Source organism: Mycobacterium sp. GA-1841 (assembly GCF_001954135.1).
GTDB lineage: Bacteria > Actinomycetota > Actinomycetes > Mycobacteriales > Mycobacteriaceae > Mycobacterium.
This window is the reverse complement of the sequence record NZ_MBEQ01000073.1, coordinates 1-56,901: the sequence shown is the minus strand read 5'-3', so window position 1 is coordinate 56,901 and position 56,901 is coordinate 1. Positions and strand designations below refer to the sequence as shown.

The window sequence follows — 56,901 nt, the reverse complement described above, 5'->3', positions numbered from 1 at the left end:
TCGATCCCGCTCGCCGAGCACACCGCCAAAGCCGCGGCCGGCACCGCGTCCGCGTGAACGCCGAAAAGACTTTCGGCGGCGGGATCGCCGTCATCACGGGTGCCGGTGCCGGGATCGGCGCCGGCCTCGCCCGGCATGCCGCCCGGCTGGGTATGACGGTGGTGCTCGTCGACATCAACGCCGACGCCCTCGCCGACCTGCGTGACGAGATCCGCGCCGCAGGCGGGTCGGCGACCGACGTGGTGTGCGATGTGCGAGACGCCGACGCGGTGCAAGCCCTGGCCGACGACGTCTATCGCGACCTCGGCCCGGTCCGGCTGTTGGTGAACAACGCCGGGATCGAGCAGTTCGGCTACCTGTGGGACACCCCGGTCGCCAATTGGCAACGCGTCGTCGACATCAACATCAGCGGAGTGTTCCACGGCGTCAAGGCGTTTCTGCCCAAGATGTTGGCCACCGATGCCCCGGCCTGGGTATGGAATCTGTCCTCGATCGGCGGGGTCGCAGTGGTCCCACTGCAGGCGCCCTACATCATGAGCAAGCATGCCGTGCTCGCCCTGACCGAATGCCTTCATCTGGAAGTGCAGTCCGCCGGTCATGACCACCACGTACACGTGCAGGCGGTACTGCCGGGTGCGGTGGTGTCCAACATCTTCGAATCGGCCGGAGGAGTCGACTCCGGGGACGCCGGTGCGGCCGAAGGACAACGCGCCGCGATGCTCGACATCAAGGCCGAGGCGATGGATCCACTGGCCGCGGCCGAGGTGGTGTTCGAGCAGGCCGCTGACGGCCGGTTCTATCTGCTGACCCAGCCCGACTACGTCGGGTCGGCGATGGCCGAACGGGCCCGCGTATTGACCAAACAAGAGGCTCCCCGGTTGCGGAGCGAGCGCCGTTTCGACCCGGCACAGAACTGACATGAGCTATCCACCACTGGATCCCGATGCCGCCGCCCGAGTTGCCTCGTTCGGCGACATCGCCCCCATGCGCGCCCGCGGCCTGACCGTTGTACGCGGTGGCCTCGAATCCGCGCCCCTTCCGGACATGCCCGCCATGGCCGCCGTCGAAGACCTCGACGCCTCCGGGCCGGCCGGCCCGATTCCGGTCCGGTTGTATCGCCCCACCGCCGAGACCGGCTTGCCGGTATTGGTGTATCTGCACGGCGGCGGGCTGGTGATGGGGTCCAATCGTTCGTTCGAACCGCTGGCCCGCGAACTCGCGTATTCCAGCGGCGCTGCGGTGGCGGCGATCGACTACCGGCTCGCACCGGAATCACCGCCACCGGCGCAATTCGACGACGCCTATGCGGCCACCGAATGGCTCGCCGCCCATGCCGACCAGTTGCACCTCGACTCACGCCGGCTGGCGGTCGTCGGGGACAGTGCGGGCGGATCACTGGCTGCTGCAGTGGCTTTGGCGGCCCGCGATCACGCCGGCCCACGTATCTGCGCGCAGGTGCTGCTGTATCCCGGCCTCGATCGCGACATGGGGGCAGACTCCATCACCTCCATGCCCGACGCCCCGCTGCTGCGCCATGAAGACATCGTCTACATGCACGAGTTGGTCGACCGCGGTGGCGCCCCTCGGGACCCGTACCAGGTCCCGGCCTACGCCACCGACCTCAGCGGCCTGCCGGCGGCCATCGTCGTCACCGGGGAGTGCGACCCGATCCGGGACTGGGGTGAACGCTATGCCGGCCGGTTGCGTGACGCCGGTGTCCAGACCACGCTCACCCGCTATCCCGGGATGTACCACGGCTTTCTGATGCGTTCGGATACCACCGCACGCGGACGCCTGGCGATCGCCGAGATCGGTGCCCTGTTGCGGGCGAAGTTCGCGTATCCACTGGGGCACAACGAGTCTCCCGATCACCGGACGGCGTCCGCCTCGTCGCAGCGAGCGGTCCCCACAATCGAGAATGACACCACCGAAGGAGATCACCATGCTGACCGATGAGCAGCGTCTCGAACTGTCCGACGTCCTGCGTCCCGCTGCCCCGCCGCGCGAGATCACCGACGTCTACACCGACGACCAGAAGCAGCGGCTCCTCGACGTCGCCCATACCCAGGGCCCCTGGAAGCTCATCATCGCCCAGCACTTCGCGTCGGCCGACGAGTTGATGGCCACCTTGAGTGGCGCGTTCCCCGAAGGCTTTACGCCCTCGCTGGACCTGTTCCTCACCCCGACCTTCCGCGGCTACCTGGCCAACTATGGCACCGTGCTGTATCCCGAGCTCCACGACTGCTTCTACAACGCCGGATTCCTGGAGCAGGCCAAGAGCTACTGGAACGCCGAGTACGCCAAGCCGGAGATGATGCTGTTCAACATCAACGGCCCGTGCGCCAACCGCGACCCCGGGCACCTGGACTCCCCCAGCTTCCGCGGCGTCCGCCACGAGAACGCCCCCACCTGGTTGTGCAGCGTGATGGGCAAGTCGGGGTTGTTCACCGACTACCTGATCAAGATGGCTCAGGTGATCACCTGGTTCTCCCTGGACGCGGGCTCCGGCTTCACCTACTGGCCCGATGGTCCGCTCAAGCCGCCCGCGCGGGTACTGCCCCCCATCAACAACCGCGGCGTCGTCGTGCAGAACGAGATGATGATGCACCGCGGTGAGGCGAACGGTCCCCTGGATCAACAAGTTCCGGCCGGTTTGGCGTTCGACACCGTGTTCACCGGCGACCCCTCCGACCGCGACCAGTGGCTGCTGAAGAATGGGGACGACGTCATCGCTCGACACCACACCGACGAGTTGCGGTTCCTGGTGCACTGGTCGGCCGAGGTGTTCTCCGACTACGACGAACTCAAGAAGAACATGGACGGATCTGACGACATCACGATCGAGCAAGCGATCGGGATGATGGTGGACGATCTCACAGGCAAGGGCATCAAGCTGGACGTACCCGGCGAGCCGCTGCACGATCCGGAGTTCATCGGTGCCCTCAACGCCGCCTACGACCTCGGCGGCCCCAGCAGCTACCCGGACGAGGCTCCGATCTCCGCGTTCCAACTCGCCTGAACGAAGGAAATACCTGATGGATCGGTTCTCGGATCGTCGTGTCATCATCACCGGAGCCGGATCGGGTATCGGCGCCGCCACGGTGACCCGCCTGCTCGATGAAGGCGCCACGGTGGTGGCCTACGACATCTCCGCCGACGGCCTGGCGGCGACAGCGGCCGCCGCCGAAACTGCGGGCAGCGGCAAGAGACTCACGACGGCCGTCCTCGACATCTCCCGCGAAGACGACGTGATCGCCGCAGTGGATGCGGCCGTCACCGAGTTGGGTGGGCTGGAGGTGCTGGTCAATGTGGCTGCCATGCAGACGTGTTCGCACACCCACCAGACCACCCTCGAAGAGTGGAATCGCACCCTGGCGGTCAACCTGACCGGCACCTTCCTGATGACCCGTCAAGCACTCCCGGCATTGCTGAGCTCTGGGCGAGGTGTCGTGGTGAACTTCACCTCCACCGCCGCGACGTTCGCCCACCCCTACATGGCGGCGTACGCGGCGAGCAAGGGTGGCATCCTCAGCTTCACACACTCTCTGGCGCTGGAGTATTCGAAGCAGGGCCTGCGGGCAGTCAACATCCAACCCGGTGGGGTGTCGACAGCATTGGCCAACAGCACCCTGGACAAGATGCCCGAAGGATATGACCTCGGACTCTGGATGAAGCAGACCCCGTTGCTGCACGGCGCCGAGAGCGAAATCCTCGGCGATCCGAGCGCGGTCGCATCGGTCATCGCGATGGTCGCCTCCGACGACGGCTCATTCATCACCGGCACCGAGATCCGTGTCGACGGCGGTGCGCACGCTTGAGTGACGAACGAGGTGCGGGCGTGGATTCAGATCGGCTGAAGATGTTGTGCGACGAGCGGGACATCGAGCGGGCGCTGAACCTGTTCGCCCGTGCCATGGACGATCGGGACTGGGCCACCATGGCCGAGATCCTGTCCGACGAGGCCGAGGGTGATTTCGGGACCGGACGGCTGCGGGGAACCGCGGCGATCATCGACATGATCCGCGGGTACCTCGACAGTTGTGGCCCAACTCAGCATCTGCTGGGCAACATCGTGATCGACGTGACCGGCGATACCGCGACCAGCCGGGCCTACATCCGTGACGTGCACCTGAATTCGGCCGGCGACCCGTCGATGCGCTTCTACACGCTGGGTGACTACCACGACACCTGGCGTCGGAACGACGACGGCAAGTGGCGGATCACCGAACGGATCAAAGCCAACCGCGCGTACGTGGGGCCGCTGGAAATCTTCGGTAGTTAGGCATGTTCTCAACCGTGAGTATCCCCGCGTTGACCGTCGCGACGACGCCCCTCAGCTCCCGTCGGCTGGCCCGACGCGACCGGATCATCCAGGCGGCGATGCGACTGGCCACTCAGGGCTACGACGCCTGCCAGATCCGTTCGGTCGCCTCCGCGGCGGGCGTGGCGGCCAGCACGGTGTACCAATACTTTCCGTCCAAGGACGATCTGCTGCTGGCGTGTTTCTACGAATGGCTGTGGGACTTCGAAACCGAGTTTCACGGCGGCACCAGCGATTCGGATCCGTTTCAGCGCCTGCTGCAGGTTGCCCTGACCCTCACCGAGAGGCTGTGCTCATCACCGCCATTCGCCGAGGCCCTGATCCGCCCGTACCTCTACGCCGACGGCACCGCCGCGACCCAAGCCGACCTTGTCCGCGGGCAGACGGTGCGGATCTTCGTCGAGTCCGTCGGAGGTGCCACCTCGACGCCGCGAGAAATCGGCGCCGCCGAAGTGCTCTCCGACGTCTGGATGACCAACATCGCGGCGTTTACTCAGCAGCGCATCGCTTTCGACGAACTGTCACACCGGCTGGACCGCACGGTTCGCCTACTGAAGGGGTGAGGACTTTCAGCGTGCCTCGTCGACTACCGGAAGCGCCCCGGAACGTACCGCGTCGGCGATGGAGCCGCTGAGGGCCCAGCAAGCCAGGAACAGGCCTCGAGTGCCCGGACCGATCAATTGCGCTGCGGTGCACCGCTCCTCACAACGATTCAGAGCGGTGCCAGTCCACTGCACGCTGGTCTGATTCCAGCTGCTCTTCCGCACCTGCACGCCCGCCCCGCAGCGCCGGCACTCGACCGGCACCATCGGTGCGTCGGCGAGCCGATTGTCGGGGCGAATCGCCATCGTCATCCCACCGGTCCGGCGGAGGCACGTGCGGCCAGGTTGGCTTCCACTTCCTTCATCCACGCCTCATACGGCCGCGTCGTGTCCAACTCGAACTCGAAGCGGTCCACCATGTCCGGTGTCACGTCGGCCGCATCTACGTAAAACTGCTCGTACCAGCGCCGCAACTGATACACCGGGCCGTCCTCCTCGACCAGGAGCGGATTGTCGATCCGGGTCTTGTTGCGCCAGATCTCGACGTCCTGTTCGAATCCCATCTTGACGAAGTCACCGAGCGCGATCGCCGTCTGCATGGCCAGTTCCTCCGGCATCGCGGCGTTCTTCTCCACCACGATCCCGTACTGCAGGACAAAGGAATTCGCATCGATGGGATAGTGGCAGTTGATCAGCACGGTACGCTGGTCGAACTCCTGGTAGTGGTAGGTCAGATCATCGATCATGAACGAGGGCCCGTGGTAGGAAGCCAGCGACGACGTACCGATCAGCTTTGATCCTTCGGGATCGCCGATGTCCGGCCGGCCGGCGCTCTTCATGTACTGGGTTGCGACGTGGCCTTCGAAGATGTTCTTGAAATGCGTGGGCAACGAACCGTGGATGTAGAAGAAGTGCGCCATGTCGACGACGTTGTCGATGATTTCGCGGCAGTTGGTGTTGACCACCGTGGTGTACCAATGCCAATCGGTCCAGGCCTCGCTGGTGGCGCCTTCGATGCGCGGAATGGTGACGTCCGCCGGTGGCGCCTTGCGCTCCGGGTCATTCCAGACGAACAGCATGCCGTCCTGCTGCAGTGTCGGCCACGCCGCGGTGCGGGCCAGGCGCGGAGTGCGCTTGCTGTAGGGCACCATCTTGCACCGGCCGTCCCCGCCCCAGCGCCAATCGTGGAACGGGCAGGCGATCTCGTTGCCCTTCACGGTCCCCTGGGACAAGTCACCACCCATGTGCCGGCAGTACCCGTCGAGCACGTTGATCGCGCCGTCCTCTTCCCGGAACACCACCAGCTTCTGCCCGAAGGCATTGATCTGATGTGGGTCTCCATCGGCGAAGTCACGGATCAGGCCCAGGCAGTGCCAACCGCGGGCAAACCGGGTTGGTACCGAACCGGCCTCGATCAACCGAATTTCGTCACCGTCTGTGTGCGTCGTCATGGCTCACATTGAACTGCGGTAACGGGCATGCAGAAAGGTCAGTTGTCCACTCATCAGGACAGTGGATTCACCGATGGCCGGTCACCGCTCTAACGTCGGGTCGTGACCGCCACCAGCCACCAGACCATCCCTGCCGGCCTGACCGTCGCCGCCACCGAAGTCGACCTGCTCGTCGTCGGGTCGGGCACCGGTCTCGCCGCCGCCCTGGCCGCTCACGAGCAGGGATTGTCCGTCCTCGTCATCGAGAAGTCCTCGTACGTCGGCGGTTCGACCGCACGTTCGGGTGGTGCGCTCTGGCTGCCGGCCAGCCCGGTGATCGAGGAATGCGGCGGCGCCGATCCCGCACCGAGGGCCCGCACGTATCTGGAATCACTCGTCGGGGATACCGCGCCCCGGGAGCGTTCGGCCGCCTACCTCGACAGCCTGCCCGCGACGGTTGAGATGCTGCGCCGTACCACACCGATGAAGCTGTTCTGGGCCAAGGAGTACTCCGACTACCACCCGGAAGCACCTGGCGGATCGGCAGCGGGACGCACGTGTGAATGCCGCCCGCTCGACACCGCGATCCTCGGTGAGTACCTGTCCGACCTGCGGCCCGGGGTGATGGAGGCCAACATCCCGATGCCGACCACCGGTGCCGACTACCGCTGGCTGAACCTGATGAGCCGGGTGCCGCGCAAGGGACTGGCTACCGTCATCAAGCGGCTGGCACAGGGTGTGGGCGGCCTGGCGCTGGGCCGGCGGTACGCCGCCGGCGGACAGGCCCTGGCCGCCGGTTTGTTCGCCGGGGCGATTCGCGCCGGAATCCCGATCTGGCTCGACACGTCACTGACCGAACTGGTCACCGAGGGCGATCGGGTCACCGGGGCCGTTGTCGAGCACGGCGGCGACAGTTTCACCGTCACCGCCCGCCGCGGCGTCGTGCTCGCGGCCGGCGGCTTCGATCACCACATGGACATGCGCTGGAAGTTCCAATCCGAGTCCCTCGGGCGCAATCTCAGCCTCGGCGCGGAATCCAACACCGGCGATGCCATCCGTATCGGCCAGGAAGTCGGCGCGGACATCGCATTGATGGATCAGTCGTGGTGGTTCCCTGCGGTCGCGCCGCTACCGGACGCCGCCCCGGCGGTGATGTTGGCCGAGCGATCACTGCCGGGATCATTCATCGTCGACCAGTCCGGTCGCCGGTTCGCCAACGAGTCGGCCGACTACATGAGCTTCGGTCAACGCGTCATGCGCCTGGAAGCGGCCGGCACGCCGGTGGAGAGCATGTGGATCGTCTTTGACCAGCAGTACCGCAACAGCTATCTCTTTGCCGCCGAACTGTTTCCGCGTATGCCGATCCCGCAGAAGTGGTATGACGCCGGAATTGCCGTCCGCGCGGACAGTTTCACCGAGTTGGCGGACAAGATGCAGGTGCCTGCCGACGAGTTGTCCGCGACGGTGACCCGCTTCAACGAAAACGCGTACGCCGGAGAGGATCCCGACTTCGAGCGGGGCCGCAGCGCCTATGACCGCTACTACGGCGACCCGACGATCACGCCCAACCCGAACCTGCGTCCGTTGGTCAAAGGCCCGTTCTACGCGGTCAAGATGGTGCTCAGCGATCTCGGGACCTGCGGTGGCCTCCGTGCTGACGACAAGGCCCGCGTGCTGCGCGAGGACGGCACGGTGATCGCCGGCCTGTACGCGATCGGCAACACCGCCGCCAACGCCTTCGGCAACCGATACCCGGGTGCGGGCGCGACGATCGCGCAAGGACTGGTCTACGGCTACATCGCCGCGCTCGACGCCGCCGCGAAGTAGCCGGCGAAAGACGGATGAACGGGGGCTATTCGACGTCTTCGGCGTCGAATTTCCTCTCGATCTCGTACCAATACGACGCATCCGGCCACGGAACCTTCGCGCCCTCAGCCACTTTCGGGAATGTGGCCTCGGCGTCGTCGAGGTCCTTGATCAGCTGCAACGTGAGTTCCCGCTCGGACGCGTAGTAGCGAGCCGCCCAATCCAAGGCAACCTTGGCATACGCCCAGGATGCATCGGCGCCGGCCCACTTTGCTTCCTTGGCCGCATCGCGTTGCATCTCGTCGACGTAGGCGATGTGCTCCTGCAGCATCTTCTTGAGCGCAACCGGGTCGCTGAGATGCCCCAACGTGACGCGGAGTATCGCCGGATGCTTCAGCGTCGGGGGTTCGACCGGAGCTTCCCGCGCCCAGCGGGTGACAGCCTCCAGGCCGGCTTCGGTGATCTTGTACAGACGACGATTGCGCGTACCGGTGCCATCGACTCGCGAGGTCAGATAGCCCAGCTTTTCCAGTTTCTTCAGCTCGGAGTAGATCTGGCTGTAAGCCGGGCTGCCGTAGTAGAACCGCATGCTCCAGTCGATCCATTTGCGGATGTCGTAACCGGACAGCTCGGTCTCATACGACAGCAGCCCGAGCAACGCCCAGCTCGTCGCGGCAAGCGCTGGCTTGGCTGTCGGCTCGGGGTTCCCCACTGCTCAAGGGTAACAACCGAGGTCACAGGGTCGCCTCGGACCAACCACTGGCCGGGAGGCGCCGTTGCACCCGGTAGCCGGCTCGACGAACCTGGTCAGAGAACCACTCAGAGACGGAGACCGATGGGACTCGACGACCCCGGAACCGATGTGCCCGAGGCGCTTTACGCCGCCCTGACTGCCTCTGTTCGTCGTCTCGTCGACGTGACCATCCGCAGCCGCGTCGACCGCGACGGCATCGTGTCCGCCACGGCAAAGATCGATGCGGTCGCCGACGAACTCAGCCGGTCGCTGATCCCAGGCTCCTTCGGTATCCCACAAACCCCTGATGGCCGCTCGCTCACCTGGGGAAATGCGGTCATCGGTGTGCGCAACGCCCTGGCTCCCCCATTGGTGGTCCACCACGAATCCGACGGCCGAGTCTGGGCCGAGCTCACCCTCGGCGCCGTCTACGAGGGGCCGGCCGGCCATGTCCACGGTGGAATCTGCGCGCTTCTTCTCGATCACATTCTCGGTGCCACCGCGCACAAGCCCGGGCAGCCCGCCGTGACCGGAACGCTTACGCTCCGCTACGAAGCCGGCACCCGACTCGGCCCGCTTCGCGCCGAGGCACACATCGACCGTGTCGAGGGGGTGAAGACCTTCGCCGTCGGGCACCTCGCCACCCCCGACGGCATCACGGTTCGGGCCGAGGGTGTGTTCTTTCATCCGCGGGTGGCTGCGCCCTAATATCGCGGAGGTGACCACGCCCGGCGGGCTGCAACGTCGTCTCGGCACAACCGATGCCGTCGTGATCGGCCTTGGATCAATGGTGGGCGCAGGCATTTTCGCCGCCCTGGCCCCAGCCGCAAGCGCGGCCGGCAGCGGGCTGCTCATCGGTCTCGCCGTGGCCGCGGTGGTGGCGTACTGCAACGCGACCTCCTCGGCTCGGCTGGCCGCCCGCTATCCGCAGTCCGGCGGAACGTATGTGTACGGACGGGAACGGCTCGGTGAGTTCTGGGGTTACACGGCCGGCTGGAGTTTCATCGTCGGGAAGACCGCATCGTGTGCGGCCATGGCGTTGACGGTCGGACTGTATGTCTGGCCGTCGGCGGCGCATGCGGTGGCGGTCGCGGCGGTGGTGGCACTGACAGCGGTGAACTATGCCGGAATCCAGAAGTCCGCGCTTCTCACCCGCATCATCGTGGCCTGCGTGCTGGCGGTCCTGGCCGCGGTCGTGGTGATCATCACCGGTTCCGGTGCGGCCGATTCGGCCCGTTTGGCACTCGGTGACGATGTCAGCGCAGCCGGCGTCCTACAGGCCGCGGGGCTGTTGTTCTTCGCGTTCGCCGGCTACGCCCGGATCGCGACGTTGGGCGAAGAAGTCCGGGACCCGGCGCGCACGATTCCCAGGGCGATCCCGATCGCGTTGGGAATCGCCCTGGTGCTCTATGCGGTGGTGGCCGTGGCTGCGCTCTCGGTGCTCGGCGGGGCCGGGTTGGCCACGGCGTCGGCGCCGTTGGCCGATGCGGTGGCCGCGGCCGGTTTGTCGCAGTGGCAGCCGGTGGTGCGGGCCGGGGCGGCGATCGCAGCCCTGGGCTCGCTGCTGGCCTTGATCCTCGGGGTATCGCGCACCACCCTGGCGATGGCCCGCGACCATCACCTGCCGCACCGGCTGGCCGCCGTGCACCCCCGGTTCAACGTGCCCCACCGGGCCGAGGTGTCGGTGGGCGTCGTGGTGGCGATTTTGGCCGCGACCGTGGATCTTCGTGGCGCGATCGGGTTTTCGTCGTTCGCGGTGCTGGTGTATTACGCGATCGCCAATGCGTCGGCGTGGACATTGGAGCCACTCGTCCGTCGACGCATCACCCCGGCGGTGGGCCTGGCCGGCTGCGTACTGCTGGCCTTCGCCCTCCCTCTCGGTTCGGCGCTCACCGGCCTGGCCGTGGTGACGGCCGGTGTGGTGATCTATGGACTTCGCCGCCGCCAGCCCGGCGATAAACGGCCTCAGAAATGAGCTGGCCGCCGTCCACGTGCGCGGCAGCCGCTCATGGTGTGTAGTCACTAATCGTGATTCCGCTGAGTTGGAAATACGTCGAAACCCGCACCGACGACGATTTCGTCGTCGCCCCCGGGGAACGCCTCGACTGGGCCAGCACGATCGGTATCGGTGCCCAGCACGTGGTGGCCATGTTCGGCGCCACGTTCCTGGTCCCGGTGCTCACCGGCTTCCCGCCGGCCACCACTCTGCTGTTCTCCGGCATCGGCACCATTCTGTTCTTGCTCATCACCGGCAACCGGTTGCCGAGTTACCTCGGATCGAGCTTCGCGGTGATCGCCCCGGTACTCGCCGCGGGAGCCGCCCACGGCACGGGCAGCGCTCTGGGCGGCCTGATCATGATCGGACTCCTGTTGATCCTGATCGGCGCGGTGGTCCACCTGGTCGGCACCCGCTGGATCGACCTGGCCCTGCCCCCGGTCGTCACGGGAGCGATCGTGGCATTGATCGGTTTCAACCTGGCCCCGGCCGCCAAGGACAATTTCGAGAAGGGCCCACTGGTCGGCCTGGTGACGCTGGTGCTGCTGGTCGTCACGCTGGCGTTCTTCAAAGGGTTGATCGGCCGACTGGCCATCTTCGGCGCGGTCCTCATCGGTTATCTGCTGGCACTGTTTCTCGGTGAGGTGGACACGTCGAAGATCACGGCCGCACCGTGGCTGGGCCTGCCCGAGTTCCAGACTCCGACGTTCAGCCTGGCGGTGTTGCCGCTGTTCCTGCCGGCCGTGATCGCCCTGATCGCCGAGAACATCGGTCACGTCAAGTCGGTGGGTCAGATGACCGACACCGACCTGGACCCGCTGATCGGCCGGGCGCTGGCCGCCGACGGCGTGGCCACCGTGCTGGCCGGCGCCGGCGGCGGGTCGGCCACCACCACCTACGCCGAGAACATCGGGGTGATGGCGGCAACCCGGGTCTACTCCACCGCCGCCTACTGGGTCGCCGCGATCGTGGCGATCGCATTGTCGTTGTGCCCCAAGGTCGGGGCCGCGATCTCGGCGATCCCGCCGGGTGTGCTGGGTGGCGCCACGATCGTGCTCTACGGACTGGTCGGCATCCTGGGCGTTCGGATCTGGCTGACCAATCACGTCGATTTCTCGAAGCCCGTCAACCAGATGACCGCGGCCATTCCGCTGATCATCGGGATCGCCGACTTCACCTGGCAGTTGGGGCCATTGACGTTCACCGGCATCGCGCTCGGCTCGATCGCCGCACTGCTGGTCTTCCACGGTATGCAGTCGTTGGAGTACCTCGGTGACCGTTTGCGACCTAGCGTCCCAGTGCGTTGACGACGCTGCCGAACACCGACGGGAGCGCCGCCGACACCGGGGTGATACCGGCCCGCACCGGACGAAAACCGCTCCCGTGCAACAGTGCTGCGGTCAACAGCCGGTAACGCCGGGTCAACGCGCGCCATTGCCGGTCGTAATCGTCGGGCCCGTCGGCACGCACACAGTTCACCAGGAGTTCGGCCGCCCCGAACGCCAGGCCCATCCCTTCCCCGGTGAGGGCGTCGATATACCCGGCCGCGTCGCCGACCAGCAGCACCCGGCCGGCACACCGGCTGCGCACCTTCTGCCGTAGCGGCCCGGCGGCCCGGTCGGGGCCGCGCTCGAGACCGCGAATCCGCTCGGCCAGCACCGGAAACGCCGCCAGATGCTCGTCGAAACCGCCACGCATCGAGGTCAGGATCGCCACCCCGACGCAACTCTCACCCACGGGTGTCACATACGCCTCGGCGTTCCGGCCCCAGTACACCTCGACGCAATCGGACCACGGCGCGGTCTGGACATGGCGCCTGATACCCCAGCGGCGGCGTCGGCCTTCGCCGGCGCTGAGGCCCAGGGAGCGGCGGATCGGTGAATGCAGACCGTCAGCCGCGGCCAGATAGCGGGCCCGAAAACCCGCAGCACTCACCGAGATCCCGTCCTGAGTCACCGGTCCCACCTCGCCGTGCACCACTTCGACGCCGGCCGATAGCGCCGCCTCCGACAACGCGGCGTGCAGCACGGTCCGGCGCACTCCCCGGCCGGCACCGTCACGGAACCTGGCCTCGGCGGTGTGTCGCCCGTCCAGGTAACGGATGCCGAAAAAGGCGCTGCAACTTCGTCCGTCGATCTCCACCCCGAGCTGCTGCAGCTGCCGCACCGAGTGCGGCATCAGCCCCTCGCCGCAGGCTTTGTCGATCGGTCCGCGACGACGCTCCACCACCACGACCTGCAGCCCGGCACGCGCCGCGTGCACTGCGGTGGCCAGCCCGGCCGGACCGCCTCCGGCAACGAGCAGATCGATCACGTCAGGCCTTGCAGCGCTTCGTTTTCCACCCGAATCCGGGTTCGCAGCAATGCCGCGTTAGCGATCGTGAACACCAGGGCGGTGATCCAGGCCCCGCCGGCCAACGGCAACGCGGCCCCCTCGGTGACCACCGCCACGTAGTTCGGATGTGGCAGCACCCGATACGGGCCGCCGGCCACGCGCTTCGCCCCCGGAACCACCACCACCCGGGTATTCCATTGTCTGCCGAGCGTGGTGATGCACCACCAGCGCAGGGCCTGGGCAGCGATCACCACCGCGAGCATCGTCCGACCGAGCACCGGCCGCGGCCGGCGATGACGCGCCTCCAGCACCGCGCCGGCCAGCAACCCGGTGTGCAGTGTCACCATCACCGGATAATGACCGGCGCCGAACTCGCGGCCGCCCTGGGACATACTCCACCGCAGATTGCGTTTGGACACCACCAGCTCGAGAATCCGCTCGGCGGCGACGACGGCGATCAACGCCAGAAAATTCTTGGCTTTCATCAGCGCCAACGCAACAGGACGAGTTCGGAGCAGAAGCCCGGTCCCATGGCCATCAGCACCCCCGGAGCGCCCGTTTCGGGGCGTTTACGGATGGTGTCGCGCAGCACGTGCAGCACCGACGACGAGGAAAGATTGCCGACGTCGGCCAGCGACTGCCAGGTCAAATCCAGCGCATCGTCAGGCAATCCGAGGGTATCGATGATCGCCTCGATCACCTTCGGCCCGCCTGGATGGCTCACCCAGGCGGCCACATCGCCAACCGACATGCCATGGGTATCAAGGAATCCGGTGACGTCATCACCGAGATAGCGGCCCACGAAACTCGGCACCTCGGCGCTGAGCACGATCTCGAAACCATCGCTGCCGATGTCCCAACCCATGGTGTCCAACGAATCCGGGTAGAGGTGGCTGCGCGAGTCCAGCACGTCGGGTCCGCACGGATCGAGTTGGCGGGCCCGTTGTTCGCCGACCGCGACGACGGCGGCGGCGCCGTCCCCGAACAGCGCACCGGCCACCAGGGTCGGTATGGCCGGATTGTGTTTGCGGGTCAGCGAACACAGTTCCACCGACACCAGGACGGCCACCTTGTCGGGCGCGCCGCGCAGGTAGTCGTTGAGCCGGGCGATGCCGGCGGCCCCGGCCACGCAGCCCAACCCGAAGATCGGTATCCGGCGCACGTCCGGGCGCAGACCGAGCCGGCCGGCGATCCGCGCGTCCAGGGATGGCACGGCGGCACCGGTGACGGTGGTGGTCACGATGAGGTCGACGTCCTCGGGGCGCAGGCCCGCTTCGTCCAGCGCCCCGGACAATGCGGCACAACCCAATTCGGTGGCATGCTCGATGAACAGCCGGTTCGTTTCGCCGAAGTCATCGAGATCGGCATATCGCTCGACTGGCAGAACCAGATATCTGCTGTTGACTTTCGCGCTCTTGTGCAGCGCCCGCACCATGTCCTCGACCTCGGGATAGCCGGGAAGATCCAGCAGGGCTCGGGTGACTTCATCCTGGGTGTACCGATGCGGCGGCAGTACGGCGTGGACACCGGCAATGGTGCTGTGGCTGGCCATTCTGGCGACGTTAATTCCCATATCTCAACAACGGGGACCTACCTCGGATAGTTCATCGGGTCACGCCGGCGCGAGGAAGTCGCGGAAATGGCCGGGCGGCTTCAAATTCAGCAACTTTCGGCGGTCGAGGGCGAGATCGGCGTAAGTCAGCGCCCTGATCTGCTCGGTGGAGCAGTGCAACCGCGACTCCGGAACGCCGCGGCGCACCACCCCGAGTCCGAAATCGCAGTTCAGCACGGCAACCCGCAGATCCGCCCGGGTACTGCGGAGATGAACAATCGCCTTCCACACGTCACCGCTCCACCCGCGCAACGCCGACCACAACGGGGTCTTTTTGAAGAATTCGTCGTATGAGGCTGCAGGACAGGCAATCGAGGGCGTCGCCGGGTTGCAGTCGTGCAAGATGAGTACTCCGCCGGGACGCAGGTACTGCAAAGTGTTCTCAACATCACGCACGGCTTGCTCGTAAGTGTGCAGACCGTCGATGAGCGCAACGTCGACGCCTCGCCTGTCGAGGAACGCCGTCTCGTTCGCGAAAAAGTCGTCACTGGTCATGTCGAAGAAGTGAGTGGCACGGGCCTGACGCTCGGCACGGCGGCGCGAGCGCGCCGACACCTGGAACGCCGGGTCGACCGCGATCTTCTCCGCCGCCGAGATCTGCCGAAATACGGACCCTCGACACACGCCGATCTCGAGATAGACCGGCTCCTCCCGACGGTCGAGCACCTGTTGGACTGCCTTGACCCGATTCATCCTGCCCTCCGGTTGCCAAACTCTTCGAGGAGATCGACCGTGCGAGTGACGCTGACGGCCGACGGAGTCATCTGGGCGGCCAACCGTTGGGCCGCGGCAGCATGATCCGGCGCCAGGATCCGTCGCAGATCCGCCACGAGCGTGGCCCGCGTGGACGATTTGAAGCTGCGAGTCGCGCCGACGTTCAACCGTTCGAGTTGTCGGCCCCAGAACGGCTGGTCGCCCGCCGTCCACAGGATCAGACCGGGGACACCGGCCCGCAGCCCAGCGGCGGTGGTGCCGGAACCGCCGTGGTGCACCACCGCGCGACACAACGGGAAGATCTTCTCGTAGCTCACCGCTCTCACCACCTTGACGTGGTCATCCGTCGGCACCTCGCCGTAATCGGTCCATCCCGAGCAGATCAACGCCCGCTCGCCCAACTCGGCGCAGGCCTGCCCGATCATTGCGACGGTGTCAGTCGGCGAGGGCACCGGCATCGACCCGAAGCCGAAGCAGATCGGTGGCGTCCCTGCCCCGATCCAGGAGGCAACCTCGTCGTCGGCGTTCGTCGGCTGGTGCATGGTCAACGCCCCGACGAACGGCCGGTGTTGACGCCACGCGGCCCATTCCGCGGCCAGCCCGGGAAAGCACACCTTGTCATAGGTCTGTATTTCCAGCGCTCCGCGCTCGGCGATGCGTCCCGCCGCGGGTTTACTCGCCTTCGGCAGGCCGAGCTCACGGCGCTGCTGTTCCTCGACTTCCCGATGCATGTGCCAGCCGAACCAGTCATAGGTCTTCATGGCCGAGCGGGCCATCAGCGCGGGCAGCACTCCGATGACCCGGCCGTTGGGCCGTACCGGGAAATAGTGCAGGGCGGCGAGCGGGATGTCGTAGTGCTCCGCGACATTGGCGGCGACATCCTGAAAAACCAGACCCGCGCACAATACATCGGCGCCGTCTGCCACCGCTGCCAGGGTTTTTCCCATATCGACCCAGTGCTGCAGTACCGGATCCCAAAGCTGGCGTAGTACTTTCACCGGACTTCGTCCGACCAGCAGACCACGCCATAATTCCGGTGAGGATTTGTCCAGCAGATCCGCGTCCCACATCTCCGACGCGTCCGGGCCGTAAGAGGTACTTGCCAATCCGACCGACGCGGCGAATCCGGTGAGGTTCGGCGGCAACGCTATCCAGACGTCGTGCCCTCGTCGCTGCAATTCGAGCCCGACGGCGACCAACGGTTCACAATCGCCACGAGTCCCGCTACATGCCAATGAAAATCTCATATCCCCCAACTCCTCAGACGCAAGGAGCTTTCGGACCCAATGTTAGGTCGTACGCGCGTTCAGACAAGGGTTTGCACCAACTTGATTGCACCCGCAATCACCCGGCGCATCACAAACGAAGCGAAAGACGTTGGCCCAACAGGGGTTTTCTCCGGCGCCCGACTATCGGGCAAATCGTTCAGACACGGGGGCCACAGAGCCGATTTCAACCACGATGTCGCTTGTCGCGGGCCGGCACCCCGTTGGGCCCCTCGATCGACGCGGCATAGGTGCCGACGGTGAACGCGATCGCCGGCCCCATGATGCCGAGGGCGCGCGCGTCGACGTTGTCGATGGTGTCCCGACCGGTGTGGTAGTTCGGGTCGAACGCCACACCGGCCCGGCCGCCCCACAACCGGGCCTGGACCTCGGTCTTACGCTGCGACGAGCCGGTGGTCACCCCACCCACCGGCACACCGGCCTGCAGGAACGGGTGATAGTCGGTGTTGGGACCGATCGGCATGTCGGCAGGGCGGATGCCGGCCAGGTTCAGATAGCCGGCCATGGTCCGCTCGATGGCGGCCGACCCCTCGGGCATCGGCTTGGGGTCCGTGGCCTGGCCGGACTGATCACCGTCGTAGGTGAAGAATCCGGCGTTGGGTGAACCGACCATGTCGAAGTTCAGGTACAGCGCGAGATCGTCGAGCTGGTCCAGCGGCAGCCCGCGCACATACTGCGTCGACCCGTCCAGCCCCAATTCCTCGGCACCCCAGAACGCGAACCGCACCGCATTGCGCGTGTTGGGCGAACTACCCAGCTGCAAAGCGGTTTCCAACAGGGCGGCCACCCCGGAACCGTTGTCGTTGATCCCCGCACCCCCGCCCACGCTGTCGAGATGGGCACCGGCCAGCACCACATCCGAGGTCGAACCGGTCTTGGTCTGCGCCGTGACATTACGGTGTTTGACCATCTCGGCCCGGCCGTCGAGGACCAGCCGCACCGGCGCACTGGTGCGGCGCAGCGCCGCGTCCGCGGTCTCGTCGATGATGCCGACCGGGACCGTGAGCTGACGGTAGTAGCCCGTGCTGAACAGCCCGCCCGGTGGGGGCTGCCCACCGGTGTCGACCACCAGCATCCCCACCGCCCCCTTGGCCAGCGCGGTGTTCTGTTTCACCACAACCGAACACCGGGTGTCGTCGACGACCGCGATGGCACCCGAGATGTTCAGCGTCCCGTAATCCTCGGCCGCACAACCGGACGACGTGGGCGGCCGCAGGGTCGGCGCGTTGACTCCCTCCGGGGAGGTGGTCACCAGCATCGAAGCCTGGTCCACCTGGTAGGTGCGGCCCGACACGGTCAACGCCGGATGGCCGCCACGCATCGTGCCCATCCGCTCGAACTCCGGCGTCTGGACATCAAACCCCTTGTCCCGCAACACCTGAGCCACATAGTCGACGCTGGCGTCGTAGCCCGGATTGCCGACCGCCCGATTGCCGTCATGGCTGTCGGCGATGTCCTGCAGTTTGCGCAGATGGACGAACATGTTGTCGACCGTGATCCGGCCGGCGAGTTCGTGCGGATCGAGCGCCGAGGCCGGCAGTGGGGCCGAGCAGGCGGCCGCGGCGGCCACGGCGGCCACGAGCACGACGGCAAGTCGACGTGCCGTCACTGCGCGGTGATCTGATGACGCGTGCGGTCCGAGCGGACCGGTATCCCGTTGCGGCCCCGCTGATCCTGGGCATAGAGCCCGACCGCGAAGGCGACTCCCTCGCCATGTATCCGCAGCGCGTCGGAATCCACGTGCTCAAGGGTGTCGGTGTTCTTGTGGTAGTTCGGATCGAACGGCTGGTCCACCTGCCCGCCCCACAATTTCGCTTCCTCACCGTTCATCTTGTCCTCGGCGCCGGAGAACAACCCACCGGCGGGGACCCCGGCCAGGGTGAACCCGTCATAGTCGGACCGGCCGTCGAAATTGGTGTCGCGCGGGGTCTTTCCGGCGTCTTCCAGATAGGCGGCCAGGGTGCGCTCGATACCTGCCGAGCCTTCGGGCACGCGGGGGCGACCCCGCTCGTCCGGCGGCGCGGACTGGTCACCGTCATAGGTGAAGTAACCCGGGTTGGGTGAACCGAGCATGTCGAAATTCAGGTAGAGCGCGATGTCCTTGAGCTCGTCGAGGTCCAGGGATTCGACATAGTTGGTCGATCCGAGCAGGCCCTCTTCCTCGGCTCCCCAGAACCCGAAGCGCACGGCGTTGGCCACATCCGGCGAATCACCCAGCTGCAAAGCGGTTTCCAGCACGGCGGCCACCCCGGAGCCGTTGTCGTTGATGCCCGGACCTTCGGGGACGCTGTCGAGATGCGCCCCCACCATCACCACATCGGCAGTCGATCCGGTCTTGGTCTGTGCCACGACATTGCGGGTGTGTTCGGTTCGCACACCGGCGACGAGCTTGATCGTGGTGGGCCCGGGTGCGTTGCGTAGCCGCGTCCCCTCGTCCTTGGTGACGCTGACCACCGGGATCTTGACCTCGGTGCTACGCCCCAGCGTGCCACCCATCTGTTCGTCGTTGTTGGTGTTGACGACGATCATCGCCACCGCGCCGCGCTGGGCGGCCGCGGCCTGCTTGTCGCCGAAGGCGCAGGCACCCCGGTCGACCAGCACCACTGCCCCGGCGACCGGCAGTCCGTCGTAATCGGAGGCTTCACAACCAGGGGTGTCCTCCACCTTCGCGGGCACCAGCGGCGCGGACACGCCTTCCTGCGGGGTGCCGATGGTGAACTCCAGCGGCTTGGCGGTCACCGGCTGACCACCGACGGTCACCGCAGGGTCCTCGGCAAACGGCAGACGCACCTCGAATTCGGGGGTGTCCACGTCGAACCCCTTATCCCGCAGGGTATTGGCGACATAGTCGACGCTGGCGTCATAGCCGGCCGTCCCGAGGGCGCGGTTGCCGTCGTGGGCGTTGGCAATGTCCTGCAGCTTGCGCAGATGCCCCATCATCGCGTCAGCCGTCACCCGATCACGCAACTGACCGGCGAACTGCACGGCCGCCGCGGAGGCGGATCCCGACGGCTGCTGCCCGTCGGTCTGCAGTTCGGTCTTTCCATCACAGCCGGCCAGCCCCACGGTCAGCGCCAGTGCGCCGAGAACCGCCCCCGTCGAAGTACGTCGCATTGCACCCACGGTAGCCGGTGCGGTGAACTGCCCGGCGGTTAAATCGGTTGCCTGCCGGTTTGCTGTGATGGCAAGGTGATTCCCGGCGCCGAGAGGGAAGCAGACCGAGCGGGGTACCGCAACGTTTCTGCGTGTTGCCGGCGGCGCCGTGGCACAGGTAAAGGGCCTGAGGTTCGAATCCTCTCTGCAACCCCGATGCCGTCGCCGGAATCGCGCAGTCAGCGGCTTTGTGGCCCGCACCCGCCGGTACGGGGGTGCGACGCCCCGCCAACGATTGCGTCCGGCGACGGTATTCCTTTGCTGCACAGGCACATAACCGGAAGGAGGACACGACATGGGCATCTTCACGTTCAACCGAATCACTGTTTCTGCAGGCCAGTGCGCGCTGGAGTACGTCGACGGCACGCTCGGTCGTGTCCTGCCGCCGGGACGTCACCGCATTGATGTGGCGGCCTCGGTGGTGCGTGTCGAGATGCGTGAGCAGGTACTGACGCTGGCCCCGCAGGAGGTGCTGACCTCCGACGCGGTGACGCTGCGGATCACCGTTGCGCTGCAGTTCAAGGTCACCGATGCGGTGGCCTACGTCGAGGCGGCGGCCGATCCGATGGCGGCGGTGTACCTCGCGGCGCAGATTGCGCTGCGTGACATCGTCGCCGGCCTGACCGCCGACGAGGTGCTGCAGCGCGGCAACCGCATCGATGCCGAGGTGATCGCCGCGGCGGCCCGGGCGGCCGGCGCCCGCGCAGGGATCGAGGTGATCGCGGTGTTCGTCAAGGACGTGATCGTCCCGGCCGAGATCCGGTCGGCGGCGATGCAGCTGGTGACGGCCAAGGCCATCGGTGCGGCGAAGCTGGAGGCGGCCCGCGCCGAGACCGCGGCCCTGCGCGCGCTGGCCAACGCGGGCAAGCTGCTGGATGCCCACCCGGCGCTGGCTCAGCTGCGGCTGATCCAGCAGGTGCCGTACGGGTCGAAGGTGGTGCTGGCGGTGGGTACGCCGGACGTGGCGTCTGACCCGGAGTGACTCCGGGTCAGGCGTCACGCCTGTTCAGTACCACCACGGCGGCGACGAAGGCGATCGCCACCCACACCAGGAAATACAACAGTGAGCCCAGCTCACCCCACGGAATGTTGTAGGCCGGGAACAGCCACTCCACCTGAAGGAACCGAAACATGTTGGCGAACGGCAGCCATGGTCCGATCGCGGCGCCGTTACCCGGCAGGTTGCCCAGCAGCGGTTCGGCCACCAGCGGCCACAGCAGCAGCACCGCCACCGCACCGGCGGCGAACCGCAGCAGCGCCCCGACCGCGACGCCCAGGACGGCGGCCAGTGCGGCGTACAACGCGAACCCGCCGGCCACCCGCCAGGTCGCCGGGTTGGCCATCGACAGTTGGGTACCGACCACCGGGTCGGCGACGAGCCGGGCCACCAGGACGGCGGCCAGCACCATGATCACCGCGCATACCGAGGAGAACGCCGCACACACCACGGCCTTGGCGGCCAGCACCTGGGTGCGGTTCGGGGTGGCCAGCAGCGTGGTGCGGATCAGGCCACTGCGGTACTCCCCCGTCATCGTCAACGACGACAGCACCATCAGCACCGGGACCCCGAACACCGCGACACCCAACGCGGCCCGAGACGGGGACAGTGCCGTGTAGTGATCCACGGTCATGCCCTGCATGGCGGCCAGGCCGAGGCTGAGCACCGCCACCCCCACCACCGACCACAAAGGTGATCGAGTGGTGGACAGTTTGATGCGCTCGGCGTCGAGCGCGGTCAGTGCACTCATCGCGCTTCTCGGTTCTTCGCGCGAGCGCTCATCACAGCCCCAGCCCGGTAGTCGACCGCATCATCGGTCAGTTTCAGATACGCCTCCTCCAGGGAGGCCTGCCGCTGGCTCAACTCGTGCAGCGCGATCGCGTTGCGTGCGGCCAGGTCACCGATCACCTCGATGGCCGCGCCGTGCACGGCCAGCGCGTCGCCGTCGGCGGCGGTGTCGACGGTGAACCCGGCGTCGGTCAGTACCTCACGCAGCGTCTCCACCTGTGGGCTGCGTACCCGCACGGCGCCTGCCGAGGTGCCGCTGACGAACTCGCTCACCGTGGTCGAGGCGATCAGCTTGCCTTGCCCGATCACCACCAACCGATCGGCGGTGTTGGCCATCTCGGCCAGAAGATGGCTGGAGACGAACACCGTGCGGCCCTCGGCGGCCAGACTGCGCATGAGCGTGCGGACCCAGTGGATGCCCTCGGGATCCAGACCGTTGACCGGTTCGTCGAACAGCAGCACCGGCGGATCACCGAGCAACGCGGCCGCGATCCCGAGCCGCTGGCTCATGCCCAGCGACAGCGTTCCGGCGTTACGGTCACCCACCGACGTCAGACCGACCATCTCCAGCACCTCGTCGACCCGCGCCGACGGAATCCGGTTGGCCGCGGCGATCCAGCGCAGGTGATTGCGGGCCGAGCGGTTGGGATGGGCCTGCCGGGCGTCGAGCAGGGCGCCGACCGAGCGCAGCGGATCGCGCAGTTCCCGGTAGTGCTTGCCGTCGATGGTCGCGGTCCCGGCGTTGGGATGGTCCAGGCCGAGGATCAACCGCATGGTCGTGGTCTTGCCCGCACCGTTGGGGCCGAGAAATCCGGTGACCACACCCGGTTCGACGGTGAAGGTCAGATCGTCGACAGCGCGGTGGGTGCCGTAGAGCTTTGTCAGCCCGGCCAGTTCGATCATGGCTCCCACGCCACCACCATATCGGCGACCGCGCGCATGCCGGCGGCGTTGGGATGCAGCGGCGCGGGGCGGCCGGGCCAGGGCAAACCGGGCCGGGTGGTCCAGGGCTCGGCCGACCAGGCATGGTGCCCCACACTGGCCGCGGCAGCGCGAACCCATCCGCACCCGGTCTGGGCGGCAGCCTCTCCGGTGAGTCGTTCGAGCGTGGCGGCGACGTGACGGCCGAGGGTGGCGTCGGCCTCCGACAGCGGTTTCGCACCGATTCCCGACGGCGGCAGGATCGTCAGGTAATCCACGAACAACACCTGCGCGTTCCGCGCACGCTCGCGAATCTCACGCCCCACCGCCACCAGTGACGCCGCCACCTCGCTCAACGCGGTCTCACGTGCGTCAGGGTCCAGCAAGCTGCGCGCCCACGGCCCGAGCACGGGCAACGACCGGGTGAACCGCGGTAGGCCGGCGACCGACAACGACGGCACATAGCCGACGTCGTTGCCGCCGATGGTCACCGTGACCAGGGCCTCGGACCCGTCCAGCGCCTCGATCTGCGGCGGCGCCCCGTTCTGCCGCTCACTGAGCACATGCGCGGTGGTGGCACCGGAATACGTCACGTCGACGAGGTCGAGCCCGAGTTCGGCCGCCACGAGATGGGGATAGTTGCGTGCCGAGCGACCGGCCGGAAACGGCGCGCCGGCGGCGCGGGGTGTGATCCCGGGCCCGGCAGCCATCGAACTGCCCAGCGCCACATACCGTTTACCGTGCACGTCGAGTTACCGCGCCGGACTTGACGCCTGGGCCCAGAATCGCTTCGGGATACGTCCGGCCTGCCGGGCCAGATATCCCGCGGTAACGGCCGCGGACATCGCGGCGGCCATCGTCGGTGGATCGGAGGCGCGGGTGACGGCGGTGGCCAACAGCACGGCGTCACAACCCAATTCCATCGCCAGCGCAGCATCGCTCGCAGTGCCGATCCCGGCGTCGAGCACCACCGGCACCCCGGCCTGCGCCACGATCATCTCGATGTTGTGCGGGTTGGAGATGCCCAGCCCGGTGCCGATCGGCGAACCCAACGGCATGACGGCGGCGCAGCCCGCGTCCTCCAAGCGACGAGCCAGCACCGGATCGTCGTTGGTGTAGGGCAGTACGGTGAACCCGTCGTCCACCAATTGTTCTGCGGCCTTGACCAATTCGATCGCGTCGGGCAACAGGGTGCGTTCGTCGGCGATCACCTCGAGTTTGACCAGGTCGGTACCCAGCGCTTCCCGGGCCAGCTGCGCGGTCAGCACGGCCTCGGCCGCACCGCGACACCCGGCGGTGTTGGGTAGTGCGACGATGCCGAGCCGGTTGAGCAGATCGAGTACCCCGGTGCCGGTTTCGGCGTCGACGCGTCGCATCGCCACCGTCGTCAACTCCGTCCCGGAGGCCACCAAGGCCTCTTCCAGCACCGCCAGGTTCGGTGCCCCACCGGTGCCCATGATCAACCGGGAACCGAACTCGCGGCCGCCGATGGTGAGAGTTGAATCAGCCACCCTGCACCGCCGTCACGACCTCGACCCGGGCACCGTCGGACAAGGTCTGGTCCCATTCCGACCGTGGCAGCACCGCCCAGTCCAAGGCGACGGCGATGCCCTTGTCCGGGAATCCCCGGGTTTCCAGGAGTCCTCCGATGGTGGTCTGGTCGTCCACCTCGAGGGTCTCGTTGTTGACCGTGATGGTGATCATTGCACTCCCACACTCATCTCGAGTTCCGCCGCGACCCGCTCAGCGGTCCACGGCGCCAACAGAAATCCGTTTCGGCCATGCCCGACGGCCACCAACGTGCGCTCGTCGACCCGTTCGACGATCGGCAGCCCGTCGGGCGTCATCGGTCGCAGTCCGGCCGCGGTCTCGGCCAGTTCGTACTCGCCCAGCGCCGGCATCACCGCGCAGGCGTCCTCCAGCAGATCACGCACCCCGCTGACCACCGGCGCGGTGTCGCGACCGTGCTCGTACTGGGTGGCCCCCACCACCACCCCGTCGGCGCGCGGCACCAGGTACACCGGGCGGCCGTGCACCCGGGCCCGAATCACCCGCTGCGGCACCGGCATACAGCCCTTGCGCCAGCGCAACCGCAGCACCTCGCCCTTGACCGGGCGCACGGGCAGGCCGGGCCACAACGTGGGTGCGTCGATCCCGTTGGCGATCACCCGCACGTCCGCGTCGACATCGGACAGGTCTGCGATCGGACCGGCCCACCGCACCGCCAACCGCTCGCAGTGCGCGGCCAGTCCGTCGACCACGGCCCGGTTGTCCACGGCGAGTTCGGTGGTGGCCCGGAACCCGTGTCGAATACCTTGGGCCAGCAGGGGTTCCACGTCACGCGCCGCGGTCGTCAACTCGACCGGCTGCCCCTGGGCGGACAACCATTCGGCGACGGTCCGCAGATCCGCCACATCGGCCCGGTCCACGGCGACGACCAGCGACTCGCGGGCCGTCACCACCTCGGGCGCCAGGCCCTCGAGGAACCCGGAGTGCCACAGCTTCAGCGATTCCAAACCGATCTGCAGGATCTGCTCCTCGCCGGGCCAGCCTTCGCTGTGCGGGGCCAGCATGCCGCCGGCCACCCAGGAGGCGCCGTGCTCACGCGTGCAGTGCAGCCGCACGGTCCAGCCGTCCAACGCCGCCCGGCGGGCGATGGACAGCCCGATCACCCCGCCGCCGATGACGGCAAGTGTCCTGGCTCCTGTCAGTGCCATATCCGCTCCCTTCGCCGGCATGACCCGGATCAGGTGTGACGGTCAGGGCCGGTTCGTATGCCCACTCTCAGCCCCGCGTCCCAGGGACTCCCGTATTGCCAGTCCAGGGTACTCGGGCCGTACCGGCTACCGTCGCGGTGTGGAATCCCCCGTCGAGCGTTTGCAGCGCGCCAACCTGTATCTGTGCACCGACGCCCGCCGCGACCGCGGTGACCTGGCCGAATTCGCCGACGCCGCGCTGGCCGGCGGGGTGGATCTGATCCAGCTGCGCGACAAGGGCTCGGCCGGGGAGAAGCAGTTCGGCCCGCTGGAAGCCCGCCACGAACTCGCGGCGCTGGAGATCCTGGCCGACGCGGCCCGCCGCCACGGCGCTTTGCTGGCGGTCAACGACCGGGCCGACATCGCGCTCGCCGCGGGGGCTGATGTGCTGCACCTCGGTCAGGACGACCTGCCGCTGGACGTCGCGCGCGGCATCATCGGGGACCGCCCGGTGATCGGGCGCTCCACCCACGATGCCGGGCAGGCTGCCGCCGCCGTCGCCGAGCCCGTGGACTATTTCTGTGTCGGCCCGTGCTGGCCCACCCCGACCAAGCCGGGCCGTTCGGCACCCGGGCTGGACCTGGTCCGCTCGACGGCGGCGCTGAACCCGGCCAAGCCGTGGTTCGCCATCGGCGGGATCGATGGGCAGCGGCTGCCCGAGGTGCTCGCCGCCGGAGCCCGCCGCATCGTCGTGGTCCGCGCGATCACCGGCGCCGAGGATCCGCGCGCCGCAGCCGAAGAACTGAAGGCCACGATCAGCGCGGCGGGTTGACCTCCAGCGGAAGCGCGGCCGTCACGGTCCGTAGCTGTTGCCAGCTGGCCGCGAACCCAGGGTGCAACGGCAGGTCGACCACTTTGTCCTCGGCCACCCAGCGCAGTTCGGAGCTCTCCCGGTTCGGGATCGTCTCCAGCGGCTCGGGCACGTCGGCGATCACGGTGGTGTAGGACCAGTGGGTGCCACCGATGCCGGCCACCTCGGCGGTCACCACGGTGGTGCGCACGGTGAGCTGCTCGGCCGTCACCCCGGCCTCCTCGTGGGCTTCGCGGACGGCGGCCTGCTCGGCGGTCTCGTGACTGTCGCGGGCACCGCCGGGCAGTGCCCAGGTGCCACCCTGATGACTCCACGGGGCCCGGTGCTGCAACAGCACGGCGGCCGATCCGCCCGGCCACGGGGCGCGCAACAACAGTCCGGCCGCTCCATGGCGCCCCCAGTATCGGGCGCCGTTGTCGGAGAACACCCAGCCGTCACCGTCGCCACGCACCCGTACAGAATAAGGAACCGGGGCGATTTCGCCTGCCCCCAATTTCTCCGCGAGCCTTAGCGGCCCGTCTTAGAAACTTTTTATAGTGTTGGGGCAGCCCGTTTGCACCGAAACTAAATGAGGTCCGTGCGCAGGTGACTGTGGAGTTGGCACATCCCTCGACCGAACCGCTCGCGTCCCGGTCGCCGACCACTCCTGCCCACCCACGCTGGTGGTTCCTGTGGACCACCCCGGGACGCATCCTGACCATCGGGCTGGTCCTGTCGGCGCTCGTCATCGCCAGCGCGTTCGCCACCTCCACCACGATCAACGACCGTCAGCAGGCGTTGACCACGGTCCTCGACCACACCGAACCGTTGGCCTTCGCCGCCGGCCAGCTCTACACCACGTTGTCGGTGGCCGACGCCGCGGCGGCCACCGCGTTCATCGCCGGAGCCGAACCGCGCGATGTCCGGCAGCGGTACGAGCAGGCCATCACCGACGCGTCGGTGGCCGTGACGCGGGCGTCCAGCGGGCTGACCGACGAAACCCTGGTGCAACTGCTCGGCCGGATCAACGCGCGGCTGGCCGTCTACACCGGGTTGGTGGAGACCGCGCGCACCAACAACCGGGCCGGCAACCCCGTCGGCTCCTCTTATCTGTCGGAAGCCTCGGCGATGATGCAGTCGCAGATCCTGCCCGACGCGCAACGGCTCTACGAGGAGACCTCGGCCCGGGTGGATGCCGAGACCACTGCCTCGACGCGGATCCCGGCGCCGGTGATGTTGGTGGTGCTGGCCACCTTGATGTTCGGGGCGTTCGCCAACCGGTGGCTGGCCCGGCGCACCCGCCGCCGGGTGAACATCGGTTTCGTCGCCGGCGGCATGGCCGTGCTGATCATGCTGATCTGGGTGACCACTGCCTTGGTGATCTCCACCTCGGACAGCCGCAGCGCCAAGGACACCGCCGCCGAATCGCTCAAGACCGTGACCAACCTGGCCATCACCGCCCAGCAGGCCCGGGCCGATGAGACGCTGGCCCTGATCCGGCGCGGCGACGAGAACCTGCGCAAGCAGTCCTACTACCAACGCATCGAGGCCATGCAGCAGCAGCTGGCGCAGTACCTGTCGCACGACTCCGGCATCGACAAGAGCGATCTGACCGGTGCCGAAGAATTGCTCATCAAATGGCGTGCGGCCGATGATCGGATCAACGCCTACATCGCAGTGGGCAACTATCAGGCCGCGACGCAGGTGGCGCTGGGAACCGGAGAGGACGACTCCACGACCGCATTCGACAAACTCGACGACGCGTTGTCCAAGGGCATCGAACAGAGCCGCAGCCAGTTGCGCAACGACATCGCCAACGCCCGGCGGGTGCTGTCCGGCGCGACGGTGGGGGCCGCGTTGCTCAGTGTGGCCGCTGCGCTGGCGGTGGCGCTGGGGTTGTGGCCTCGATTGAGTGAGTACAGATGAGAATGCGCAAGTTGGTGGCAATCCTCGCCGCGGCTGGGACGGTGGCCGGCTGCGGCCAGAGCGCGCCTCCGCTGACGGCGCCGACGATGACGCTGGCGCCGCCCAGCCCGGCCGGCATGCAGGAGCTCGCGCCGCAACCGGTGCGGGTGCCGTCGGCCGAAACCGACGAGTGCAACCGCACCGCCAGCCTGCGGCCGTTCAGCAACAAGGCCGACGCCGACGCCGCGGTGGCCGACATCCGCAAGCGGGGGCGTCTGGTGGTCGGGCTGGACATCGGCAGCAACCTGTTCTCCTTCCGCGACCCGATCACCGGACAGATCAACGGGTTCGACGTCGACATCGCCGGCGAGGTGGCCCGCGACATCTTCGGTACCCCGTCGCAGGTCGAGTACCGGATCCTGTCCTCGGCCGACCGCATCGCCGCGCTGCAGAACCATGAGGTCGACATCGTGGTCAAAACCATGACGATCACCTGTGAGCGCCGCAAGCAGGTGAACTTCTCCACGGTGTATCTGATGGCGCATCAACGCATCCTGGCCGCGCGGGACTCGAACATCTCGCAGGCCTCGGATCTGTCAGGTAAACGGGTGTGCGTGGTGGACGGCACCACCTCGGTCAAACGGATCCAGCAGATCTCTCCGGCACCGATCATCGTGTCGGTGGTGACCTGGGCCGACTGCCTGGTGGCGCTGCAGCAGCGGCAGGCCGACGCGGTCAGCACCGACGATTCGATCCTGGCCGGGCTGGTGGCCCAAGATCCCTACCTGCACATCGTCGGTCCGAGCCTGGCCGAGGAGCCCTACGGCATCGGGTTGAGCCTGGACAACGACGGGCTGGTCCGCGTCGTCAACGCCACGCTCGAACGTATCCGGCGCGACGGCACCTGGAACACGTTGTACCGCAAGTGGTTGACCGTGCTCGGGCCGGCGCCTTCACCTCCGGCGGCGAGGTACGTGGACTGATGGAACAACCCGACGACACCACCGGCCCCGACCTCAGTCCCGACACGGACGCGGGGCCCGGAACCCAGCCGGCCAGCCTCGAAGAACTCGACATGGATTCGTTGTCGACGATGCGGCCGATGGCGACCCAGGCGGTGTTCCGGCCCGAGTTCGACGATTCCGACGATTCGCCGTTCGGTGGGGACGACACCGAACCGCAGAATCACGCCACGATCGCGATCCGCGCCCTCTCGCCGATCCGCCGGCTGGGTGGTGGGCTGGTCGAGATCCCACGGGTGCCCGAACGGGATCCGTTGACCGCGTTGATGACCAACCCGGTGGTGGCCGAGCAGAAGCGGTTCTGCTGGAACTGCGGCAGGCCGGTGGGCCGGTCGTCTCCGAACGGACGGGCCCAGTCCGAGGGCTGGTGCCCGCACTGCGGCAGCGCGTATTCGTTTCTGCCGCAGCTGTCCCCGGGCGAGATCGTGGCCGACCAGTACGAGATCAAGGGCTGCATCGCGCACGGCGGCCTGGGCTGGGTGTATCTGGCGTTCGACCACAATGTGAACGAACGCCCGGTGGTGCTCAAGGGTCTGGTGCATTCCGGTGACGCCGAGGCCCAGGCGATCGCCATGGCCGAACGTCAGTTCCTCGCCGAGGTCACCCATCCCGGGATCGTGAAGATCTACAACTTCGTCGAACACGACGACAAGCACGGCAATCCGGTCGGCTACATCGTGATGGAGTACGTCGGCGGAACCTCGCTCAAGCAGGCCAAGGGAACCAAACTGCCGGTGGCCGAGGCGATCGGCTACATGCTGGAGATCCTGCCCGCCCTCGGTTACCTGCACTCGATCGGGTTGGCCTACAACGACCTCAAGCCCGAGAACATCATGATCACCGAAGAACAGCTCAAGCTGATCGACCTGGGCGCCGTGTCACGGCTCAATTCCTACGGATACCTTTACGGCACACCGGGTTTCCAGGCCCCGGAGATCGTGCGGACCGGTCCGACGGTGGCCACCGACATCTATTCGGTGGGCCGCACGCTGGCCGCGTTGACGGTGAAGTTGCGCACCCGCCGCGGCCGCTACGTCGACGGACTGCCGTCGGAGGATCCGGTGCTCGACACCTACGATTCGTTCGGCCGGCTGCTGCGGCGCGCCATCGATCCCGATCCGCGTCGCCGGTTCAGCAGTGCCGAGGAGATGTCGTCGCAGCTGCTCGGTGTGCTGCGTGAGGTGGTGGCCACCGACACCGGCATCCCGCGGCCCGGTCTGTCGACGGTGTTCAGCCCGTCCCGCTCGACATTCGGGATCGATCTGCTGGTGGCGCACACCGACGTTTACGTTGACGGGCAGGTGCATTCGGAGAAGCTGACGGCCCAAGAGATCGTCCGGGCATTGCCGGTGCCGCTGGTGGACCGTACCGACGTCGGAGCCCCTTTGCTGGTGGCCAGCGTGTTGAGCCAACCGGTGCACACCCTGGACCAGTTGCGGGCGGCACGGCACGGCGCGATCGACGCCGAAGGCGTGGACGTGTCCGAATCGGTGGAGCTGCCGCTGATGGAGGCCCGCGCCCTGCTGGACCTGGGCGACGTGGCCAAGGCCACCCGCAAGCTCGACGACCTGGCGCTCCGGGCCGGCTGGAGCTGGCGGCTGGTGTGGTTCCGAGCCGTGGCCGAGATGCTGTCGGCCGATTACGCCTCGGCGACAAAGCATTTCACCGAGGTGCTCGACACCCTGCCGGGCGAGCTGGCCCCGAAGCTGGCACTGGCCGCGACGGCCGAGCTGGCCGGCACCGCGGACGAGCTGAAGTTCTACAACACCGTGTGGGCCACCGACAACGGCGTGATCTCCGCCGGATTCGGCCTGGCGCGGGCCGAATCGGTGGCCGGCCAGCGGGACAACGCGGTCCAGACCCTCGATCAGGTTCCGCCCACCTCAAGGCATTTCACCACGGCCCGGTTGACCAGCGCGGTGACCCTGCTGTCGGGGCGGTCCAGCGGTGAGATCACCGAGCAGAACATCCGCGACGCCGCCCGCCGGGTCGAGGCGCTGCCCGATTCCGAACCGCGGGTGCTGCAGATCAGGGCCCTGGTGCTGGGCACCGCGATGGACTGGCTGGCCGACAACTCGGCGAGCAGCAACCACATCCTCGGGTTCCCCTTCACCGAGCACGGCCTCAAACTGGGTGTGGAGGCCTCACTTCGGGCACTGGCCCGCGTCGCGCCCACGCAATCACACCGCTATGCCCTCATCGACCTGGCCAACAGCGTGCGGCCGATGAGCACGTTCTGACCTTGCGGTCAATTGGCGTAGCGCACTACTCGAACTTCGGGGCCGCTCTCGTCCGATGATGACTTCACGTCAATCTAGGAGATTACCCATGAGCACCCAGCTGGCCGTTGACCTTCCACGTACGTCACATGCCCCGTTCCATCCCGATGTCACGCAGGCCGACATCGCGCGCACATTGGAGCTCAGCCGAGATCATGAGTTGCGCCAAGCCGAGGAACTCGCCGGCCGACGACGCGTACTGGCAGAGCAATACGCGGCGACACAGCACCGGATGGTCGAGATCTTCGGGGCCGAAGTCTCATTCGAGCTGCAGCAGTTCAAGCGTTCGTTGCTGCACAGGGATGCGCTCCGCCAGGCATCGCACGGCAGACTGGATCGCGACGAAGCCGCGGCCGGGCGAGCGGTGGAATTGACCAGTTTTCTCAAGGACCGCGGCATCGACCGCACTCAATTCGACCTCTACACCAGGAACGAGTGGGAAATCACCATGCCGTTCGGATTTTCTGTACCCGACTGGCAGGGGACGACGAAGCCGGTCAAGCCCAAGCCCAAGCCCAGCGGCCGCGAGGTATCCCATTTCAGCCCACCTTTTTCAGGATGGCAGTACGGCGATGGCGCGGGCTTGGTGAGCGGTTTCCGCGTTGGCGCTTCCCATTTGCTGAACGCAGCCGCGGGTCATGTCGGCAATGTCGTCACCCTCGACGATGACGCCGCCACCGATCTCGACGCGGGATCGATGAACTCCGACACTCAGATCTCGTTCTGGTACCGCGCTCCGCTCACGGGTCTGATCGAGGTGACGATCAATGCGGTCTGCGGCAAGTCGGAGCACCACCTTCGGGTATACGACGAGTGGGGTGTGTCCTGGTCGGGCGTGACGCAGACCAGCTCGTTCATGTCGCATGTCCTGTACCCCACCGTCGGTGCACCGTCGTACAGCTTCCAGTCGCGTCTGGACCACGACAAGGACACGTCGACCTCTCGCGACGAGACTCCTTTCTGGCCAGGACAATCCGTGCAGTCCAGCCCGATGGTCAGCGATGGACCCGTGCCGGCTGGAACGTGGGTCGAGATCCGAGCCGGTGCACACACGGGGGATGGCTCGCTGACCAACGACATGGAAGTGCACAGCAAGACCACGCACTCCTGGTTCATTTCGCGAGTAGACGTACGGATGTTGCCCTGACAGGCAACCGAGTTCGGCGCGGCCCTCAGACCGCGTCGGCGCACGCCCGGGCGATCGCCAGCTCCTCGTTGGTCGGGACCACCAGCACCGTCACCGCCGAGCCCGGCACCGAAATGCGCCGGGCCTCGTGTGACGGCGCAGTGTTGAGTGCCTCGTCGATCTCGAGGCCCAGCCCGGTCAGCCCGGCCAGTGCATCGCGGCGCACCGCTGCATCGTTCTCCCCCACGCCGGCGGTGAAGCTGATCACGTCGGTGCGTCCAAGCACCGCCAAATAGGCGCCGACATACTTGCGCAGCCGGTGGATGTAGACGTCATAGGCCAATTGCGCGTGCTGATCACCGGATTCGATCCGGGCACGCAATTTACGGAAGTCGTTCTCGCCGCCGAGACCGCGCACACCCGAGTGGCGGTTGAGCAGCGTGTCGACCTCTTCGACGTTCATTCCCGCGGTGCGGCACAGGTACGTCAGCACGCCCGGATCGATGTCACCGCTACGGGTACCCATCACCAGGCCCTCCATCGGCGTCATCCCCATCGAGGTGTCCACCGGTCGGCCACCGGAGATCGCCGAAGCCGACGCACCGTTACCCAGGTGCAGCACAATCTGATTCAGCGAGTCATAGGGCCGGTCCAGGAACGCCGCAGCCTGCTGACTGACGTACTCGTGCGACGTTCCGTGGAAGCCATAGCGCCGGATCCCCCAGCGTTCGGCCACCTCGCGGTCGATCGCGTAGGTCGCCGCCGCGTCGGGCAGGTTGTGGAAGAAGGCGGTGTCGAACACCGCGACGTGCGGCAGGTCCGGCACCAACTTGCGGGCCACCTCGATGCCGAGGATGGCGGGCGGATTGTGCAGCGGCGCCAGCGGGGACAACTCCTCGATCTTGGCCATCAGCGCGTCATCGATCACCGTGGGCCGATAGAACGTGGTGCCGCCGTGCACCACCCGGTGTCCCACGGCCACCAACCCCAGGCTGTCGAGGTGCAGCCCCTGGGCGGCCAGGGTGTCATGTGCCGCCCGTAGCGCGGCATCGTGATCGGGCATCTGCGCCGACCCGATCTGCTCGATGATGCCGTCGGCCAGGAACTCACCCGAGTCCGGTTTCACCACAGCATATTTCAGGGATGAGGACCCCGAGTTGATCACCAGCACGGTGGAACCATCTGCTCCTGGCGTGCGCGTCATGACCGCTGCGCCTGGATCGCGGTGATCGCCACGGTGTTGACGATGTCCTCCACCAATGCTCCTCGGGACAGATCGTTGACCGGCTTGTTGAGGCCCTGCAGCACCGGACCGATCGCGATGGCGCCGGCGCTGCGCTGCACGGCCTTGTAGGTGTTGTTGCCGGTGTTGAGGTCGGGGAAGATCAGCACGGTGGCCCGCCCCGCCACGGCGGAATCGGGCATCTTGGTCTTGGCCACCGACGGTTCCACCGCGGCGTCGTACTGGATCGGGCCTTCCACCAGCAGGTCGGGTTCGCGTTGCCGCACCAATTCGGTTGCCGCCCTGACCTTGTCGACGTCAGCGCCGGTACCCGAGGTTCCGGTCGAGTACGAGAGCATGGCCACCCGCGGTTCGATGCCGAACTGCGCGGCGGTGCGGGCCGAGGAGATCGCGATGTCGGCGAGCTGCTCAGAGGTCGGATCGGGCACGATCGCACAGTCGCCGTAGGCCAGCACCCGATCGGCCAGGCACATCAGGAAGATGCTGGACACCGTGGAGATCCCGGCGGCCGTCCTGATGATCTCGAAGGCCGGACGCACGGTGTGCGCGGTGGTGTGCGCGGCACCCGAGACCATGCCGTCCACCATCTCGTTGTGCACCAGCATGGTGCCGAAATACGAGACGTCGTGGATGATCTCGCGCGCCTGCTCGACCGTCACGCCCTTCTTGCGGCGCAGCTCGGCGTACTGCTCGGCGAACTGGTCGCACAGTTCACTGGTGCGTGGGTCCAGGACGGTGGCCGCCTCGATGTCCACGCCGAGTTCTGCTGCCCGGGAACGGATCTGCCCTTCCTCACCGAGGATCGTCAGATCGGCCACCTCGTGCTGCAGCAGCCGGCCCGCGGCCTTGAGGATGCGGTCGTCGGTCCCTTCGGGCAGCACGATGCGCCGGCGGTCGGAGCGCGCCTGGTCGAGCAGTTGGTAGGTGAACATCTGCGGGGTGGTGACGGCCGGGATCGGGATGCTCAACTGCGCGATCAGGTCGTTGACGTCGACGTGTTTGTCCATCAACGCCAGCGCGGTGTCGATCTTGCGCTGCGATGTCGCGGTGACCCGGCCGCGCGCAGCCGCGACGCGACTGGCGGTTTCGAAGGTGCCGTACTTGGTGGCCACGATCGGCAGCCGTTGCCCGAGTCCCTCGACCAGCGCAGCGATCGCCGGGTGCAGCTCGAGCCCACCGTTGAGGATGATGCAGGACAGCGACGGAAAGCCCTCTGCGGCATGGGCACTCACAACGGCCAGGACCACGTCGGACCGATCCCCCGGGGTGATCACCGCGATGCCCTCGGTCAGCCGCTCCAGGCAGTGCTCGGCGGTCATCCCGGCCACCATCACACCCAGCGCCTCACGGGGCAGCAGCTCAGGATCCCCGGCCACCAGGGTCCCGTCGACCGCAACCTGAAGTTCGGCAACGGACGGCGCCACCAGCAACGGTTCCTCGGGCAGCACGTACGCGGGCGGGCCGAGGGATTTGAGCGCCTCGGCGACCGCGGTCAGCTGCGCCGGATCGCACCGGTTGGCAACCACCGCCGCGGCGTGGGCGTGCTGGTGGTTCAGCTCGGCCAGGCACACCTCGACCACGTGTACGACCTCGTCGGGCGTGCGATCGGCAGCCTTGACGGCCAGCACGACGGGTGCCCCGAGATTCACCGCGATGCGCGCGTTCATGCTCAGCTCGCTGGGTGTGGCGATGTCGGTGTAATCACTGCCGACGATCAGCACGGCGTCGCACTGCTCGGCCACCCGGTGGAACCGGTCGACGATCTCGGCGATCGCAGCGTCCGGGTCCTCGTGTACCTGCTGGTAGCTGACCCCGACGCAGTCGTCGTAACTCAGACCGGCCGTCGAGCCGGCCAGCAACAGTTCGAGGATGTAGTCGCGGTCTTCGCCGAGGCGGGTGATGGGTCGGAACACGCCCACCCTGGGGACGGTGGCGGCCAGGCGATGCAGAATCCCCAATGCAATGGTCGACTTACCGGTGTCCCCCTCGGGCGACGCAATATAGATCGCGGTGGCGACAACTGCCTCTGGCACTGATACAGCTTCCCTCATCAGGGGTTGGACAGCCAGATGCTCTGCTTTTGCTCAGCGTAGGTCCCGCAGCGCATCGGCGAATTCGGTGCAGAACCAGTCCACATCCGACAGAGAGAATACCAGGGGCGGTCTCACCTTCAGCACACTGCCCTGCGCCCCGCAAACCGAGATGAGCACCTTGCGGTCGCGCATCGCGTTGACCAGATCGTGCGCCGCGGCCCGGTCCGGGCCTGCGCTGTCGCGGTCCGTCACCATCTCGACACCGACGTACAACCCGGCCCCGCGAACTTCTCCGACGCGCGGATGGTCGGCCGTCAGGCGGGTGAGCTCCGCACGCAACGCGGTACCGACCCGGGCGGCGTTGGTCATCAGCTCCTCGTCCTCGATGACGTCGAGCACCGCCGCGGCCGCCGCCATGGACACCGGGTTGCCGCCGAAGGTGTTGAAGTAGGGCACCTCGCGGGCGAACGCCCCGAGCACCTCGCCCCGGGCCGCCATCGCTGCCACCGGCAGCCCGTTGGCCATGGGCTTGCCCATGGTGACCAGATCGGGCACCACGCCGTGGCGCACGAACCCCCACATCGCCTCCCCGGTGCGGCCGAACCCGGGTTGCACCTCGTCGGCGATGAACACCCCGCCGGCGGCCCGCACCGCCGCGACCGCCGGGGCCAGCGCCGAGGGATCGGGATAGATACCGTCGGAGGCGAAGATCGTGTCCACGATCAGGCAGCTCACCCCGTGGCCCGAGTCCTGCAGATCCGCGATCGCCGCAGTGACATCGAGCGGCCGGGCAGCCACCGTCCGCACGTGCGGACCGATCGACGTGGCACCCCCGATCGACGGGGAAATTGCCGTCACCGCTTCGGTATTGCCGTGGTAGGCCTCGCTGGTGACGATGACGCCGCGCGCCCCGGTGTACCTCTGGGCCACCCGCAGGGCCAGGTCGTTGGCCTCGGATCCAGTGCACGCGTACATCACCTGGTCGAGGCCGAGGGTGTCCAGTAGCCGCTGCGAATAGTCGAGGATTCCCTCGTGCAGATATCGGGTGTGGGTGTTGAGCGTCTCGGCCTGACGCGTCATCGCCGCCACCACACGCGGGTGGCAGTGTCCGACGCTGACGACGTTGTTGTACGCGTCGAGATAACGCACGCCGTCGGCGTCGAACAGGTGACTGCCGCTGCCGCGCACCAGATGTACCGGCCGTTCGTAGAACAGCCGGTACGCCGGCCCGAGGAGGCGGGTGCGGGCCTCGATCAGCTTTTCGGTCTCCGGATCGGCCGACCGACCGGTGTAGCTGTTGGAGTCCATGATGTTCGAAAAGCCGGTGTTCGAAAAGCCCATACCCGTACCCCCGCTCAGCGCTCGTGCGCCTCCTCCAACACTGTGCGGCCCAGATCGGAATAGCGTTGCGGATCCCGGAATTTCAGGAACAACGCCCACAGCACACCACCGATCCCGGCGATGCCAACAACATACGGGATCGACGAGAAGATCCAGTCCGAAGCGGCTGAACCGGCGGCAAACGACGCGTTCTGGGCGAGCAGATAGATGACGTAGAGCATGCCGATGCCGCCCAGCGCGGGGGCCAGCAGCGTGGTGAACCAGTTCGCGGTCTCGGGGTGTCGCTTCTGCACGTGGAAGTACGAGACCACCGAGAACGCCGCCAGCGCCTGCACGATCATGATGGCCGTGGTGCCCAGCAACGCCATCAGGCCGTACAACCCGGTATAGGGGTCACGTCCGGTGAGGTCGAAGAACAGCACCACCACGGTGGCGAAACCGGTCTGCACGAATCCCGCGATATGTGGCGATCCGTGCACCGGATGGGTGGAGCCGACGGTCCTGCGCATGCCCGGGATGACGTTCTCCCGGCCGATCGCGTAGAGATAGCGGGCCGCGCAGTTGTGAAAGGCCATCCCGCAGGCGAACGAGCCGGTCATCAACAGGAACTTGAACAGATCGACCGCCCACTCCCCGAGATGCTGGTGCACCGGGTTGAAGAAGATGTCACCCGCGGTCGACGAATCCTGAGCCAACGCAACGGCATTCTGCGGACCGGTGCCGACGATGGCCAGCCAGGACACCAGAACGTAGAACGCGCCGATGCCGACGACCGAGCAGATCACCGCGATCGGGATGATCTTCTTGGGGTTACGCGACTCCTCGCCGTACATGGCGCTGGACTCGAACCCCACCCACGACCAGAACGCGAAGAACAGGCCGACCCCGGCGGATCCGGCCACAGCGATCATGTTGCCGTCGACGCCGGCCACTTCCCCGGACAGGCTCTGAAAACCGTTGAGCGGGTTGAGCGATCCCAACGACCAGCCCTGCGGGCCACCGCCGGTGAACACCACCGACAGTGCCATCATGGCCAGCATGACGATCTCGGTGATCAGGAACACCGCCAGAACCTTGGCGGCCAGGTTGATGTCGAAGTAGGTCAGCACCGCGTTCACCGCCAGCATCACCACGGCGAAGATGATCCACGGCACGTCGACGCCGAAGAACGATTTGAACAGGTCGTTGCCGAAGAACGAGAAGATGCCGATCAACGACGCCTCGAACACCATGTACGCCAACGCCGTCAAGAACCCGGCGCCCAGGCCGACGACACGCCCCAAGCCGTGCGAGATGTATCCGTAGAAGGCCCCGGTGGCCGTGATGTGCTTGCTCATCGCCGCATAACCGATGGCGAACAGGGTCAGCACGATCGTGGCGACGAAGTATCCGGCCGGAGCATAGACGCCGTTGCCGAAGCCGACCGCGATCGGCACATTGCCGACCATGGCCGTGATGGGGGCGGCCGTCGCGACCGCCATGAACAGCACGCCGACGAGGCCCACGGCGTTGGGTTTGAGACGTTGGATGGCGGCGTTGGACGGCGCCGGTGGATCGATGATCTCGCTCATTGCGGGTCCTCACTGAGGGACGATTTTCGGACCACTATTTGGTCTGATTTCTTGGCGTCGACGACGGCGTTGTGGTGCGACGCAGCACATTGTCATCCCAGGCAGGATGGCGGGCAACTCGAAACTTGTTGCGGGTCAAGCGCTTTGTTTCGGCGATGTTTCGAACCTGGGAGCCGTGCAACGGTGGGGTTAATCGTGGCGTTTTGGTCTGCCCTGGCGGGCGGATTTGGTCCACACTCGGGCCATGTCCATGACATCCGGCGGCCCGGTCGCCGAGGACGTACGCCGGCGAATCCTGTCCATGCTGGCCCTGGGCACCTTGCGGCCCGGCTCCCGACTGGGCACCGAACGCGAGATGGCCGAGTCCTTCGCCGTGTCCCGCTCGACCCTGCGCAGCGCGCTACTGCCGTTGAGTCAGGCCGGTGTGCTGGAACGTCGCACCGGTCGCGGGGGTGGCACTTTCGTGCGCGCCGACATCGTCGAACGCAATGCCGCGGAATTGGCCGGCCTGCCGGCACGACTGCACAGCGGTGGCCACACCAGCACCAGCCGGGTGCTGGCCACCGATCGCCGACCGGCCACCGCGGTCGAGGCGCAGGCGCTCGAAATCGCCGAGGGGACGGAGATTTTCACGATCCGCCGATTGCGCTTTGCTGACGGGGTTCCATTGTCGGTCGACCTCTCCTGCTTCGTCGCCCACGACATGGAGGACCTGCTGGAGCAGCCGCTCGGCGGCTCGCTCTACGAGTTGGTGCGGGTGCGGTACGGCCTGAGGCCCGCGGTCACCACCGAGACCATCGAAGTGGTCAGCGCCAGCGCCCGCGAAGCGCACTGGCTCGACATCGCCCAGCGAAAACCGCTGCTGGCCATCACCCGCGTCACGCGCGACGGCGACGGCCGGCCGTTCGAGTACGCCTACGACCTGTTCCGCGCCGACCGCGCCGTGGCTCGTCGCTGTGAGCCGGATGCGGGCGGCGCGGTACAGCGATCAGTCAACAGCGCCTGATCACCCTAGCTTGCGCAGGCGGGGCTCGAGGTCCTTCTTGAACAGGTCCAGGAACCGGCGCTGATCATGGCCCGGGGCGTGGAACACCAGGTGGTTCAGTCCCCACTTCACGTACTGGCCGACCTTCTCCACCGCCTCGTCCGGATCCGACGCCACGATCCAACGCTTGGCGACCTGCTCGATCGGCAGCTCGTCGGCGGCCTTCTCCATCTCGATCGGATCGTGGATGCTGGTCTTCTGCTCGGCCGTCAGCGACAGCGGCGCCCAGAACCGGGTGTTCTCCAACGCCAGCTCGGGATCGGTGTCATACGAGATCTTGATCTCGATCATCCGGTCGATGTCCTCGGCATTGCGGCCGGCCGCCTCCGCGCCCTCTTTCACCGCGGGGATGAGCTTGTCCTGATACAGCTCTGCGCCCTTGCCCGAGGTGCAGATGAACCCGTCACCGGCCCGCCCGGCGTACTTGGCCACCACCGGACCACCCGCGGCGATGTACACCGGGATACCACCCTCGGGCACGTCGTAGATCGAGGCACCTTTGGTGTGGTAGTACTCGCCCTCGAAATCGACGCGGTCGCCCAGCCACAGCTCGCGCATGAGCTTGACCGACTCGCGCAACCGGGCGAAGCGCTCCTTGAACTCCGGCCACTCGCCGGCATAACCGGTGGCGATCTCGTTGAGCGACTCCCCGGTGCCCACCCCGAGGAAGATCCGCCCCGGATACAGACAGCCCATCGTGGCGAAGGCCTGCGCGATCACCGCGGGGTTGTAGCGGAACGTCGGCGTCAGTACCGATGTCCCCAACACCAGCCGCTCGGTACGCTCACCGACCGCGGTCATCCAGGCCAGCGAGAACGGGGCGTGCCCACCCTCGTGCCGCCAGGGTTGGAAGTGGTCGCTGACCGTCGCACTGTCCATCCCGGCCGCTTCGGCGGCGACCGCCAACTCGACCAGTTCCCGGGGCGCGAACTGCTCCGCCGATGCCTTATAACCAAGTTTGAGTTCAGCCACGTTTCTGTTTCTACTCCTATGCCTACACTCGCGGCATGGCAGCCGTCCTGAGCGCGATCACCGATCACGTGCACTTCGCGCAAACCGACCTGGTCAACTGGACCCTGGTGACCGACGGCAATCGAGTCATGCTGATCGACGCCGGGTTCCCGGGCCAGCGCGAGGACGTGCTGGGTTCGGTGCGCGAACTCGGGTTCACCGTCGACGACATCGCCGCCGTGCTGCTCACCCACGCTCACGTCGACCATTTCGGCACCGCCATCTGGTTGGCGAAAACCCATGGCACACCGGTGTTCTGCCACGACAGCGAAGTCGGGCACGCCAAACGTGAATATCTCGAGCAGGCCGCGCCCGCTGATGTGGTGCGCAACATCTGGCAGCCCCGGTGGCTCAAGTGGGCGGCCACGATCACCGCCAAGGGTGGCCTGAACCACGGTGGCATCCCGACCGCGCAGGCCCTGACCGCCGAGATCGCCGCCGGCCTGCCCGGGACGCCCGAGGCGGTGCCGACCCCGGGGCACACCGGCGGGCACTGCTCGTTCATCGTCGACGGGGTGCTGGTCAGTGGCGACGCCCTGGTGACCGGGCATCCGCTGCTGCCGTACACCGGCCCGACGCTGCTGCCGGCGTTGTTCAACCACGACGAGGACGGCTGCCTGGCAAGTTTGACGGCCTTGGCGGCAGTCGAGGCCGACGTCATGCTGCCCGGGCACGGCCCGGTGTGGCGGGGTCCGATCGCCGATGCCGCCGCCGCGGCGGCGGGACGCCACGCCTAGTTCTGCAGAATTCGGTAGCCGAGGAGAAAAAAGCCGGTCAGGCACAGTCCACAGGCCAGCACGATCGCCGGCATCAGGACCATCTGGTCGAGTTCGTCGGGGTCGAACACCTCGTCGTCGTACACCGACCCGAACAACACCCGGGCGAACTTCGTCCGCCGAAAGGCGTGCATCCGCCGTCGTAACTGTGCCGACTCCGTCCGGCGGCCGATGAAGATCCGCAACGCCACACCGGCCGCAAACACCACCACAGCCGCTGCCAGCAACAGCGATCCCACGACGACCTGCGGACTCGGCAAATACACCCCTAGCGGATTCGACAACTTCCGGGGCCAGCCTAGCGGCTAAAGACTCCATCGCTGCGCCAGTAGCTGGTGCGAGCGCAACCGGTCGGAGTGTCGATGCGTCACCGACGTGACGACGAGTTCGTCGGCCCCACTGAGTCGTTGCAATGCCTCCAGGCGGGTGACCACCTGATCCGGGTCGCCGACGAATTGTGTTGCAATCCGGTCCCGGACCACCTCTGACTGCTCGGCCGACAACGGTTGCACGTCAGCCGGATCCGGATACGGCGCCGCCCCGCCGCCGGCCCGGATCGAATACACCCAGTGCCCGTAGCTGGAGGCCAGATACCGTGCGGTGGCCTCATCGTCGGCCACCACCACGTCGGCCGAGACCACCACGTACGGCTCCGACAGATACTCCGACGGGGTAAAGCCGTTGCGGTACACCTCGATTGCTTCCAGCGCGGTCGCCGGGGTGATGTGGTAGCTGGCCACGAACGGCAGCCCCCGCGCGGCGGCGACCCGGGCACTCTGCCCCTTGCTGCTGCCGAACACCCACGGGATCAGGCCTGCGCCCGCGCCCGGGACAACCGTGCCCACCTCGTAGCGGCCCGTGAGCATGGCCAGGATGTCATCCACCTGAACTTCGAAATCCGGTGTGAGCGCTTCGGGTTGCTGCAACACCGCCATGCGGGATCGCAAGCGGGGATCACGCAACAGCGCACTGATGTCGTACGGCGCCGGGATCACCACACCGTCGATCTCGTGCCATTCCCGCGGCGTCCGCGGCGCACGTGGCTTGTCGCGCACGGCTTCGGCACGTTTCTGGCCGGAACGGCCCAATCCCAGATCGATCCGGTCGGGATGGAAGGCAGCCAAGGTGCCGAAACTCTCCACCACCGCAATCGCCGTGGTGTGACCGAGTTGCACGGCCGCGGTGCCGACCCTGATCCGTTCGGTGGCGGCGGCGATCTGCCCCACCAGAACCGCCGGCGACGAGCTGGCCACCGACACGAAGTGATGCTCGGCCACCCAATACCGTTGATAGCCCCATTGTTCGGCGTGCCGGGCCAGATCGACGGTGTTGCGCAGCGCCGTCGCGGCGTCGCTGCCCGCACTGATCGGGGCCAGGTCGAGAATCGAGAGCGGGACCGACGTCACACCAGGTCCTTCTCGAACGCGATCGGAAACACCGCGTCCTCCCCTTCGGCCGGCAACGGGGCACTCAGCCGGGTGTAACCCGCCGCTTCGTACAGGGCCTCGGCCTCGGGTTGCAGGTGACCGGTCGTCAGATAGACCCGTCGATACCCGCGCCCGGCGATCTCACGTTCCAGGTGATCGAGCAGTGTCGTGGCGTATCCGCGTTGCCGGTGCTCACTGCTGGTCCAGATCCGTTTGAGTTCGGCGGTCTCGGCGTCGTACCGGGTGAACGCGCCGCCGGTGACCGGCACGCCGTCGAGCAGACCGACAAACAGCCCACCACCAGGTGCCGCGAACTGCTCAGGCGCAGTGGTCAGCCAGGCCATCGTGCGCTCGGCGGTACCGCCGTACCGCCCGGAATACTCCGCCGCGAGCTCGTCGAGCAGCGGTGCGGCCAGCGGGTCATCCAGGCCGACCGCAACGAAACTCAGCCGATTCACGGAGGTGGACATCACCACCGTTTCTATACCCACGGTGGGTTCAACGCCGAGCCGAGGGCGTCATTCCAGCCACGATCAGCGTGATCGAAAGCCTGTCGGGGTCACTGCCGGCTGGCGCCGCGACCTCGTAGAGGCAGATCAAGTAACCGAGAGCACACCGGCGCGAGCCAAAATTGCTGTGCGGACCGACGCCGGCCAGCCGGTAACATTTGCTGGGTAGGTTGCTAGAGGGGGCGCAATGCCAAAATCAAACGAACCGCTGAAAGTAGATCCCACCGAGCTGCAAGTGACGGCTGACAAAATAGAGGGGCATTCTGCCGATTTTCTCGACGGTCACCAGTCGACACATTGGCAAGCGAGTCAGACTCGATTGGGTTCCGGCCTAGCCGGTGCGGCGTTGCCCGGCATGCTCGCAGAGTGGGAGGCAGACGGCGCCCGTTTCGGCGAGCATTTCGCGAAACACGCCGAAGGACATCGGTCAGCTGCTATTCAATACGTGGAGACCGACTCAAACAGTACTGACAGGATCCGCGACGCCAGCTCGCGAGTTGTGAGCGAGCAATATGGCTTTACCGCTAAACGAGCTCAAGGACTGGCACACCGAAATCGGAGACCTTGCCAAAGCAACTCGCGAGGCTGTCGGTAACCACTCGAAGGCAGCTGAGTTCTACCGCTCGCTGAACACGGCCTCAACATGGGAAGGCGAGGGGGGAGACGCGGCCAGGACAGCGATGGAGGGAACAGCTCAAAAACACGAAGCCACTGCTGAGAATCTCCGTAACGCGGCTGGCGGGATGGAGAATGCTGCGGAGGACGCCGAGGACATTTCCGGGAAGGTCAAGGCCATCCTCGACTACGCCGCAGAGCAGCCTGCCGTTGAGATCAATGAGTCGACGAACCAAGTGGTCCCTCCCGACACCAGCCATTTGACGAAGGAGGCTGCAGAAAAGGTCGCATCGAAAGTGGCGGCTTTGGAGTCGGATATCGCAGCCGTGTTGGCAGACGCCGATTTAGTGGACGCTGACCTCGCCCGCGAAATTGCTACCGCTACCGGGACTCCGCCGCCCGAGTCAGGGGACGGAACTCCGACTGGCTCGAAGAATAGTGACAATCCTTCTGCTACTGCCCAGCAGTACGATCAGTCTGGGCAGCGGGCGAAGGACCAAGCCCTTCTTGACCAGGCCCAATCTGAGGGCAGAACCTCATCATCGCCGGCCACAGCCGGGTTGCCGACCCATATGACCCGCGAGGAACAGGACGCGGCAGCCCGGTTGCGGGACTACAACACCATTACCGACCCAAACAGCCACAGCGCCGTTCATGGTGGGGAAAAAGCGCGCCGCTTGGCATCTGAGCGACTCGATGATTACCGAATGTCACAGTTCACTGGCCCGCTGCATAAGGACACCGTTGTCGGCGGGGATGCCCGCACCCGCGCGCAGGCCAGGCTGGACATGCAGCACGCACTCGAAAACGGCCAGCTCGCCGCGCATCCAGGGTTCATGACCCCCGATGACGCAACGCGACTCATGGACCGCCTCGAGGTCGAGGGACGCGCGCGCGTGCTCACTCAATTCACCAACGACCTGGAACACTTCGGTGTGTCGCAGGAGGGAGCAGCGGCTGCCGTCGAGGAGATCAAGGGTGGTAAGTCTCCCGACCAGGTCATCAAAGAGGCGACAGGAGGCCTTGCGACCCAGGCCAGCAACTTGGGTGAAGGCGCCAAGGCTCAAGGCCGCGCAATGCCGAGCGGCGAACACTGGGGCAAGGCGCCGGTATGGTCGCACGCGGACGCTGAGGCTCTCAAGGGCTTCGGTTCGAAACTCGGCACCATCGGCACTGGCGTCGATGCTGCAATCACGGCAATCGATATTCTGAACGGTGCACCCGCAGGTGAAGAACTCGCACAATTGGGCGGCCGAACGGGCGGCACGATGCTCGGCGGGTGGGCCGCCGGCGCGGCTTGGGGAACATTAGTTGGACCAGAAGGCACACTCGTCGTCGGGCTTCTTGGCGCGATGGCGGGCGGTATCTGGGGAGAAAAAGCCGTTGACTGGATGATGGGTAAATAGGCGCATGCGAGACTTCTTTCTGACAATTTTCCTTGCGGCCGTCGCTGTGGCGCTGATCCAACAATTCTTCGATCACAGTCGGAGCTCGCAACGCCGCGTCTACTGGAGCAGCACGTGCGTCGCGGCCGTTGCTGCATTCCTCATGTTTTATCCAGATGGACATAAGGGCCTTCTCGTAGCCCTAAGCATGTTCGGAGCGATGATCGCGGCCGCCTACGGATACACCCCGTACATCAAAATCCGCGGCAAGATATACGCACTCAATACCGACGACCGCCAGCCGGACCCTGACGACAAACCCGCAGAATCCGCCGGAGACGCGCCCAACAACACCTCGGATGATCCCACACCAGACGCGTACAGCGGTCTACTTACCGCGCGAAAGATGTGGTGGGTTCTGACCATCCTCATGCTCATCGCGGTAATTAACGTCCGAATATTTTTCGAAAGTAGCGGCAAAGACTGGATGGCAGGCGCCGCAGTGATAGTGATCGTATTCTTCGCGATCGTCCTTGGACTCGGTGACGCAAGCTGGGGGTATGGAATCGCTCGTGGTCAAAAAATACAGTTCGCAGTCGTGACGGTCACTACCGTTGGCACATTCGCAGTCATTTACCTCGCCGCATATTGGATTGGAAAGCACAAGCCCGTGCGGCGCAAACAATCCGTGGAGTACCGAGCCCACCCTCGACACCAGCGAGGACCGGATCACGACCGCGGGTGATCCCCGGGCCCGCTCACCCTCTTCCCCACCAAACTTGACACGTGTAAAGTTCGCCGCCATGGACAACATCAGGGGTAAGACGATCGCGATCACCGGCGCGGCGCGCGGTATCGGCTTCGCTACCGCAAAAGCGCTGCTCGCTCAGGGTGCCCGCGTCGTCATCGGCGACCGTGACGTGGCGCTTCAGGAGTCGGCCGTCGTCGATCTCAGCAAGCTGGGTCAGGTGTCGGGTTACCCGCTCGATGTCACCGACCGGGAATCGTTCGCCACGTTCCTGGACAAGGCCCGTACCGACGGCGGCGGCCACATCGACGTCCTGATCAACAACGCCGGCGTCATGCCGGTGGGACCGTTCCTGGAGGAAACCGACCAGTCGGTGCGGTCCTCGCTCGAGGTCAACGTCTACGGTGTGCTGACCGGCTGCCAACTCGCCCTGCCGGACATGGTCAAACGTCGCAGCGGCCACGTCATCAACATCGCGTCGCTGTCGGGTCTCATCCCGTTGCCGGGCCAGGTGGTCTACGTCGGCGCCAAGTACGCCGTCGTCGGGCTGTCCACCGCGCTGGCCGACGAGATGGCCCCGCACGGCGTCAACGTCTCGGTGATCATGCCTCCGTTCACCAACACCGACCTGATCTCGGGCACCAAGGCCACCGGCGCGATGAAGCCGGTCGAACCCGAGGACATCGCCGCGGCCATCGTCAAGACGCTGAACAAGCCCAAGACCCACGTGTCGGTGCCGCCGCCGCTGCGCTTCACCGCCCAGGCCGCCCAGATGCTGCCCCCCAAGGGCCGGCGCAGGCTCAACAAGCTCCTGGGCCTGGACCGGGTGTTCCTTGAGTTCGACAAGGCCAAGCGCAAGAGCTACGAGGACCGTGCCAGGTCCGCGCAGGGCGTCATCGAATCGGACGGGAAGAACTAACCGAACTCGGGTAGCGGCGCGCCGTGGCGGTAGCCCTCGATCACCTCGAGGGCACCGTCGCGCAGCTCCTCGTGGGTGAACTCGTAGCGCTCCACACTGCCGACGAACACCACCCGCACGATCTCGCCGTCCTCGGCCGCATCCAGCCACAGTGAGGTCACCGGCAGACCGTCCTCGACCGGCGCTCCGGACGGCTCGTAGAACCACACCGCGTAGTCGTCGTTGGACTGTTCCTCGTCGAAGGTCCAGCCGCGCGCGGTGATTCGCTCGTCGAACTCGGCCAGGTCGGCGACCACGGCATCGGGGATGTCCGCCAATTGATCGACCATCTCCTGCGGCACGAACCGCGTGTCACGGCCGGCCTGCCGCTTCTTCCGGCGGGCCTTCTTCGCATCGGAGCTCTTGGACACAGGCCTAACTCAAAGCCTGGTCCAGATCGGCGATCAGATCTTCGGTGCCTTCCAGCCCGATCGAGATACGAACCACGCCGTCGCCCAGCCCGATCGCGGCGCGCCCCTCGGGCCCCATGGCCCGGTGGGTGGTGGTGGCCGGGTGGGTGATCAGCGTCTTGGCATCACCGAGGTTGTTGGAGATGTCGACGACGCGCAGCTTGTCGAGCACCTCGAAGGCGCGGTCTTTACCGGTCTCCGCGTCCAGTTCGAAGGTGATGACAGTGCCACCACCGCGCATCTGACGCTGGGCCAGCTCGTACTGCGGATGCGACTTCAGGAACGGGTACTTCACCCAGCTCACCGAGGGATGTTCTTCGAGGAACTCCGCGATCTGCTGCGCCGAGCGGTTCGCATAATCCACCCGAACAGCAAGCGTCTCAAGGCCTTTCAGCAGCGTCCAGGCGTTGAACGCGCTGATCGCCGGACCGGTGTGGCGCATGAGTTTCTGCACCGGGCCGTCGATGTACTCCTTGTCGCCCAGGATCGCCCCGCCGAGCACCCGGCCCTGCCCGTCGATGTGTTTGGTGCCCGAATACACCACCACATCGGCCCCCATCGGCATGCCCTGCTGCAACAGCGGGGTGGCAAAGACGTTGTCCAGCACCACCTTTGCGCCGGCGGCGTGCGCCAGCTCGGACACCGCGGCGATGTCGACGAGTGACTGCATCGGGTTGGACGGGGTTTCGAAGAACACCGCCGTCGTCGGAACCGACAGCGCCTCTCCCCACTGCGAGAGGTCGTCGCCGTCGACGAACACCGTCTCCACGCCCCAGCGCGGCAGAATCTCACTGCACACCACGAAGCACGACCCGAACAAGCTGCGCGCGGCCACCAACCGGTCACCGGCGCCGAGCAACGCGCCCAGCGCGGTGAACACCGCAGCCATGCCCGTGGCCGTCGCAAAACACGCGGGAGCGCCCTCGATCAGGCGCAACCGCTCCTCGAACATCGCGATGGTCGGGTTGCCGTAGCGCGAGTAGACGAAGCGGTCGATCTCCCCGGTGAACGCCTTCTCCGCGGCACCGGCGGACTCGTAGACATAACCCGACGTCAGAAACAGACCCTCGGCGGTCTCCTCGAACTCCGAGCGCAGCAGGCCGCCGCGCACCCCGATGGTGGCCTGGCTGACGCCCTCGGGCAGGGCAGCCGGGATCCGGACGGACGGCACCCCGTTGTTCGGGTCGCTCATGACTGTTTCCAAGGCAAACCGACCGCTTTCCAGCCGGCCCCACCACGGTGGCGGTTCTCGTCGAGATTGCCCTCGAATCCGTCGAGAATGTTGTACGCCGGCGAGATACCGGCCGCGGTGGCGGCCTCGGCAGCACCGATCGAACGATTGCCGGAGCGACACAGGAAGACCACCGGCCGCTCCCCCGGCGTCACACCCGAGGCCTGAAGATCGTCGACGAACCCATCGTTGTGGCTGCCGTCGGTCCGGTTCCATTCCACGTACACCACGTCACGCTCAAGGGTCGACAGATCCGGCACGCCGACGAAGCGCCATTCGGCATCGGTGCGACAGTCCACCAGCACGGCCTCGGAGTTCTCACTCAGAAGTTTCCAGGCCTCCTCAGGCGTGATGTCCCCTGCATAGCTCACGGGCGTGAGTCTCCCATACTCGAACAGACGCGCCATTGGCCGTCCTCACGCACGAACGTCGTCTCGGTGTCCAGCTTGGTGTCCGGCGCCTTGTCGAAGTGGTAGACGACCGTTGCGGTGGCCCGGTCCCCCTCGACGTGGACCCCGGTCACGTCGTCGACATACCTTGCCCCCTGCTTGGCCACCGAATCACGCTGGCGGGCAATGAAATCCGCCTCGGTGCCGCGTTGGGCGACGCAGGTGTAATCGGAATATTCGCCGAAGTTCTCACGCTGCAACGCATCGTTCTGGCCGACCGCCGCGAGGCTCACCTTCTGCTCCTCGCTACGCCCGTCGCTGCCGAACGTGTTGAGCAACACCACCACGATCACCGCGAACACAATGACGGCCAGCGCACCGAGGAACGGCGCCATCGTGGGCCGATCCACTGGTTGTTCGTCAGACCCCTGTCCGTTTTCGGCCATAGGGGTTACCACAGCTTGCGCAGCGCGCTGCCGGCCCGACGGGCACGGTCGCGGGCGATGATCACGTCCGGTGCGGTGGCCAGCGCCACCCCGAGACGACGCGGAGCCTCGGATTCACCGGGATGCCCGAACAATCGCACGTCACTCTCCGAGGTGGCCAGGGCATCGGCCAGGACACCGCTGATGTCGGCCGGCAACTCCTGGGCGTCGGCCCCGCCGTAGGTCACCTCGGCGGCCGCCGGGGAGATCATGATGGTGTCCACCGGCAGGCCGAGGATCGCCCTGGCGTGCATCTCGAACTCCGAGAGCCGCTGCGAACGCAATGTCACCAGGCCGCTGTCGTGCGGACGGATCCGGACGTCGGAGAAGTAGACGTCGTCGCCGGCGACCAGCAGCTCGACCCCGAACACCCCGCGCCCGCCCAGCGAGTTGACGATCCGCGCGGCGATCGACTTCGCGGCGTCCAGCGCGGCCGGCGTCAGCGGCTGGGGCTGCCAGGACTCCAGCACGTCCGTGCCGGCCTGACGGTGACCGATCGGCTCACAGAACTGCACCCCGGGACCGGACGGTCCGGTGGTGCGCACGGTCAGCATCGTGATCTCGTACTCGACCTCGACCACCGACTCGGCCAACACCCGACTGTGGGCGATGTGGCCCGCGGTGGTCGCGCGCTGCCACGCCGGTTCGACGTCATCGGGCCGCAGCAGCACCGACTCGCCGTCCCGCAGCGCACCCACGACCGGCTTGACCACCAACGGGAAGCCGGCATGCTCGGCCACCGCGGTCAACTCCTCGACCGACCCGGCGAACCAGAACGGCACCGTGGGCAGGCCCAGCTCATCCGACGCCAGCCGCCGCAGGCCCTCGCGGTCCTGGGACAGCCGGATGCTGCGCGGCGACGGCAGCACCTCGCTGTCACCCCGTTCGGCGACGGCGACCAACGCATCGGCGGCGATGACGCCGGACTCGGCGACCACGTAGCGCGGCTTCTCCCGCTCGATCAGTGCGGTGAGTTCCTCGGCATCGTTCATCTTGATCACCGCCGACCGGTCCGCGACGCCGTGCGCCGGGGCGTAGTAGCGATCCGCGGCCACCACGACACCGCCCAGACGCTGGAACGCCAGCGCGAGCTCACGGCTCAGCTCTCCCGAACCCAGCAGCAGCACCGTCGCCGCGGGCTCGGGCTTGATTTCTTCCGGAGCCTCTTCTCGAGCCTCTTGTACAGCCTCTTCGGCACCGCGGACCTGATCATCGGCCAGGTCAGTTGCCTCCCGGGCGGGCTGTGCATCTTCTATCGGTTCACTCATCGCACGCTCCACCCTGCCAGATCGTCAACCGACCCGATGGTCGATATAGCACCAACGCCAACTCTCCCCCGGTTCCGCCGAGCGCATGACCGGATGACCGCTGGCGTGAAAGTGCTTGGTGGCATGCTGATGCGGGCTTGAATCACAACAACCGACGTGACCGCACGTCATGCACATGCGCAGATGCGCCCAGTTGGTCTCGCCGTCTTCCTCGCATTCCTGGCAACGGCCGGGGGTCAGCGGTTGCGGCTCGGCGACCTCGGCGGCGAGATGCTCACAGGTGCGAGGAACCGGGTCCGGCTCACGCCGACGTGATCTCCTCAACATGTTGATCAAGGATAAGCACGCACATGAAGGAGGGCTGACAACGTGGGTGCCTCGCTCTTGGCGGCACTGGTCGCCGCGATCCTGCTCGCCGCGGTGGCTCGGCGATTCGACGTCTCTGCGCCGCTGGCGCTGGTGGTGGCCGGGCTGGCCGGCAGCGCGCTGCCCGGCTTCCACGACGTCCAACTGGACCCCGAACTCGTGTTGTTCGTCATCCTCCCGCCGCTGCTGTGGTCGGCGGGACTGGAAAGCAGCTACGTGGCACTGCGCCGCAACATCCGACCCGTCGGATTCCTGGCGGTGGTTCTGCCACTGGTCACCACCTTCGTCGTCGGCCTCGTCGCCTTCCACACCGTCCCCGAACTCACCATCGCCGCAGCCCTGACCCTCGGCGCGATCGTCGCCCCGCCCGATGCGGTATCGGCCACGGCGGTCGGACGCCGACTCGGCCTGCCCCGACGCACCATGACGCTGCTGGGCGGGGAGAGCCTGCTCAACGACGCCACCGCACTGACGGCCTACAAGGTGGCCCTCGGCGCTGCGATTGGGACGGCGGCGAGTTGGGGCAGCGGTTTGAGCACCTTCGCCCTGGCCGCGGTCGGCGGTGTGGTGGTCGGCTGGGTGCTCGGCATGGTGGTGCACTTCATCCGCACCCGGCTCGACGATCCGCTGATCGAAAGCGCGCTCGGCCTGGTGGCGCCGTTTTTCATCTACCTGATCGCCGAGGAGATCCACGGCTCAGGCGTGATCGCCGTGGTGGTGGCCGCGCTATTGCTGGGGCAGCGCGAAACGCAGGCCAGCTACGCCACCCGGTTGCAGGACAAGGCGGTGTGGAAGGCGCTGCAGCTGATCCTGGAATCGTTCGCGTTCCTGTTGATCGGCCTGCAGCTGCCGAAGGTGATCAGCGAACTCGCCGGGATCCGGGCCGCCACGCTCGCGATCTCCTCGGCAGCCGTACTCGCGACGGTGATCGGGGTGCGGATGGTGTGGGTGTACGCCACCACCTACCTGCCCCGCCTGTTGTCCAAGCAGATCCGCCGCCACGAATCCGCACCACCCCGCGCGCAGGTGTTCGTCGTGGCGTGGGCGGGTATGAGAGGCGTCGTGTCGTTGGCCGCCGCGTTCGCCGTCCCGGCCACCACGCTGGCCGGCGAACCGTTCCCCGGCCGCCCGCAGTTGGTGTTCCTCACCTTCGTCGTCGTGGTCGGAACCCTGCTGCTGCATGGTTTGACGCTGCCCTGGTTCATCCGCGTCCTCGGCGCCCAGGGGGACGAGGCGCACAGCGATGCGATCGCCACTGCCGCGGCGCAGGACAAGGCGGCCCGGGCCGCCGCCGAGCGGCTCGACGAATTGCTGGCCGAAGAATCTGCCGACACCGACGTGCCACAACGGGCCGCCGACGTGTTGCGGGCCTGGAACACCCGACGCCGCAACACCGCCTGGGAACAGCTGGGCCGCGACGACGCCGACATCGGTGAGAGCCCGACGTCGGCATTCCGCCGACTGCGCCTGGAAATGCTTGCCGCCGAACGCGACACGTTCATCGCCGAACGCGACGCCGGACACATCGACGACGAGGTGCTGCGTACTGTTTTGCATGGGCTCGACTTGGAAGAGGCGACACTGAATCGTGATTAAGCGCTTGGCGTGGCTGGCTGTGTTGGTCGTGATCCTCTCCGGCGGCGCCCTGGGCCTGTTGAGTGGCGGCGACGCCGCCTCCCAGTCACCCGTGGCCGTCCCGCCCAGCGCCGAATCGGCACGGGCCGACGCGCTGCGTGCCGAGTTCCCCGGCGGCGACCAGGTTCCGGTGATTCTGGTGGTGACCCGCAGCGACGACGGTGCCCTCACCATGGCCGACGTCGACGCCGTCGCTGATGCGCGCAACCGGCTGACCGACGTTCCGGGCCCGCCGGTCGTGGTCTCCGACGACAGCAAGGCCGCGATCGCCACCGTTCCGATGAAGGCCGACCTGTCGGGCTTCGGGCTCAACGACGCCATCAAGGATTTACGGACCCGCACCGCCGACGGCCTGCCTCCCGGTTTGACAGCCGAGATCACCGGCGGACCGGCATTCGGCGCCGACATCGCGAATTCCTTTGCCGGAGCGAACATCACGCTGCTCGCGGTGACCGCGACCGTGGTGGCGTTGCTACTCATCGTCACGTACCGCTCGCCGGTGCTGTGGCTGGCCCCGCTCCTGGTGATCGCCTTCGCCGACCGGGTCGGCGCGGTCGTGGGCACCGCGGTGGCATCGGGTTTCGGGCTCAGCCCGGACGGTTCGACCTCCGGCATCACCAGCGTGCTGGTCTTCGGGGCGGGCACCAACTATGCGCTGCTGCTGATTTCGCGGTATCGGGAAGAGCTCGGCCGGACCGAAAGTCATCGCGAGGCCCTGGTGGTGGCGGTACGCGCGGCCGCTCCGGCCATCGTCGCCAGCAACGCCACCGTGGTGCTGGCCCTGTTGACCCTGCTGTTCGCCTCCGCGCCGAGCAACCGCAGCCTCGGACTGCAGGCGGCGTCGGGTCTGGTGGTGGCGGCGATCTTCGTCCTCGTGGTGCTGCCGCCACTGTTGGCCCTGTGCGGCAAACGGCTGTTCTGGCCGTTCATCCCGCAGGTCGGCGCCCAGCCGCTGACCGAAAGCGGCATCTGGCACCGGATCGCGGACTCGGTGGCGCGCAAGCCCGCCCGGGTTTCGGTCGTGGCGCTGGCCGGCCTTGCCGTGCTGTGCACCGGTCTGCTGTCCACCCCGATCGGCCTGACCCAGACCGAGCAGTTCCGGGTGCAGGCCGAATCCGTGAGCGGCTACGAGACATTGGCCGCGCACTTCCCGAGCGGTCTGACCGACCCCACCCGCGTCATCGCCCCCACCGCCCACATGGGCGCGGTGCAGCGGGCGATCACCGATACCCCCGGCGTCGTCTCGGCGACACCCGCCGGCCAGTCCCCCACCGGACTGAGCCAGTGGTCGGTGGTGCTCAAAGCCGAACCGGCCTCTGACGAGGCCTTCGAAACCATTGACGCACTACGGGATTCGGTACGGACTGCGGATCCTGCCGCACTGGTGGGCGGGGCGGACGCGCAGGCCAGGGACACAGCCTCGGCCGCACAGCGTGACCGGCTGGTGGTGATTCCCGCGATCCTGGCGGTGGTGTTGGCCGTGCTCTACCTGCTACTGCGCTCGGCGTTGGCGCCACTGGTATTGGTCGGTGTCACGGTGCTGAGCGCCCTGGCCGCGATCGGCCTGGGCGGCTGGGCCAGCGTGCACGTGTTCGGCTTCCCGGCCCTGGACAACAGCACCCCGCTGTTCGCGTTCCTGTTCCTGGTGGCGCTCGGGGTTGATTACACGATCTTCCTGGTCACCCGCGCCCGTGAGGAGACACCTGAGTTCGGCACCCGGCAGGGCATCGTGCGCGCGGTTTCTGCCACCGGCGCGGTGATCACCAGCGCCGGCGTGGTGCTCGCGGCAGTGTTCTGCGTGCTGGGAGTGCTACCGCTGATCGTCCTGACCCAACTGGGCATCATCGTCGGGTTGGGCATCTTGCTGGACACCTTCGTGGTTCGGACGGTGATCATCCCGGCGCTGTTCACCTTGATCGGCCCGAAGATCTGGTGGCCGGGGCTGCACGCCGACCGGTAACGTCGTGGCATGAGTGGGCCGACGACGCTGCCGCCAGTACACATGCGGCGCAATGCCTTCGATCCCACCCCTGACCTGCGCGAGATCCGCGAGACGGATGGTGTCCGCGCCGTCATCAGCTCCTTCGGCAACCGCGTCTACCTGGTCACCCGCCACGAAGACGTCAAGGCGATGCTGTCGGACCACGAACGGTTCTCCAACGGCAGACCACCCGGTTTCGCGCTGCCCGGCGCGCCCGTGATGTCCGAGGAAGAACTGGCCAGCGCCCGGGCCGGCAACCTTCTCGGCCTCGACCCACCCGAACACCAGCGATTGCGCCGCATGCTCACCGCCGAGTTCACCATCCGCAGGATGAAGCGGCTGGAACCCCACATCGTGGAGATCGTCGACGCACAGCTGGACGCCATGGCCGCCGCGGGACCGCCTGCCGATCTGGTGGCCGACTTCGCGTTACCCATTCCCTCACTCGTGATCTGCGAACTGCTCGGGGTGCCCTACACCGACCGGGAGGGCTTCCAGCACCGTTCGGCACGTCAACTCGATCTGTCTCTGCCGATCGCGGAACGCTTTGCCCTGCAACGTCAGGGGCGCGACTACATGCGGGAGCTGGTGGGGCGGGCCCGCCGCAGTCCGGGCGAGGACATCCTCGGCATGTTGGTGCGCGAGCACGGCGCCGAATTGTCCGACGACGAACTCGTCGGCATCGCCGGGCTACTGCTGCTCGCCGGCCACGAAACCACGTCGAACATGCTGGGTCTGGGCGTGCTGGCACTACTGCGCCACCCCGAGCAGCTCGCCGCGGTCCGCGATGATCCGGATGCCACCGGCCCCGCCGTCGAGGAACTGCTGCGGTGGCTGTCCATCGTGCAGAACGCGATCCCCCGCTTCACCACCACCGACGTCGAGATCGCCGGGGTGCGAATCCCCGCGGGCGAGTTGGTGTTTGCCTCACTTCCTGCGGGAAACCGTGACCCGGACTTCATCCAGGATCCCGACGTGCTCGACATCCGCCGCGGCGCCCCTGGGCATCTGGCCTTCGGACACGGCGTACACCATTGCCTCGGCGCGCCACTGGCCCGCATGGAGATGCGGATCGCCCTGCCGGCCCTGCTGCAGCGCTTCCCGAACCTGGCATTGGCCGAACCGTTCGAGGATGTCGCCTACCGGTCTTTTCACTTCATCTACGGGTTGAAATCGTTGGCGGTAACGTGGTGAAGCCATGAGGGTAGAAGCAGATCATGACGCCTGCATCGCGTCGGGGAACTGCGTGATGGTCTCCGAGGTGATCTTCGATCAGGACGACGACGGTATCGTCGAGGTGCTTGTCGACGAGGTTCCCGACGACGAGATCGACCATGCCCGCGAAGCCGTCAAGCTATGTCCCGCTTCGGCTTTGAAGCTCACCGGACAGTGAGGTCGGGCGTCAACACGATCACCGGGATGGGTCGCGTCGTACGCTTTTGATACCCGATGTAGCGATTCTTGTTCCCCGGCATGTCGTTGACGATCCGCCACAGCCTCGGATAATCGGCATCGCCTGGGAGCACGGGCTTGGCGGTGACGGCGAACCGCTTGGGGCCGACGTTGATTTCCGCCCGAGGATTGGCCTTGAGATTGTGGTACCAACCCGGGGCCGTCGGCTCACCACCCTTCGACGCCACAACCAGGTAATCGTCGCCGTCCCGGGCATAGGCGAGCGAGCTGGCGCGATGCATACCGGTCTTGGCGCCCACGGTGTGCAGGATCAAGGTCACCGGACCACCGGGGATGCGATGCCCGATCCGGCCGTCGGTGGCCTTGTAGACCTTGTCGTGCAGCAACAACATCGGCAGGCCGATGTACTTCTCCCACCACGGCATGCTCATGCTGACGATCCTCTCAGAACGGGGGTGGTGGTCCGTATTCTTCGGTGAGCCAGATTTGGTATTGGCGTTCGACGTCGAGGGCGTTGTTGATTTCGGCGCGCAGGTGGCGTTCTTCGGC

The 56,901-nt window shown here is 66.7% G+C and carries 58 protein-coding genes and 1 riboswitch (1 of these 59 only partly in view); of the genes, 26 read left to right on the top strand and 32 right to left on the bottom strand.

Annotation, left to right across the window (positions count from 1 at the left end):
• The 7 genes in view from A5740_RS18185 to A5740_RS18155 are tightly spaced (at most 35 nt apart) and all read left to right on the top strand, a layout consistent with a single transcriptional unit that may run on beyond the window.
• Positions 1-57: the 3' end of a polyketide cyclase gene (locus A5740_RS18185; protein WP_076196227.1), read on the top strand. It extends 432 nt beyond the left edge of the window; the window shows 57 of its 489 coding nt (coding positions 433-489); the start codon falls outside the window, past its left edge; the stop codon is at positions 55-57.
• Positions 54-917, top strand: coding sequence for an SDR family NAD(P)-dependent oxidoreductase (locus A5740_RS18180; RefSeq protein ID WP_076196225.1), 864 nt, complete (start codon positions 54-56; stop codon positions 915-917). Before A5740_RS18185 ends, A5740_RS18180 begins: the two co-directional genes overlap by 4 nt.
• A gap of 1 nt (position 918) precedes the next feature.
• Positions 919-1,956, top strand: a complete 1,038-nt coding sequence (locus A5740_RS18175; RefSeq protein WP_076196223.1) for an alpha/beta hydrolase — start codon at positions 919-921, stop codon at positions 1,954-1,956.
• Positions 1,943-3,019 carry a hypothetical protein gene (locus tag A5740_RS18170; RefSeq protein ID WP_076196221.1) on the top strand — a complete coding sequence of 359 codons (1,077 nt, stop codon included), beginning with the start codon at positions 1,943-1,945 and terminating at the stop codon, positions 3,017-3,019. Before A5740_RS18175 ends, A5740_RS18170 begins: the two co-directional genes overlap by 14 nt.
• A 16-nt stretch (positions 3,020-3,035) precedes the next feature.
• Entirely contained in the window at positions 3,036-3,818 is a 783-nt protein-coding gene (locus A5740_RS18165; RefSeq protein WP_076196219.1) for an SDR family NAD(P)-dependent oxidoreductase, read from the top strand.
• Between the two features lie 35 nt (positions 3,819-3,853).
• The gene (locus A5740_RS18160) at positions 3,854-4,282 is read left to right on the top strand and encodes a nuclear transport factor 2 family protein (protein WP_076196292.1); all 429 of its coding nucleotides are present in this window, start codon (positions 3,854-3,856) and stop codon (positions 4,280-4,282) included.
• 14 nt (positions 4,283-4,296) lie between these two features.
• Positions 4,297-4,884, top strand: a complete 588-nt coding sequence (locus A5740_RS18155; RefSeq protein WP_175616284.1) for a TetR family transcriptional regulator — start codon at positions 4,297-4,299, stop codon at positions 4,882-4,884.
• A gap of 6 nt (positions 4,885-4,890) precedes the next feature.
• On the opposite strand, the gene A5740_RS18150 is transcribed toward A5740_RS18155, so the two are convergent.
• Both A5740_RS18150 and A5740_RS18145 read right to left on the bottom strand, forming a co-directional pair.
• Positions 4,891-5,169, bottom strand: a complete 279-nt coding sequence (locus A5740_RS18150; protein WP_076196288.1) for a ferredoxin — start codon at positions 5,167-5,169, stop codon at positions 4,891-4,893.
• Between the two features lie 2 nt (positions 5,170-5,171).
• Positions 5,172-6,314 carry a Rieske 2Fe-2S domain-containing protein gene (locus tag A5740_RS18145; protein WP_076196217.1) on the bottom strand — a complete coding sequence of 381 codons (1,143 nt, stop codon included), beginning with the start codon at positions 6,312-6,314 and terminating at the stop codon, positions 5,172-5,174.
• 102 nt (positions 6,315-6,416) lie between these two features.
• Here A5740_RS18145 and A5740_RS18140 point away from each other — a divergent pair, with 102 nt between their 5' ends.
• Complete coding sequence (locus A5740_RS18140; RefSeq protein WP_076196215.1) at positions 6,417-8,120, top strand: 3-ketosteroid-delta-1-dehydrogenase; 1,704 nt, start codon at positions 6,417-6,419, stop codon at positions 8,118-8,120.
• Between the two features lie 25 nt (positions 8,121-8,145).
• On the opposite strand, the gene A5740_RS18135 is transcribed toward A5740_RS18140, so the two are convergent.
• Positions 8,146-8,811, bottom strand: a complete 666-nt coding sequence (locus A5740_RS18135) for a PadR family transcriptional regulator (RefSeq protein WP_076196213.1) — start codon at positions 8,809-8,811, stop codon at positions 8,146-8,148.
• Positions 8,812-8,934: 123 nt separating this feature from the next.
• Here A5740_RS18135 and A5740_RS18130 point away from each other — a divergent pair, with 123 nt between their 5' ends.
• From A5740_RS18130 to A5740_RS18120, 3 genes are read left to right on the top strand one after another with little or no spacing between them, the layout of a single operon-like run.
• Positions 8,935-9,540 carry a PaaI family thioesterase gene (locus tag A5740_RS18130; RefSeq protein ID WP_076196211.1) on the top strand — a complete coding sequence of 202 codons (606 nt, stop codon included), beginning with the start codon at positions 8,935-8,937 and terminating at the stop codon, positions 9,538-9,540.
• A gap of 10 nt (positions 9,541-9,550) precedes the next feature.
• Positions 9,551-10,807 carry an APC family permease gene (locus tag A5740_RS18125; protein WP_076196209.1) on the top strand — a complete coding sequence of 419 codons (1,257 nt, stop codon included), beginning with the start codon at positions 9,551-9,553 and terminating at the stop codon, positions 10,805-10,807.
• Between the two features lie 53 nt (positions 10,808-10,860).
• Positions 10,861-12,135: a uracil-xanthine permease family protein gene (locus tag A5740_RS18120; protein WP_076196207.1), complete on the top strand. Its 1,275-nt coding sequence runs from the start codon at positions 10,861-10,863 to the stop codon at positions 12,133-12,135.
• Here A5740_RS18120 and A5740_RS18115 read toward each other — a convergent pair.
• The 7 genes from A5740_RS18115 to A5740_RS18085 all read right to left on the bottom strand — a co-directional run bounded on the left by A5740_RS18115 (position 12,116) and on the right by A5740_RS18085 (position 19,888).
• The gene (locus tag A5740_RS18115) at positions 12,116-13,141 is read right to left on the bottom strand and encodes an NAD(P)/FAD-dependent oxidoreductase (protein ID WP_076196205.1); all 1,026 of its coding nucleotides are present in this window, start codon (positions 13,139-13,141) and stop codon (positions 12,116-12,118) included. The two genes, A5740_RS18120 and A5740_RS18115, sit on opposite strands and share 20 nt — an antisense overlap.
• The gene (locus tag A5740_RS18110) at positions 13,138-13,647 is read right to left on the bottom strand and encodes an isoprenylcysteine carboxyl methyltransferase family protein (protein WP_076196203.1); all 510 of its coding nucleotides are present in this window, start codon (positions 13,645-13,647) and stop codon (positions 13,138-13,140) included. The genes A5740_RS18115 and A5740_RS18110 overlap by 4 nt, the downstream gene beginning before the upstream one ends.
• Positions 13,647-14,714 carry a type III polyketide synthase gene (locus A5740_RS18105; RefSeq protein WP_254849240.1) on the bottom strand — a complete coding sequence of 356 codons (1,068 nt, stop codon included), beginning with the start codon at positions 14,712-14,714 and terminating at the stop codon, positions 13,647-13,649. The genes A5740_RS18110 and A5740_RS18105 overlap by 1 nt, the downstream gene beginning before the upstream one ends.
• A 60-nt stretch (positions 14,715-14,774) precedes the next feature.
• Positions 14,775-15,467, bottom strand: coding sequence for a class I SAM-dependent methyltransferase (locus tag A5740_RS18100; protein ID WP_076196199.1), 693 nt, complete (start codon positions 15,465-15,467; stop codon positions 14,775-14,777).
• On the bottom strand, positions 15,464-16,735 hold the full coding sequence (locus tag A5740_RS18095) for a glycosyltransferase (RefSeq protein WP_076196197.1): 1,272 nt from the start codon (positions 16,733-16,735) through the stop codon (positions 15,464-15,466). Before A5740_RS18095 ends, A5740_RS18100 begins: the two co-directional genes overlap by 4 nt.
• Before the next feature lie 205 nt (positions 16,736-16,940).
• Entirely contained in the window at positions 16,941-18,383 is a 1,443-nt protein-coding gene (locus tag A5740_RS18090; protein ID WP_076196195.1) for a M28 family peptidase, read from the bottom strand.
• Entirely contained in the window at positions 18,380-19,888 is a 1,509-nt protein-coding gene (locus A5740_RS18085; RefSeq protein WP_076196193.1) for a M28 family metallopeptidase, read from the bottom strand. Before A5740_RS18085 ends, A5740_RS18090 begins: the two co-directional genes overlap by 4 nt.
• A 334-nt stretch (positions 19,889-20,222) precedes the next feature.
• Between A5740_RS18085 and A5740_RS18080 the strand changes: the two genes are divergently transcribed.
• Positions 20,223-20,909, top strand: coding sequence for a slipin family protein (locus tag A5740_RS18080; protein WP_076196192.1), 687 nt, complete (start codon positions 20,223-20,225; stop codon positions 20,907-20,909).
• Between the two features lie 7 nt (positions 20,910-20,916).
• Here A5740_RS18080 and A5740_RS18075 read toward each other — a convergent pair whose 3' ends face one another.
• The 6 genes from A5740_RS18075 to thiO all read right to left on the bottom strand — a co-directional run bounded on the left by A5740_RS18075 (position 20,917) and on the right by thiO (position 25,351).
• Positions 20,917-21,675, bottom strand: a complete 759-nt coding sequence (locus tag A5740_RS18075; protein ID WP_076196191.1) for an ABC transporter permease — start codon at positions 21,673-21,675, stop codon at positions 20,917-20,919.
• On the bottom strand, positions 21,672-22,616 hold the full coding sequence (locus tag A5740_RS18070; protein WP_076196190.1) for an ABC transporter ATP-binding protein: 945 nt from the start codon (positions 22,614-22,616) through the stop codon (positions 21,672-21,674). The genes A5740_RS18075 and A5740_RS18070 overlap by 4 nt, the downstream gene beginning before the upstream one ends.
• Complete coding sequence (locus tag A5740_RS18065) at positions 22,613-23,344, bottom strand: SGNH/GDSL hydrolase family protein (protein WP_175616288.1); 732 nt, start codon at positions 23,342-23,344, stop codon at positions 22,613-22,615. The genes A5740_RS18070 and A5740_RS18065 overlap by 4 nt, the downstream gene beginning before the upstream one ends.
• Positions 23,345-23,386: 42 nt before the next feature.
• Positions 23,387-24,145 carry a thiazole synthase gene (locus tag A5740_RS18060; protein ID WP_076196189.1) on the bottom strand — a complete coding sequence of 253 codons (759 nt, stop codon included), beginning with the start codon at positions 24,143-24,145 and terminating at the stop codon, positions 23,387-23,389.
• Positions 24,138-24,338 (bottom strand): sulfur carrier protein ThiS, encoded by a 201-nt coding sequence (thiS, locus tag A5740_RS18055; RefSeq protein ID WP_076196188.1) that lies wholly within the window; start codon positions 24,336-24,338, stop codon positions 24,138-24,140. The genes A5740_RS18060 and thiS overlap by 8 nt, the downstream gene beginning before the upstream one ends.
• A complete protein-coding gene (gene thiO / locus A5740_RS18050) occupies positions 24,335-25,351 on the bottom strand; it encodes a glycine oxidase ThiO (protein WP_076196187.1) in 1,017 nt (338 codons plus the stop codon). The genes thiS and thiO overlap by 4 nt, the downstream gene beginning before the upstream one ends.
• Positions 25,341-25,455, bottom strand: a riboswitch (TPP riboswitch). It overlaps the preceding gene by 11 nt.
• Before the next feature lie 35 nt (positions 25,456-25,490).
• Between thiO and thiE the strand changes: the two genes are divergently transcribed.
• On the top strand, positions 25,491-26,162 hold the full coding sequence (gene thiE / locus A5740_RS18045; protein WP_076196186.1) for a thiamine phosphate synthase: 672 nt from the start codon (positions 25,491-25,493) through the stop codon (positions 26,160-26,162).
• Here thiE and A5740_RS18040 read toward each other — a convergent pair.
• A complete protein-coding gene (locus A5740_RS18040) occupies positions 26,146-26,652 on the bottom strand; it encodes an NUDIX hydrolase (RefSeq protein ID WP_076196185.1) in 507 nt (168 codons plus the stop codon). The two genes, thiE and A5740_RS18040, sit on opposite strands and share 17 nt — an antisense overlap.
• 134 nt (positions 26,653-26,786) lie before the next feature.
• Between A5740_RS18040 and glnX the strand changes: the two genes are divergently transcribed.
• The 4 genes from glnX (at position 26,787) to A5740_RS18020 (ending at position 32,533) form a co-directional block, all read left to right on the top strand.
• A complete protein-coding gene (glnX, locus tag A5740_RS18035) occupies positions 26,787-28,106 on the top strand; it encodes a protein kinase G-activating protein GlnX (RefSeq protein WP_076196184.1) in 1,320 nt (439 codons plus the stop codon).
• Positions 28,103-29,068 (top strand): glutamate ABC transporter substrate-binding protein, encoded by a 966-nt coding sequence (locus A5740_RS18030; protein WP_371454769.1) that lies wholly within the window; start codon positions 28,103-28,105, stop codon positions 29,066-29,068. The genes glnX and A5740_RS18030 overlap by 4 nt, the downstream gene beginning before the upstream one ends.
• Positions 29,068-31,347 (top strand): serine/threonine-protein kinase PknG, encoded by a 2,280-nt coding sequence (locus A5740_RS18025; RefSeq protein WP_076196283.1) that lies wholly within the window; start codon positions 29,068-29,070, stop codon positions 31,345-31,347. The genes A5740_RS18030 and A5740_RS18025 overlap by 1 nt, the downstream gene beginning before the upstream one ends.
• An 88-nt stretch (positions 31,348-31,435) precedes the next feature.
• Complete coding sequence (locus A5740_RS18020) at positions 31,436-32,533, top strand: hypothetical protein (protein WP_076196181.1); 1,098 nt, start codon at positions 31,436-31,438, stop codon at positions 32,531-32,533.
• A gap of 25 nt (positions 32,534-32,558) precedes the next feature.
• Here A5740_RS18020 and A5740_RS18015 read toward each other — a convergent pair whose 3' ends face one another.
• Genes A5740_RS18015 through A5740_RS18000 form a run of 4 tightly spaced genes read right to left on the bottom strand, consistent with a single transcriptional unit; the run spans position 32,559 to position 38,700 of the window.
• Positions 32,559-33,716, bottom strand: a complete 1,158-nt coding sequence (locus A5740_RS18015; RefSeq protein ID WP_076196179.1) for an acetate kinase — start codon at positions 33,714-33,716, stop codon at positions 32,559-32,561.
• The gene (gene pta, locus A5740_RS18010) at positions 33,713-35,788 is read right to left on the bottom strand and encodes a phosphate acetyltransferase (protein ID WP_076196177.1); all 2,076 of its coding nucleotides are present in this window, start codon (positions 35,786-35,788) and stop codon (positions 33,713-33,715) included. Before pta ends, A5740_RS18015 begins: the two co-directional genes overlap by 4 nt.
• 51 nt (positions 35,789-35,839) lie before the next feature.
• A complete protein-coding gene (locus tag A5740_RS18005) occupies positions 35,840-37,129 on the bottom strand; it encodes an aspartate aminotransferase family protein (protein WP_076196175.1) in 1,290 nt (429 codons plus the stop codon).
• A 14-nt stretch (positions 37,130-37,143) separates the two neighbouring features.
• Entirely contained in the window at positions 37,144-38,700 is a 1,557-nt protein-coding gene (locus tag A5740_RS18000) for an APC family permease (RefSeq protein WP_076196173.1), read from the bottom strand.
• A 244-nt stretch (positions 38,701-38,944) separates the two neighbouring features.
• On the opposite strand from A5740_RS18000, the gene A5740_RS17995 reads away from it, so the two are divergent.
• Positions 38,945-39,706: a GntR family transcriptional regulator gene (locus tag A5740_RS17995; protein WP_076196171.1), complete on the top strand. Its 762-nt coding sequence runs from the start codon at positions 38,945-38,947 to the stop codon at positions 39,704-39,706.
• Here A5740_RS17995 and fgd read toward each other — a convergent pair whose 3' ends face one another.
• Positions 39,707-40,717 carry a glucose-6-phosphate dehydrogenase (coenzyme-F420) gene (gene fgd / locus A5740_RS17990; RefSeq protein ID WP_076196169.1) on the bottom strand — a complete coding sequence of 337 codons (1,011 nt, stop codon included), beginning with the start codon at positions 40,715-40,717 and terminating at the stop codon, positions 39,707-39,709.
• A gap of 35 nt (positions 40,718-40,752) precedes the next feature.
• Here fgd and A5740_RS17985 point away from each other — a divergent pair, with 35 nt between their 5' ends.
• Complete coding sequence (locus A5740_RS17985; protein WP_076196167.1) at positions 40,753-41,493, top strand: MBL fold metallo-hydrolase; 741 nt, start codon at positions 40,753-40,755, stop codon at positions 41,491-41,493.
• On the opposite strand, the gene A5740_RS17980 is transcribed toward A5740_RS17985, so the two are convergent.
• The 3 genes from A5740_RS17980 to A5740_RS17970 are packed head-to-tail and all read right to left on the bottom strand — an operon-like array spanning position 41,490 to position 43,429.
• A complete protein-coding gene (locus tag A5740_RS17980) occupies positions 41,490-41,792 on the bottom strand; it encodes a hypothetical protein (protein WP_254849239.1) in 303 nt (100 codons plus the stop codon). The genes A5740_RS17985 and A5740_RS17980 overlap by 4 nt on opposite strands.
• Before the next feature lie 45 nt (positions 41,793-41,837).
• Positions 41,838-42,938, bottom strand: coding sequence for an LLM class flavin-dependent oxidoreductase (locus A5740_RS17975; RefSeq protein WP_076196163.1), 1,101 nt, complete (start codon positions 42,936-42,938; stop codon positions 41,838-41,840).
• Complete coding sequence (locus tag A5740_RS17970) at positions 42,935-43,429, bottom strand: GNAT family N-acetyltransferase (protein WP_076196281.1); 495 nt, start codon at positions 43,427-43,429, stop codon at positions 42,935-42,937. The genes A5740_RS17975 and A5740_RS17970 overlap by 4 nt, the downstream gene beginning before the upstream one ends.
• A gap of 551 nt (positions 43,430-43,980) precedes the next feature.
• Here A5740_RS17970 and A5740_RS17965 point away from each other — a divergent pair.
• The 3 genes from A5740_RS17965 to A5740_RS17955 are packed head-to-tail and all read left to right on the top strand — an operon-like array spanning position 43,981 to position 47,135.
• Positions 43,981-45,489, top strand: coding sequence for a hypothetical protein (locus A5740_RS17965; protein WP_076196162.1), 1,509 nt, complete (start codon positions 43,981-43,983; stop codon positions 45,487-45,489).
• A 4-nt stretch (positions 45,490-45,493) separates the two neighbouring features.
• On the top strand, positions 45,494-46,213 hold the full coding sequence (locus A5740_RS17960) for a hypothetical protein (RefSeq protein ID WP_083654228.1): 720 nt from the start codon (positions 45,494-45,496) through the stop codon (positions 46,211-46,213).
• A gap of 58 nt (positions 46,214-46,271) precedes the next feature.
• The gene (locus A5740_RS17955) at positions 46,272-47,135 is read left to right on the top strand and encodes an SDR family oxidoreductase (RefSeq protein ID WP_076196160.1); all 864 of its coding nucleotides are present in this window, start codon (positions 46,272-46,274) and stop codon (positions 47,133-47,135) included.
• Here the strand turns inward: A5740_RS17955 and A5740_RS17950 are convergent.
• The 6 genes from A5740_RS17950 to A5740_RS17925 are packed head-to-tail and all read right to left on the bottom strand — an operon-like array spanning position 47,132 to position 51,284.
• Entirely contained in the window at positions 47,132-47,545 is a 414-nt protein-coding gene (locus tag A5740_RS17950) for a hypothetical protein (RefSeq protein WP_076196158.1), read from the bottom strand. The genes A5740_RS17955 and A5740_RS17950 overlap by 4 nt on opposite strands.
• 4 nt (positions 47,546-47,549) lie before the next feature.
• Positions 47,550-48,776: an O-succinylhomoserine sulfhydrylase gene (locus A5740_RS17945; RefSeq protein ID WP_076196156.1), complete on the bottom strand. Its 1,227-nt coding sequence runs from the start codon at positions 48,774-48,776 to the stop codon at positions 47,550-47,552.
• The gene (locus A5740_RS17940; protein WP_076196154.1) at positions 48,773-49,186 is read right to left on the bottom strand and encodes a rhodanese-like domain-containing protein; all 414 of its coding nucleotides are present in this window, start codon (positions 49,184-49,186) and stop codon (positions 48,773-48,775) included. Before A5740_RS17940 ends, A5740_RS17945 begins: the two co-directional genes overlap by 4 nt.
• The gene (locus A5740_RS17935) at positions 49,183-49,650 is read right to left on the bottom strand and encodes a lumazine-binding protein (protein ID WP_076196152.1); all 468 of its coding nucleotides are present in this window, start codon (positions 49,648-49,650) and stop codon (positions 49,183-49,185) included. The genes A5740_RS17940 and A5740_RS17935 overlap by 4 nt, the downstream gene beginning before the upstream one ends.
• Before the next feature lie 5 nt (positions 49,651-49,655).
• On the bottom strand, positions 49,656-50,957 hold the full coding sequence (gene purT / locus A5740_RS17930; RefSeq protein ID WP_076196150.1) for a formate-dependent phosphoribosylglycinamide formyltransferase: 1,302 nt from the start codon (positions 50,955-50,957) through the stop codon (positions 49,656-49,658).
• 24 nt (positions 50,958-50,981) lie between these two features.
• On the bottom strand, positions 50,982-51,284 hold the full coding sequence (locus tag A5740_RS17925) for a UBP-type zinc finger domain-containing protein (RefSeq protein ID WP_076196148.1): 303 nt from the start codon (positions 51,282-51,284) through the stop codon (positions 50,982-50,984).
• A 42-nt stretch (positions 51,285-51,326) separates the two neighbouring features.
• Here A5740_RS17925 and A5740_RS17920 point away from each other — a divergent pair, with 42 nt between their 5' ends.
• The 4 genes from A5740_RS17920 to A5740_RS17905 are packed head-to-tail and all read left to right on the top strand — an operon-like array spanning position 51,327 to position 56,332.
• On the top strand, positions 51,327-52,919 hold the full coding sequence (locus A5740_RS17920) for a Na+/H+ antiporter (protein ID WP_076196146.1): 1,593 nt from the start codon (positions 51,327-51,329) through the stop codon (positions 52,917-52,919).
• Entirely contained in the window at positions 52,912-54,918 is a 2,007-nt protein-coding gene (locus tag A5740_RS17915; protein ID WP_076196144.1) for an MMPL family transporter, read from the top strand. The genes A5740_RS17920 and A5740_RS17915 overlap by 8 nt, the downstream gene beginning before the upstream one ends.
• Positions 54,919-54,927: 9 nt before the next feature.
• Positions 54,928-56,133 (top strand): cytochrome P450, encoded by a 1,206-nt coding sequence (locus tag A5740_RS17910; protein WP_076196142.1) that lies wholly within the window; start codon positions 54,928-54,930, stop codon positions 56,131-56,133.
• 4 nt (positions 56,134-56,137) lie between these two features.
• Positions 56,138-56,332, top strand: a complete 195-nt coding sequence (locus tag A5740_RS17905; RefSeq protein ID WP_076196140.1) for a ferredoxin — start codon at positions 56,138-56,140, stop codon at positions 56,330-56,332.
• Here the strand turns inward: A5740_RS17905 and A5740_RS17900 are convergent.
• Positions 56,319-56,777, bottom strand: coding sequence for a nitroreductase family deazaflavin-dependent oxidoreductase (locus A5740_RS17900; RefSeq protein WP_076196279.1), 459 nt, complete (start codon positions 56,775-56,777; stop codon positions 56,319-56,321). The two genes, A5740_RS17905 and A5740_RS17900, sit on opposite strands and share 14 nt — an antisense overlap.
• Positions 56,778-56,901: the final 124 nt, after the last annotated feature.

Coding starts and splice junctions, on each gene's coding strand:
- thiO (WP_076196187.1), bottom strand. CDS start 25,351: ATGGCACTGACAGGAGCCAGGACACTTGCCGTCATCGGCGGCGGGGTG.
- A5740_RS18015 (WP_076196179.1), bottom strand. CDS start 33,716: ATGACGCGCACGCCAGGAGCAGATGGTTCCACCGTGCTGGTGATCAAC.
- A5740_RS17945 (WP_076196156.1), bottom strand. CDS start 48,776: ATGAGCGACCCGAACAACGGGGTGCCGTCCGTCCGGATCCCGGCTGCC.
- A5740_RS17970 (WP_076196281.1), bottom strand. CDS start 43,429: ATGTCCACCTCCGTGAATCGGCTGAGTTTCGTTGCGGTCGGCCTGGAT.
- A5740_RS17905 (WP_076196140.1), top strand. CDS start 56,138: ATGAGGGTAGAAGCAGATCATGACGCCTGCATCGCGTCGGGGAACTGC.
- A5740_RS17935 (WP_076196152.1), bottom strand. CDS start 49,650: ATGGCCGAAAACGGACAGGGGTCTGACGAACAACCAGTGGATCGGCCC.
- A5740_RS18080 (WP_076196192.1), top strand. CDS start 20,223: ATGGGCATCTTCACGTTCAACCGAATCACTGTTTCTGCAGGCCAGTGC.
- A5740_RS18005 (WP_076196175.1), bottom strand. CDS start 37,129: ATGGGCTTTTCGAACACCGGCTTTTCGAACATCATGGACTCCAACAGC.
- A5740_RS18150 (WP_076196288.1), bottom strand. CDS start 5,169: ATGGCGATTCGCCCCGACAATCGGCTCGCCGACGCACCGATGGTGCCG.
- A5740_RS17985 (WP_076196167.1), top strand. CDS start 40,753: ATGGCAGCCGTCCTGAGCGCGATCACCGATCACGTGCACTTCGCGCAA.
- A5740_RS18165 (WP_076196219.1), top strand. CDS start 3,036: ATGGATCGGTTCTCGGATCGTCGTGTCATCATCACCGGAGCCGGATCG.
- A5740_RS17960 (WP_083654228.1), top strand. CDS start 45,494: ATGCGAGACTTCTTTCTGACAATTTTCCTTGCGGCCGTCGCTGTGGCG.
- thiS (WP_076196188.1), bottom strand. CDS start 24,338: ATGATCACCATCACGGTCAACAACGAGACCCTCGAGGTGGACGACCAG.
- A5740_RS18105 (WP_254849240.1), bottom strand. CDS start 14,714: ATGGCCAGCCACAGCACCATTGCCGGTGTCCACGCCGTACTGCCGCCG.
- A5740_RS18000 (WP_076196173.1), bottom strand. CDS start 38,700: ATGAGCGAGATCATCGATCCACCGGCGCCGTCCAACGCCGCCATCCAA.
- A5740_RS18070 (WP_076196190.1), bottom strand. CDS start 22,616: ATGATCGAACTGGCCGGGCTGACAAAGCTCTACGGCACCCACCGCGCT.
- A5740_RS18110 (WP_076196203.1), bottom strand. CDS start 13,647: ATGAAAGCCAAGAATTTTCTGGCGTTGATCGCCGTCGTCGCCGCCGAG.
- A5740_RS18100 (WP_076196199.1), bottom strand. CDS start 15,467: ATGAATCGGGTCAAGGCAGTCCAACAGGTGCTCGACCGTCGGGAGGAG.
- A5740_RS18065 (WP_175616288.1), bottom strand. CDS start 23,344: ATGGCTGCCGGGCCCGGGATCACACCCCGCGCCGCCGGCGCGCCGTTT.
- A5740_RS17925 (WP_076196148.1), bottom strand. CDS start 51,284: ATGTTGAGGAGATCACGTCGGCGTGAGCCGGACCCGGTTCCTCGCACC.
- A5740_RS18170 (WP_076196221.1), top strand. CDS start 1,943: ATGCTGACCGATGAGCAGCGTCTCGAACTGTCCGACGTCCTGCGTCCC.
- A5740_RS18025 (WP_076196283.1), top strand. CDS start 29,068: ATGGAACAACCCGACGACACCACCGGCCCCGACCTCAGTCCCGACACG.
- A5740_RS17995 (WP_076196171.1), top strand. CDS start 38,945: ATGTCCATGACATCCGGCGGCCCGGTCGCCGAGGACGTACGCCGGCGA.
- A5740_RS18145 (WP_076196217.1), bottom strand. CDS start 6,314: ATGACGACGCACACAGACGGTGACGAAATTCGGTTGATCGAGGCCGGT.
- A5740_RS18085 (WP_076196193.1), bottom strand. CDS start 19,888: ATGCGACGTACTTCGACGGGGGCGGTTCTCGGCGCACTGGCGCTGACC.
- A5740_RS17910 (WP_076196142.1), top strand. CDS start 54,928: ATGAGTGGGCCGACGACGCTGCCGCCAGTACACATGCGGCGCAATGCC.
- A5740_RS18020 (WP_076196181.1), top strand. CDS start 31,436: ATGAGCACCCAGCTGGCCGTTGACCTTCCACGTACGTCACATGCCCCG.
- A5740_RS18075 (WP_076196191.1), bottom strand. CDS start 21,675: ATGAGTGCACTGACCGCGCTCGACGCCGAGCGCATCAAACTGTCCACC.
- A5740_RS18130 (WP_076196211.1), top strand. CDS start 8,935: ATGGGACTCGACGACCCCGGAACCGATGTGCCCGAGGCGCTTTACGCC.
- purT (WP_076196150.1), bottom strand. CDS start 50,957: ATGAGTGAACCGATAGAAGATGCACAGCCCGCCCGGGAGGCAACTGAC.
- A5740_RS18175 (WP_076196223.1), top strand. CDS start 919: ATGAGCTATCCACCACTGGATCCCGATGCCGCCGCCCGAGTTGCCTCG.
- A5740_RS18030 (WP_371454769.1), top strand. CDS start 28,103: ATGAGAATGCGCAAGTTGGTGGCAATCCTCGCCGCGGCTGGGACGGTG.
- A5740_RS17900 (WP_076196279.1), bottom strand. CDS start 56,777: ATGCCGTGGTGGGAGAAGTACATCGGCCTGCCGATGTTGTTGCTGCAC.
- A5740_RS17955 (WP_076196160.1), top strand. CDS start 46,272: ATGGACAACATCAGGGGTAAGACGATCGCGATCACCGGCGCGGCGCGC.
- A5740_RS17965 (WP_076196162.1), top strand. CDS start 43,981: ATGGCTTTACCGCTAAACGAGCTCAAGGACTGGCACACCGAAATCGGA.
- A5740_RS18095 (WP_076196197.1), bottom strand. CDS start 16,735: ATGAGATTTTCATTGGCATGTAGCGGGACTCGTGGCGATTGTGAACCG.